At 41.1% G+C, this 47,219-nt stretch carries 42 protein-coding genes and 1 pseudogene; 22 read left to right on the top strand and 21 right to left on the bottom strand.

The genetic code is table 11. The features are described 5' to 3' along the window. Positions 1-286 precede the first annotated feature (286 nt). The gene (locus tag ACE01R_RS15535; RefSeq protein WP_395552422.1) at positions 287-856 is read right to left on the bottom strand and encodes a peptidylprolyl isomerase; all 570 of its coding nucleotides are present in this window, start codon (positions 854-856) and stop codon (positions 287-289) included. A gap of 102 nt (positions 857-958) precedes the next feature. Here ACE01R_RS15535 and ACE01R_RS15530 point away from each other — a divergent pair, with 102 nt between their 5' ends. Continuing rightward, the gene (locus ACE01R_RS15530) at positions 959-1,627 is read left to right on the top strand and encodes a hypothetical protein (protein ID WP_395552421.1); all 669 of its coding nucleotides are present in this window, start codon (positions 959-961) and stop codon (positions 1,625-1,627) included. Positions 1,628-1,686: 59 nt separating this feature from the next. Here the strand turns inward: ACE01R_RS15530 and ACE01R_RS15525 are convergent, their stop codons facing one another. Continuing rightward, the gene (locus ACE01R_RS15525) at positions 1,687-2,757 is read right to left on the bottom strand and encodes an alpha/beta hydrolase (RefSeq protein ID WP_395552428.1); all 1,071 of its coding nucleotides are present in this window, start codon (positions 2,755-2,757) and stop codon (positions 1,687-1,689) included. 203 nt (positions 2,758-2,960) lie between these two features. Here ACE01R_RS15525 and ACE01R_RS15520 point away from each other — a divergent pair, with 203 nt between their 5' ends. Further along, positions 2,961-3,497 carry a hypothetical protein gene (locus ACE01R_RS15520; protein ID WP_395552420.1) on the top strand — a complete coding sequence of 179 codons (537 nt, stop codon included), beginning with the start codon at positions 2,961-2,963 and terminating at the stop codon, positions 3,495-3,497. A 253-nt stretch (positions 3,498-3,750) separates the two neighbouring features. On the opposite strand, the gene ACE01R_RS15515 is transcribed toward ACE01R_RS15520, so the two are convergent. Continuing rightward, positions 3,751-3,981 (bottom strand): hypothetical protein, encoded by a 231-nt coding sequence (locus tag ACE01R_RS15515; protein ID WP_395552419.1) that lies wholly within the window; start codon positions 3,979-3,981, stop codon positions 3,751-3,753. Positions 3,982-4,923: 942 nt separating this feature from the next. Between ACE01R_RS15515 and grpE the strand changes: the two genes are divergently transcribed. The 5 genes from grpE (at position 4,924) to ACE01R_RS15490 (ending at position 9,643) form a co-directional block, all read left to right on the top strand. Further along, on the top strand, positions 4,924-5,460 hold the full coding sequence (gene grpE, locus ACE01R_RS15510; RefSeq protein WP_395552418.1) for a nucleotide exchange factor GrpE: 537 nt from the start codon (positions 4,924-4,926) through the stop codon (positions 5,458-5,460). A 122-nt stretch (positions 5,461-5,582) separates the two neighbouring features. Continuing rightward, positions 5,583-7,526: a molecular chaperone DnaK gene (dnaK, locus tag ACE01R_RS15505; protein WP_395552417.1), complete on the top strand. Its 1,944-nt coding sequence runs from the start codon at positions 5,583-5,585 to the stop codon at positions 7,524-7,526. 114 nt (positions 7,527-7,640) lie between these two features. After that, positions 7,641-8,090, top strand: a complete 450-nt coding sequence (locus ACE01R_RS15500) for a hypothetical protein (protein WP_395552416.1) — start codon at positions 7,641-7,643, stop codon at positions 8,088-8,090. A 144-nt stretch (positions 8,091-8,234) separates the two neighbouring features. Further along, positions 8,235-9,146 (top strand): matrixin family metalloprotease, encoded by a 912-nt coding sequence (locus ACE01R_RS15495; protein WP_395552415.1) that lies wholly within the window; start codon positions 8,235-8,237, stop codon positions 9,144-9,146. 119 nt (positions 9,147-9,265) lie between these two features. Beyond that, the gene (locus tag ACE01R_RS15490) at positions 9,266-9,643 is read left to right on the top strand and encodes a hypothetical protein (protein WP_395552427.1); all 378 of its coding nucleotides are present in this window, start codon (positions 9,266-9,268) and stop codon (positions 9,641-9,643) included. A gap of 87 nt (positions 9,644-9,730) precedes the next feature. On the opposite strand, the gene erpA is transcribed toward ACE01R_RS15490, so the two are convergent. From erpA to ACE01R_RS15470, 4 genes are all read right to left on the bottom strand, one after another. Then, positions 9,731-10,066 carry an iron-sulfur cluster insertion protein ErpA gene (erpA, locus tag ACE01R_RS15485; protein WP_092820961.1) on the bottom strand — a complete coding sequence of 112 codons (336 nt, stop codon included), beginning with the start codon at positions 10,064-10,066 and terminating at the stop codon, positions 9,731-9,733. Positions 10,067-10,183: 117 nt separating this feature from the next. Then, positions 10,184-11,194, bottom strand: coding sequence for a putative solute-binding protein (locus ACE01R_RS15480; protein WP_395552426.1), 1,011 nt, complete (start codon positions 11,192-11,194; stop codon positions 10,184-10,186). Positions 11,195-11,428: 234 nt separating this feature from the next. Next, entirely contained in the window at positions 11,429-12,439 is a 1,011-nt protein-coding gene (locus ACE01R_RS15475) for a putative solute-binding protein (protein WP_395552414.1), read from the bottom strand. Positions 12,440-12,674: 235 nt separating this feature from the next. Then, positions 12,675-13,682: a putative solute-binding protein gene (locus ACE01R_RS15470; protein WP_395552413.1), complete on the bottom strand. Its 1,008-nt coding sequence runs from the start codon at positions 13,680-13,682 to the stop codon at positions 12,675-12,677. 229 nt (positions 13,683-13,911) lie between these two features. Between ACE01R_RS15470 and ACE01R_RS15465 the strand changes: the two genes are divergently transcribed. Beyond that, positions 13,912-15,846 (top strand): ATP-binding cassette domain-containing protein, encoded by a 1,935-nt coding sequence (locus ACE01R_RS15465; RefSeq protein WP_395552412.1) that lies wholly within the window; start codon positions 13,912-13,914, stop codon positions 15,844-15,846. Positions 15,847-16,244: 398 nt separating this feature from the next. Here ACE01R_RS15465 and ACE01R_RS15460 read toward each other — a convergent pair whose 3' ends face one another. From ACE01R_RS15460 to dnaA, 5 genes are all read right to left on the bottom strand, one after another. Then, positions 16,245-16,619, bottom strand: coding sequence for a hypothetical protein (locus tag ACE01R_RS15460; protein ID WP_395552425.1), 375 nt, complete (start codon positions 16,617-16,619; stop codon positions 16,245-16,247). Positions 16,620-16,793: 174 nt separating this feature from the next. Next, positions 16,794-19,262: a DNA topoisomerase (ATP-hydrolyzing) subunit B gene (gene gyrB, locus ACE01R_RS15455; RefSeq protein ID WP_395552411.1), complete on the bottom strand. Its 2,469-nt coding sequence runs from the start codon at positions 19,260-19,262 to the stop codon at positions 16,794-16,796. Between the two features lie 54 nt (positions 19,263-19,316). Beyond that, positions 19,317-20,399 (bottom strand): DNA replication/repair protein RecF, encoded by a 1,083-nt coding sequence (gene recF / locus ACE01R_RS15450; protein ID WP_395552410.1) that lies wholly within the window; start codon positions 20,397-20,399, stop codon positions 19,317-19,319. A 27-nt stretch (positions 20,400-20,426) separates the two neighbouring features. Next, a complete protein-coding gene (gene dnaN, locus ACE01R_RS15445; RefSeq protein ID WP_395552409.1) occupies positions 20,427-21,572 on the bottom strand; it encodes a DNA polymerase III subunit beta in 1,146 nt (381 codons plus the stop codon). 109 nt (positions 21,573-21,681) lie between these two features. Continuing rightward, positions 21,682-23,061, bottom strand: coding sequence for a chromosomal replication initiator protein DnaA (gene dnaA, locus ACE01R_RS15440; RefSeq protein WP_395552408.1), 1,380 nt, complete (start codon positions 23,059-23,061; stop codon positions 21,682-21,684). A gap of 662 nt (positions 23,062-23,723) precedes the next feature. Between dnaA and rpmH the strand changes: the two genes are divergently transcribed. The 5 genes from rpmH (at position 23,724) to mnmE (ending at position 27,824) form a co-directional block, all read left to right on the top strand. Next, the gene (gene rpmH / locus ACE01R_RS15435) at positions 23,724-23,858 is read left to right on the top strand and encodes a 50S ribosomal protein L34 (protein ID WP_000831329.1); all 135 of its coding nucleotides are present in this window, start codon (positions 23,724-23,726) and stop codon (positions 23,856-23,858) included. A gap of 30 nt (positions 23,859-23,888) precedes the next feature. Next, positions 23,889-24,278 (top strand): ribonuclease P protein component, encoded by a 390-nt coding sequence (gene rnpA, locus ACE01R_RS15430; protein WP_092820945.1) that lies wholly within the window; start codon positions 23,889-23,891, stop codon positions 24,276-24,278. A 9-nt stretch (positions 24,279-24,287) separates the two neighbouring features. Then, the gene (gene yidD / locus ACE01R_RS15425; protein WP_086197591.1) at positions 24,288-24,608 is read left to right on the top strand and encodes a membrane protein insertion efficiency factor YidD; all 321 of its coding nucleotides are present in this window, start codon (positions 24,288-24,290) and stop codon (positions 24,606-24,608) included. Between the two features lie 5 nt (positions 24,609-24,613). Continuing rightward, a complete protein-coding gene (gene yidC / locus ACE01R_RS15420; protein ID WP_395552407.1) occupies positions 24,614-26,368 on the top strand; it encodes a membrane protein insertase YidC in 1,755 nt (584 codons plus the stop codon). Positions 26,369-26,468: 100 nt separating this feature from the next. Further along, on the top strand, positions 26,469-27,824 hold the full coding sequence (gene mnmE / locus ACE01R_RS15415; RefSeq protein ID WP_395552406.1) for a tRNA uridine-5-carboxymethylaminomethyl(34) synthesis GTPase MnmE: 1,356 nt from the start codon (positions 26,469-26,471) through the stop codon (positions 27,822-27,824). Positions 27,825-28,109: 285 nt separating this feature from the next. Here mnmE and ACE01R_RS15410 read toward each other — a convergent pair whose 3' ends face one another. Together ACE01R_RS15410 and ACE01R_RS15405 are read right to left on the bottom strand one after the other, a co-directional pair. Continuing rightward, complete coding sequence (locus ACE01R_RS15410; RefSeq protein ID WP_395552405.1) at positions 28,110-29,285, bottom strand: MFS transporter; 1,176 nt, start codon at positions 29,283-29,285, stop codon at positions 28,110-28,112. Positions 29,286-29,399: 114 nt separating this feature from the next. Further along, a complete protein-coding gene (locus tag ACE01R_RS15405; RefSeq protein ID WP_395552424.1) occupies positions 29,400-29,666 on the bottom strand; it encodes a metal/formaldehyde-sensitive transcriptional repressor in 267 nt (88 codons plus the stop codon). A 54-nt stretch (positions 29,667-29,720) separates the two neighbouring features. Here ACE01R_RS15405 and dmeF point away from each other — a divergent pair, with 54 nt between their 5' ends. After that, on the top strand, positions 29,721-30,749 hold the full coding sequence (dmeF, locus tag ACE01R_RS15400; protein WP_395552404.1) for a CDF family Co(II)/Ni(II) efflux transporter DmeF: 1,029 nt from the start codon (positions 29,721-29,723) through the stop codon (positions 30,747-30,749). Positions 30,750-30,829: 80 nt separating this feature from the next. After that, a complete protein-coding gene (locus ACE01R_RS15395; RefSeq protein WP_395552403.1) occupies positions 30,830-31,531 on the top strand; it encodes a DsbC family protein in 702 nt (233 codons plus the stop codon). Positions 31,532-31,614: 83 nt separating this feature from the next. On the opposite strand, the gene ACE01R_RS15390 is transcribed toward ACE01R_RS15395, so the two are convergent. The 4 genes from ACE01R_RS15390 to ACE01R_RS15375 all read right to left on the bottom strand — a co-directional run bounded on the left by ACE01R_RS15390 (position 31,615) and on the right by ACE01R_RS15375 (position 35,280). Further along, complete coding sequence (locus tag ACE01R_RS15390; RefSeq protein WP_395552402.1) at positions 31,615-31,872, bottom strand: GlsB/YeaQ/YmgE family stress response membrane protein; 258 nt, start codon at positions 31,870-31,872, stop codon at positions 31,615-31,617. A 178-nt stretch (positions 31,873-32,050) separates the two neighbouring features. Then, positions 32,051-32,578: a hypoxanthine phosphoribosyltransferase gene (gene hpt, locus ACE01R_RS15385; RefSeq protein ID WP_395552401.1), complete on the bottom strand. Its 528-nt coding sequence runs from the start codon at positions 32,576-32,578 to the stop codon at positions 32,051-32,053. Positions 32,579-32,800: 222 nt separating this feature from the next. Further along, positions 32,801-34,117, bottom strand: a complete 1,317-nt coding sequence (gene guaD / locus ACE01R_RS15380) for a guanine deaminase (protein WP_395552400.1) — start codon at positions 34,115-34,117, stop codon at positions 32,801-32,803. Between the two features lie 206 nt (positions 34,118-34,323). Further along, on the bottom strand, positions 34,324-35,280 hold the full coding sequence (locus ACE01R_RS15375; RefSeq protein WP_395552399.1) for a TerC family protein: 957 nt from the start codon (positions 35,278-35,280) through the stop codon (positions 34,324-34,326). Positions 35,281-35,660: 380 nt separating this feature from the next. Here ACE01R_RS15375 and ACE01R_RS15370 point away from each other — a divergent pair, with 380 nt between their 5' ends. Then, positions 35,661-35,951 (top strand): GNAT family N-acetyltransferase, encoded by a 291-nt coding sequence (locus ACE01R_RS15370; RefSeq protein ID WP_395552398.1) that lies wholly within the window; start codon positions 35,661-35,663, stop codon positions 35,949-35,951. A 183-nt stretch (positions 35,952-36,134) separates the two neighbouring features. On the opposite strand, the gene ACE01R_RS15365 is transcribed toward ACE01R_RS15370, so the two are convergent. Together ACE01R_RS15365 and mpl are read right to left on the bottom strand one after the other, a co-directional pair. Next, complete coding sequence (locus tag ACE01R_RS15365) at positions 36,135-37,220, bottom strand: zinc-dependent alcohol dehydrogenase family protein (RefSeq protein WP_395552397.1); 1,086 nt, start codon at positions 37,218-37,220, stop codon at positions 36,135-36,137. 229 nt (positions 37,221-37,449) lie between these two features. Further along, positions 37,450-38,820, bottom strand: coding sequence for a UDP-N-acetylmuramate:L-alanyl-gamma-D-glutamyl-meso-diaminopimelate ligase (mpl, locus tag ACE01R_RS15360; RefSeq protein WP_395552396.1), 1,371 nt, complete (start codon positions 38,818-38,820; stop codon positions 37,450-37,452). A 256-nt stretch (positions 38,821-39,076) separates the two neighbouring features. Between mpl and ACE01R_RS15355 the strand changes: the two genes are divergently transcribed. The 4 genes from ACE01R_RS15355 (at position 39,077) to ACE01R_RS15340 (ending at position 43,212) form a co-directional block, all read left to right on the top strand. Then, entirely contained in the window at positions 39,077-39,415 is a 339-nt protein-coding gene (locus ACE01R_RS15355; RefSeq protein WP_395552423.1) for a DMT family protein, read from the top strand. Between the two features lie 180 nt (positions 39,416-39,595). Beyond that, the gene (gene purE, locus ACE01R_RS15350) at positions 39,596-40,111 is read left to right on the top strand and encodes a 5-(carboxyamino)imidazole ribonucleotide mutase (RefSeq protein ID WP_174560462.1); all 516 of its coding nucleotides are present in this window, start codon (positions 39,596-39,598) and stop codon (positions 40,109-40,111) included. Between the two features lie 27 nt (positions 40,112-40,138). Next, on the top strand, positions 40,139-41,260 hold the full coding sequence (locus ACE01R_RS15345) for a 5-(carboxyamino)imidazole ribonucleotide synthase (RefSeq protein ID WP_395552395.1): 1,122 nt from the start codon (positions 40,139-40,141) through the stop codon (positions 41,258-41,260). Between the two features lie 665 nt (positions 41,261-41,925). Further along, a complete protein-coding gene (locus tag ACE01R_RS15340; protein ID WP_395552390.1) occupies positions 41,926-43,212 on the top strand; it encodes a lytic murein transglycosylase in 1,287 nt (428 codons plus the stop codon). Between the two features lie 81 nt (positions 43,213-43,293). Here the strand turns inward: ACE01R_RS15340 and ACE01R_RS15335 are convergent, their stop codons facing one another. After that, positions 43,294-44,421 carry an anhydro-N-acetylmuramic acid kinase gene (locus tag ACE01R_RS15335; protein WP_395552383.1) on the bottom strand — a complete coding sequence of 376 codons (1,128 nt, stop codon included), beginning with the start codon at positions 44,419-44,421 and terminating at the stop codon, positions 43,294-43,296. Positions 44,422-44,484: 63 nt separating this feature from the next. Here ACE01R_RS15335 and tyrS point away from each other — a divergent pair, with 63 nt between their 5' ends. Together tyrS and ACE01R_RS15325 are read left to right on the top strand one after the other, a co-directional pair. Next, positions 44,485-45,717, top strand: a complete 1,233-nt coding sequence (tyrS, locus tag ACE01R_RS15330) for a tyrosine--tRNA ligase (RefSeq protein ID WP_395552380.1) — start codon at positions 44,485-44,487, stop codon at positions 45,715-45,717. Between the two features lie 523 nt (positions 45,718-46,240). Next, positions 46,241-46,535, top strand: a pseudogene (locus ACE01R_RS15325) (hypothetical protein). Positions 46,536-47,219 lie beyond the last annotated feature (684 nt).

Raw genomic sequence — 47,219 nt, 5'->3', positions numbered from 1 at the left:
TGTTCTTCATAATCTCTTAATGATCTATTTTCTACCTCGTCAGTAGAAAATATAACGCAATAAACATTTAACAACTTAACCTGTTCAGCTAAGTTCGTTTGCTGTATCGCGTCGGGATGAGCTCATTATAGGGCAATTTCGTACACGTGCAAGTGCTTTTAACTGATTGTTTTATTGAGTGTTGTATTTTTATGCACTATCTTGGTTCATTTTTATTCTAATTTAAATATAAACATATAATTTTAAAGCAAAAATATGAACAAAATATTTCTGCTTTATTTTTTTCTTACTTTTTCTCAGCTGCTGCTTTAATGCTCATACTGATAATTTTCACTGCTTTTTGGGGCACATTTTGATGCATTCCAAAGTTTGCAGTCGGTACTTGAGTGATTTTATCGACCACATCCATGCCTTTAGTAACTTTACCAAACACGGCATAACCTGCATTCATCTGACTTCTGTTTAAAAAGTCATTGTCTACCGTATTAATAAAGAATTGGCTGGTTGCGGAATTAGGCATGTTGGTTCGTGCCATGGCCAAAGTGCCACGTGCATTCTTTAAGCCATTATAAGATTCATTTTGAATAGGCGCTTTAGTCTGCTTCTCTACCATGTCTGCATTCATTCCCCCACCCTGAATCATAAAACCAGGAATCACCCGGTGGAAAATAGTGCCGTTATAAAAGTTATCTTTTATATAGCCTTCAAAGTTTTTTGCTGAAATAGGTGCCTTATCATTAAATAGCTCTATTTCAATATTCCCCATAGAGGTTTTCATTTCCACCAAGGTATTTTCAGCCATCACCTGCAAACTCATACATGCAGCACCGATAGCAAATAGGGTTTGTTTTAACATTTCTTTACTCTTCTACGTCAAGTTGTAATTGTGAATGTCTATATATTAATCTTTCAATATAAATATAACAGCTTCTCTTTTTGATATAAAACGAGTATTACAATGAGTGAAGAATTAAACACAACTACTTTTTCCCTTTATCCACCTTGGCATTTACAGGGTGATGCTTTTATTTTGAATTACTGGTTAACACCCAAATTTATTCAGCAGCATCGGGCCTTTTATATTGCTCCTTCTCCGCTTGGCCGTGTGGTACAGGTCATATTGGTTCGTTATCATGATTCTCCTGTGGGACCATATGATGAATTGCTGATCCTGGATCATCCTTTAATAAGTAAAAGACGCTTATCTTCCATTCCTAAGATTTATGTTTCTACCGAAAGCTCTATGCTGAATGGTCAACATTTTTGGGGAATTCCAAAACAGCTGGTCCAATTTGAATGGCTCATCAATGATGATGTGGTGTATTGCAATATCTGCTTTGAACAGCAAGAAATGAGTTTGTGCTTGCAAAAATATAAACATAGTCAAACTTTTTATGTGAATAGCCATCATTTGCCGGCACGGCTGCTCAACATTCAACAAGCCTGGCAAGGTTTACGTTATCAATTCACTCCACAATTTCGCGGTAAACTGAGTAAATTAAAACAGGCCAGCTGGAAAAACACCCAAGACATTTTCCCTGATTTTTCTCAAGCCCGCTATTTACACAGCTTTTATGTGCCAGAATTTAGCCTCACCTTACCTAAAGCTAAAATTGAGAAAAAATAAAGGTGTTTCACGTGAAACACCTTTATTATTACAAATGAATGAATACCCAGCTCAAAAAACTAAGCGTGTTTATCCCAAAACTTTCTATAGTTTTTACTGATTTCAATAAAATACTTTTTAGCCCGATAAGAAATAGGCGTTAGATTGACAAAACCATGAGCTTGATCGGTATATTCCTGATAATGCACCTTCACACCACGATGACGTAATTTATGGGCATAAATTTCCCCTTCATCATGCAAGACATCATGACCAGCAGTAACCACAAACGCAGGTGGCAATTTGTCATGCTTACCATAGGTCGGTGAAATCAGTGGATCATCCAGTTCAATCTGATGCGTATCTGCATAATAGTGGGTGACAAAATCCACATCTTCACCAGTGAGAACCAGGCCATCTTTATACGCATAAAAAGATGGATGACGATTTTTAAAATCGACTGCCGGATAGAGTAGTAATTGGGCTTGTGGCGCATAGACTTTATGCGCACTGCGCTGTGCCACGACCGCACTGATATTTCCCCCCGCACTATCACCCGCCACCGAGATTCTATTTTTTAAAATTTTAAGCTGCTTGCGGTTTTGATAAACCCATGCCAGTGCATCTTCACAGCTTTGAATCAGTTTGATCGGGCTTGTTTCAGGCGCCAGAGGATACTCAATACTTAAAACCTGTACTTTGGCATGCACTGCCAGTAAGCGGCAAACTTCATCATGTGAATCTAGACTGCCTACAACAAACCCACCGCCATGAAAATACACCACCATTGGTAATTTTTTACTCGGTGCAGGATGGTAATGTCGCGCGAAGATGGTACCACTGTGTAAGGGTAAACGCAGATCTTCAACCAGCTTTACTGGTGTCGGTTTACCTTTAATGGACTGTATTTGCAAATCAAAGGTTTTACGAGCATGGATAATATCTTCACTGACAAAACCACTATTACCCCGTCTTAACTGGGCTGCCATCATGCATTGAACTAAGGGATCAAGTTCAGGATATTGATGCGGATATCCTAAAATTTTAACTAAAGATTTTTGTGCAAAACTGGGTAATCGATCCAAAGTACGTGCCGCTGTACCCTGACCTTTTTCTAATACGATCTGTAAAGTTCGACTAAAAGCAACCATCATTGCACCTTCCTTTTATTGTAATCTTCACATTTTCTACATGATCAGCCGATACGTGACCATAATCTTATATAAGTCTAATCATCTGTATACACAGTAAAAACATTCATACGCTAATCTTCTTTTTATACCTTGTCATTGACTATTTCCATGTATATTTCGGAGTGTTTTTGCTACTCCTTACAACAAGAAGGGTAAATGTTATGGCTAAAAGACTCATCATATTCTCATTAGCAACGACATTTTTAGCTGTAGGGTGTGTCGTATTTCCAGAAGATGGTGGCTATTACGATGGACGTTATGATGATCGCTATGACCGTCATTATGATCGGGATTATGGCTCAAGTTATGACTACCGATATGACCGAGAGCGAGACCGTCAACGTTGGGAATATCAACAACGCCAAAACCGCTTAGAGCTAGAACGTAAAAAGCGCGAACTTGAGCGTCGTCAATGGGAACAGAACCAGCAAAAACAATCTGAGCGGGAACGTAAACAACGTGAACAGCAGCATCAATTAGAACAACGTAAAAGAATCGCTGAACAGAATCGTAAAAATCAAGCTGACTGGGATCGCAAAAAGCGTGAAGTGGAACGCCAACGTTTAGAACAGCAACGTGACAAGTCACATGCACAACATCGCCAAAGAATACAGCAGCAACGTAAAGCCCAGGAAAAACGCTGGGATGATCGGCATCGAGATACAGAGCAGCGAGAACGTCAGGATCGAGACAAATAATCCCTTTCAACCCACTACATTTTAATCAACTCAATGACCTTTATTTAAAGGACATTTTTTGAATCAGAATAATTCAGCTGAGAACCGAATATTTGGTTACTGAAATCATGATTCAATCAACGCCATATTTAACTTTGCGATCTCTCTCAAATAGATGGTAGAGGCCTCTTCGCTACCATCTATACTTAATCCTCAGCTGAAGACATTGCTGAGCTTAAATCTTCTTATCCTTTAGCTTTCTATAACTTTTTGATTACTGAGCAGCTTGTGAACTTTGAGAAGTAGAACTAGAGTGAATAGCATCTGCATGAACCGAAGTACCTGCCTGAACACCAATATCACCTATTTGTGCCTGAGTTGAAACACCTAGACCTGTAGTAACTTGAGCAGTCTCAGGATTTTGTGTGGTTTCAGTAGATGTACAACCTACAGCAGCCAATGAAACAGCAACCACGGTTAAAGATAATAAAGCCGTTTTTTTCATCAATATTTTCCTTGTTTCTTAAGTCAGTAGTGCAAAGTCCAACTTTGCGCTGCCTATCATTCAAAATTTTTACTGCGGCTGCGCACCTCTTGAGTTGTAGTTTTGCGAAATCATGTAATTATTCACATGCTTTTTATTAATATTAATTTCCTTACTCTGCTTTCTTGTTTCCTATCAAAATTCAGGATTAAGGTTTTGTATTTAATATTCTTATTACTTTATAAAAATTGGAGAAAGGGTCAGTTTCACAATCATTTACATAATCTTGATCTATGAAAAACTTTATAAAATTTTGCTAAACAGATACATAAATTTTATTCATGCAGGATTTGCCAAATTTCAGGCAAAAAAAAAAGCTTATTCAGAGGTTGAATAAGCTTAGAAAAACACATTTCTAAAATACCAAGAAGAAACTACAGCGATAGAATCTGGGTGAAATAATAATCAGCCTGTACTTTTTTGTAAAATAGATAATTTATTTCATAATGATCGCTTTTAAGTCTAAGTAGACCTTTAGGATTTCACTCCCCACTTGCTATGAATTTCCACAGATATTTTTAAATCAATGATTTAATTCACAACAGTCTGGTACAACTTTTATTTTTATCATTCACTAGGCTATAGAAATATTGTGTACCTGGATCATAATCGGCTGCTTAAAATGGCCAAATCTCTGCGGTCTTGCTTAAGCAAGTATAAATCTCGGTATTCGGCAGTAATCCCCTCACAATTTTGCATTCTATTTTAAAAAATAATGCTTTTTAATAATTTTAATCAAATTAAACAGATTTAATTGCTTGTCTCGCTTGAATTTTTACTGTCTGCCCCGAACTCTGTATTAATCATGAATTTTATCACTCATGGCAGTTCAGGATTAACGCAGTTAGCACTGAGGCCAAAAGGACTGACATGTTTAAAAACCCATTTAAACGGAGTAAATCTATGGCAACTGAGCAAAATCAAGACGCTCAAGATCTAGGGCAAGAACAAGCTGAACAACAAACAGCTGAAACAGAGCAAGCCGAAGTTTCAGTTGAAGATTTAAAAGCCCAAATCACCAAGTTGGAAGAAAATTTAAAACTTGAAAAAGCACGTACAGCCAATGCAGTCTATGAAGCACAAAAAAGCGTAGAACGTATTCAACGTGACGCTGAAAAGCATAAAGAAACCGTGATTGAGAAGTTTGCTAAAGAATTGCTCGAAACTGTCGATAACTTAGAACGTGCCATTCAAGCGGCTGGTGATATTGAATCTCCATTACTTGAAGGAGTGCAACTAACACATAAATCCTTACTCAGTACTCTGGAAAAATTTAATGTTGTAGAAGTCAACATGAACAATGGCTTCAATGCTGATTTACATCAGGCAGTCGGTATTGCACCAGATGTCAAAGCAGGTGAAATCGGTACGGTATTGCAAAAAGGTTATGCCCTTTCAGGCCGTTTATTGCGTCCAGCAATGGTCCTTGTGGGTCAATAAAGTAAAGAAATTCGAGAGTTTTTCTATTTTTTTCATGCAAAGAACTTGAAAAATTTTGAATGGCTCTCATATCGGATAACAAGCAAAAACATTGCAAAAAATAATTTTGAGGAAGCATCCAAATGGCTAAAATCATTGGTATTGACTTAGGTACAACAAACTCTTGTGTTGCCGTACTTGAAGGCGACAAAGTTAAAGTAATCGAAAACGCTGAAGGCGCTCGTACAACTCCATCTATTATTGCTTATAAAGATGGTGAAATTCTGGTAGGTCAATCTGCTAAACGTCAAGCAGTGACTAACCCTAAAAACACATTATTCGCGATCAAACGTTTGATCGGTCGTAAGTATCAAGACCAAGCGGTGCAAAAAGATATCGGTCTGGTACCTTACAAAATCATTCAGGCAGACAATGGCGATGCATGGGTAGATGTCAACGACAAAAAATTGGCACCACAACAAATCTCTGCTGAAATCTTGAAAAAGATGAAAAAAACTGCAGAAGATTATTTAGGTGAAACAGTTACTGAAGCGGTGATTACTGTTCCTGCATACTTCAACGATGCACAACGTCAAGCAACGAAAGATGCAGGTAAAATTGCCGGTCTTGATGTAAAACGTATCATCAACGAACCAACTGCTGCGGCTCTTGCGTTCGGTATGGACAAAAAAGAAGGCGACCGTAAAGTTGCAGTCTATGACTTGGGTGGTGGTACTTTTGACGTATCAATCATCGAAATTGCTGACTTGGATGGCGACCAACAAATTGAAGTATTGTCGACTAACGGTGATACATTCCTAGGTGGTGAAGACTTCGATAACGCGTTAATTGAATTCCTGGTTGAAGAATTCAAGAAAGAGCAAAGCGTGAACTTGAAACAAGATCCACTTGCATTACAACGTTTGAAAGAGGCTGCTGAAAAAGCAAAAATCGAGCTTTCTTCTTCGAATGCAACTGAAATCAACCTTCCATACATCACTGCAGATGCCACTGGTCCTAAACACTTAGTGATCAACGTGACTCGTGCAAAACTTGAAGGTTTGGTTGCTGATCTTGTTGAACGTACCATTGAGCCTTGCCGTATTGCACTTAAAGATGCCGGTCTTGCGACTTCAGACATCTCTGATGTGATTCTTGTGGGTGGTCAGTCTCGTATGCCACTTGTACAACAAAAAGTACAAGAGTTCTTTGGTCGTGAGCCACGTAAAGACGTAAACCCTGACGAAGCAGTGGCTATCGGTGCTGCAATTCAAGGTGCTGTATTGTCTGGTGACAAAACTGACGTATTGCTTCTTGACGTAACTCCATTGACTCTTGGTATTGAGACTATGGGCGGCGTGTTAACTGCAATCATCGAGAAAAACACCACGATTCCTGCGAAGAAATCTCAAGTGTTCTCAACTGCTGCAGACAACCAGCCTGCTGTAGACATTTCGGTTTACCAAGGTGAACGTAAAATGGCTCAACAAAACAAATTGTTGGGTAACTTCCAATTAGGCGACATCCCACCTGCTCCACGTGGTGTGCCACAAATTGAAGTATCGTTCGACATCAATGCTGATGGTATCTTGAAAGTGTCTGCGAAAGACAAGAGCACTGGTAAAGAACAATCTATTCAAATTAAAGCAAACTCAGGTTTGAGCGATGCTGAAATTGAAGCGATGATTAAAGATGCTGAAGCGAATGCGGAAGAAGACCGTAAGTTCGAAGAACTGGCTAAAGCACGTAACGAAGCAGATGCTCTTGTTTCTAGCGCGCAAAAAGCAGTTAAAGATCTTGGCGAGCAAGTAACAGCAGATGAAAAAACTGCGGTTGAAACTGCAGTTACAGAGCTTGAAGCTGCAACCAAAGAAAATGATGTTGAAGATATCAAAGCGAAAACTGAAGCACTGCAAAACATCATCATGCCGATCACTCAACGCGCTTATGAAGCTGCGCAAGGTGCTCAAGGCGGTGCGCAAGGTTTTGATCCAAATGCATTTCAAGGCGATGCGGGTCAACAACAAAAAGCGGATGACGGCGTTGTAGATGCTGAATTCACAGAAGTTAAAGATGACAAAAAATAATTTGTCGCTTTGAAAAAAGACCGCACTTTGTGCGGTCTTTTTTTGTTTATCTTATAGGCAACAGGATAGATTTTGACTAATATATAATGATATAAATCACTGAAAAATAAAAACATGCAGAATTTTATTAAACTTCTACTGATTGCTTCTGGCTTTGCAATCATGATGCTCTACCCTATGGGTAATCTCTTTATCATACTCCCCCCTAATGTTTTCCTTTCCCCATTTAATTATTTGCAAACTTTAGGTATAGAGGCTGCCTTTGCCCTAGGTTTTTTAATTTCTGCGATAGTATTGCTGATGTTATCGGTACCTCAGCGCTACCCTTATGGAAAAGGCTTTATATTATTGGGCTTGGGATTAGTCAGCTATATTATTTTCCAGGTGTATAAATATGAAGTGAGTTTATATGCTTTTAATCATCGAAATGAAAATCCCTACAATATTAAATATTTAATTGAATTTATTATTTTTTCATTCAATTTTTTAGGTCTAATTTTCGTTTATCATTTTAATTTGCCAAAACAAATTGATCAGTTTAAAAAACAAAAAAATAAAGCTTAAGATGCTAAATTCCCTAAAGTTAAAGATGACAAAAAATAATTTGTCGAATTAACAAAAAAAGACCGCGCGTAAGCGCGGTTTTTTTTATTTCTTATTTATACTTAATTGTTATACAGTATAAAAAAATAATGATTTTAAGCTTTTATGCGCTTGATGCTACTCAGCCTTTTGGTCATCTTTCTGTTAGGCATGACCTATCAAAACCGAAATCATCCCCAAGTTCGCAACAACAACCTGTTGGATCGTATTCAACACCCTTTCGACACCCGGCTACGTTACCGCATTGCTGAGATTGATCCGCGTTTTGGTCTCACTGAACATGAGATAAAACAAATTAGTCAGCAAGCCACTGACATCTGGAAAGAAGGTACAGGCAAAGACTATTTTGTTTATGATCCCAATGCCCGGCTGACCATCCATTTAATTTATGACCAACGCCAAAATGAATCGGTGCAACGTCGTCAGCAAATCGGACAAATTCAGCAAAGCCAGCAATTGTGGTCCAATAAGAATCTACAGCTGAAGCAGTTTAAAGATGAACTCGAGCGCACCAATGCTGAACTTGAAACTAAAAAAAACCAATTAGATATGCAGTTACAACAATATAATCAGCATATAGCCATTATTAATCAAAATGGCGGAATCGCTTCTTCACAACGTGACCCGCTCATCCAGCAACAAAATCAATTACAACAGCAAATCTTTGGACTGCAGCAAGAAATCAATATTTACAATCAAAAAATTCAGCAACTCAATCTTCAGGTTGATGACCTGAATCAGCTTAATCAACAGATTGATAGCTCTGTAAAAAACTTTAATCAGCGTTTTCAGCCACGATTATTTGATAAAGGTTCATTTAATGGCAAGCAAATCAATATTTATGAATTTGAATCTATTGATGATTTACGCTTGACGCTAGCGCATGAATTTGGCCATGCATTGGGCTTGAAGCATAATCAGAACCCTCAAGCGCTGATGTATCCAGTCATGAAAGAACAGAACCTGCAAAATTTTAAATTATCCGCCGCGGACCTTGCCTTATTACAAGCCCGTTAAAAGCTTATCCGGATACAATGCAAAAATCCCTTACTTTTTATAAGTATATGCATGGCAATACAGCGGCAATAAAACTGATTTCATGTTATTGTAAGATCCGAAATGACAACAGAAAATCTCTGGAGATGCGTGTGAGTTACTACCATATTCTTATTGAAGTAAATGATCACATCAGTACGATTGAACAAACTCGTGATATTGAAATTTTTGATATTATTGAGATTCAGCCTTATCTCCATTCCATTCTGTTGCCTTATTTCAACGAGCAACTGATTGAACTCGAAGATGAAAATATAGAATTTAAAGATATTTTACATTTAGAAGTGAAACAAACCCTGTTGCCTATTCAAGATTTGATTGAAGAAGAACAACGTTTACTGCCAAGTGATACTGATATCACCATTAGTGCTTATGAAATTTTTAATAACCGTGATTTAAGCCAGGATGTGACTACCGTTATTTTTGATATTTTGGAAGCGGCAAAACTACAAGCTTAATAACTTTAGTCGCTTGACACTGTCACCCAACAGATGACTGAGCGACAATAAAAAGCCCTCCTTTTTGGAGGGCTTTTTATTATGTGATTAAATTGAGAAAGATGAACCACAACCACAGGTTGTTGTTGCATTGGGGTTATTCACGATAAAACGTGAACCTTCTAGACCTTCTACATAATCCACTTCTGAACCCACCAGATACTGATAGCTGAGTGAATCAACCAGCATTTTCACGTCGCCATTGACGAATTCAGCATCATCTTCATTCATGCTTTCAGCGAAGTTAAAACCATAAGAGAAACCAGAACAACCGCCACCTGTAACATAAACGCGTAACATTAATTCTTGGTTGCCTTCACTATCACGCAATTGGCGTACTTTATTCGCAGCATTGTCAGTCAGCACCAGAGCTTGGGCATTCATGTCGGATTCCTCTGTTCAATTCAGGTGTCTTGAAATATAAAAGACCATATATCAAGTATAGCATACCCAATATATGGTCAGTATTTGCAGATTTAAAGTTAAATCAGACTATTTTTCTCAAGATTGTTTGTAGTTTTCATCCTGCAGACTACATTCAAAATTCTTTGGATCTTGCTTACATCGGAATTGCCACAGTAACTTCATCATGCGTTTATCATAAACACCGCGTTTGGTTAAATCGACCCGCGACTCGCGCATCAGTTTTTGATAGCCTGCTTTATCTGTTTCAGGAATTTGCATCCAGTATTTTGGTGGAATATCGGCTTTCATTTTACCTAAAATACCAAAGGCACGAGGTAACTGGCTTTTCACCCATTCACGTGATTTTTGTCCGTATCCTGCCGGAAATTTATCCGGGCGAATAATCACATTGCCAGTGACCTGTAAAATAGGATAATTCACAATCGCGCCTTTATTCCCTAAACCCTTATAGAGTTCTAACGGTTTAAACACGGCAGCAGGTGCACCAATAATATCGACCTGACCATTGTTAAATTTAGCGCCGAAATTGGTGACATCAGCACTGACCGCCTGTGCCCCAACCTGCTGAACCATAATTTTTTGTGCTTCATCATAATCCAGGACGGCAATTTTTTTACCTGCAGCTTTCGCTACGGTATTGATATTACGGTCATTGACCATTAAAAAGGCATCACCAACTGGGATCACACCTACCACTTCATATTTACTATTCACCATATGCTTGGCAAAGGCTGGATTCGCTAAACCTTGCATGACTTTTACCGCCAGTTTTAAATCTGGAATCGCACCAATGGCATCAAGTGAACCGGTAAAATGGTTAAACTGACGACCACGCATACCAGTCACACTAATACCATCACATTTACCAGCTTTGAAATCTTCCGCAATGACACCTTCATTTTGTCCCACGCGTAATTCAATATCGGCACCCCAGTTCTTGGCTGCCAACTGATAATCTTTCATCAGGGCAAAAACATCTCCACTTTTACCCACTAAATCGAATACGCAAATAACTTGTTTGGCTTGAGTCACACTGGTGACTGCACACAACCCCAGACCAAGCAGCAATGTTTTAGACCATGGCATCATGATTTTTTCTTCCTTGTTTCTTTGTTTTTATTCAATCTTGAATTGAATGGTTTTTGCTTTTTTATTCATCACCCATCCTCAGTCTTTAAGAGTTGTTTTTTGGGCTGATAAAATTTTACTGGTATTTTTTAAGATTACGCCTTTTTTTACCCACCACAATGGCAAAGATGACAAAATCCAAGCGACAAAAAAGCCTAGAATCAATCTAGGCTTTCTTTTTAAAAATCAATATTATTCACCACCAAGTGAACATTCAAAATTAGCCTTATCGACAGAACAGCGGGCCTTTTTCAAAACGCCCATCATGCCTGCATCATAGATACCGCGCTGAGTCATATCCATACGGCCTTCACGCAATAATTTTTGATATTTGGTTTTATCTTCTGCGGTCAAGTTCAATTTAAACTTGGCAGGAATACTGGCTTCCAGACGATTAATCATTGCAAAACTTTTTGGTAAGTTTTTCACAAACCAGTCACGTGATTTTTGACCAAAACCTGCAGGGAATTGATCTGGACGGATAATAAAATCTGCGGTCACCTGAAGTACAGGGAAATTGAACATCGCACCATTGGAACCTAAACCTTTATAGATTTCTAAAGGTTTATACGCATAGGCAGGTGCACCCACCATATCAACCTGACCATTATTGAATTTTGCGACAAAGTTAGACACGTCAGAAATCACCGCTTGCGCACCTACACGTTGCACCATAATTTTTTGTGCATCGTCATAACCTAATACCGCAAATTTTTTGCCTGCTGCTTTTTCAATTGAGTCAATTTTTTTATCACGTACAAAAATAAATGCCGAACCTAAAGGTGAAATACCGGCCACTTCATATTTTTTACCGCTTAAATTACTGACCATTTTCGGTGCATTACGTTTGTCCAAAGCAAAAGTGATGGCACGCTGAGCAATCGCATTACTTGGTGCACCACCAAGAGCATCAATAGAACCGACAAATTTGTTGTATTGACGAGCACGCATTGCGGTCATAAATACGCCGTCACATTTGCCTGCTTTAAAGTCATTATCCGCGACTGCTTCGTCTTGACGTGGAATAAGATTAATTTCCGCGCCCCATCCTTTGGCAGCAAGAGCCCATTCCTGAGCCATTTGAAAAGATTCACCCGATTTACCCAGTAAATCGAATACACATACATCGACTTTAGCGGCTTGTGCTGTACCAGCTAAACCTACAGCCACAAATGTTGTTAAGGCAAAAATCGTTTTTTTCATTATTTCGGTCCTTTTATAATCTTGTTGTTTGACGAGTATCCGTTCACGCCACAAATATTAAGCAAGTTCATTATAAAAAAATAGAGCATTTACTCCAATTAATTATGCTTTAGATGCCAATCATTTTTTACTTTTTTAAGTTAGCAATAAAAATCATAAACTTATGTAATAACGATTTTTACGTATAATTTATAAAATTTGAGCTATTTTACAAATGAATACAATAATCATCTATTTATTCACCGTTTAATGAGCACTCGAAATTGGTTCTCTCCACCGTACAACGGGCTTTTTTCAGCACTGTCATCATGGTCGGTTCATAAATACCTTGCCTGGTCAGATCTAAACGTCCATCCCGCAGCAATTTTTGATATTTATCATGATCTTCCTTGGTCAAATTTACCTTATATTTGGCAGGAATTCCTGCTTCCAGGCGCTGCACCATCGCAAAGCTTTTTGGTAAAAGTTTTACAAACCAGCTCCGCGATTGGTCTGCAAAGCCTTCAGGAAATTTCTCCGGACGAATCACCAGATCTGCAGTCACATTGACGACTGGAAAATTAATCATTGCCCCGGCAGAGCCTAAACCCTTATAAATTTCTAGTGGCTTAAAGGCATAGGCAGGTGCAGCAATCATGTCTACCTCACCATTGTTGAATTTTTTCACAAAATTAGAAATATCAGCCATCACCGGTACTGCACCAATACGCTGTACAACAATTTTTTGCGCCTGATCATAGTGCAGAATGGCAAACTTTTTACCTTGTGCCTTTTCTATAGAGTTAATTGATTTATCACGTACAAAAAGATAGGCCGTACCAATTTGCCCAATCCCTGCCACCTCATATTTTTCATTGGCAATGGTACTGATCAGCCGCTTTTTATTGCGTTTATCCAGCACAAAAGAAATGGCTTTTTGTGCAATCTGGTTACTTGGAACGCCACCGAGCGCATCAATTGAGCCGGCAAATTTGTTATAGGCACGGGCGCGCATTGAGGTCATGTAAAAAGCATCACAGACACCGGCTTTAAAATCTTTTTCAATTTTTGCTTCATCTTGATAAGGGATTAAATTGACCTCAGCACCCCAGTTTTTACTGGCCAAGGCCCATTCTTCAATTAATTTATAGGACTCACCTACTTTACCGAGCAGATCAAATACACAGATATTCTGTTTTGCCTGTACCAAGCCCGAAAAACTCAAAAGTGTGAGCGTAGATAAAATAAAAGTCCTTTTTTTCATGATGTGCCTTATTCTTATTTCTCTTAGAAAATCACTATAATTTTGTTTTTATAGTAAAAATAGAGCTGCTGGGGCCTTTCTGACGAAAGGTCTTTTTTGCATAATTTGTCACATTTTTATTAATCTACTTAAAATCATTCTTTTATAAAAAGAATAATGCCCTGCCTTTTTCTTTTCTGAGTCGCTTCCTTTAGAATACGCACACCATTCTTCTCATTTAGATATTTCAATGATTCAGTTAGATCAACTTTCTATACGTCGCGGTGGACGTGTTTTATTTCAAAAAGCGTCTATGCAGCTACATCCAGGATGGAAAATTGGCCTAACCGGCGTCAATGGCGCAGGAAAATCAACCCTGTTTGCGGCATTGTTGGGTGGCATGGAATCGGATAGCGGTTCTCTGACACGTCCTGCGGTCTGGACAGTGGCACATATGGCGCAAGAAATTAAAGCGCTGGATATGAAGGCCATCGATTTTGTCCTGTCTGGAGATGAAGAATATTGGGACATCCAACATAAACTGGACCATCCTGAAAACTTGGATAATGATGAATTAGCGCATTTATATGGTCGCTTTGACGAAATTAATGGCTATTCTGCTCCATCCAAAGCATCACAATTGATGGCAGGTCTGGGTTTCTTTGAACATCAGTCTCAACTGGATGTTTCAAGTTTTTCTGGTGGCTGGCGTATGCGTTTAAATCTGGCACGTACGCTCATGAGCCGTTCCGACCTACTGTTACTGGATGAACCGACCAACCATTTAGATTTAGATGCAATTTTATGGCTAGAAGATTGGTTAAAAGCCTATGAAGGCACTTTAGTATTGATTTCGCATGACCGGGATTTCTTAGATGCCATCACCGATCATATTTTACATATCGAAAACCAAGAACTGACGCTTTATACCGGAAATTATTCGACTTTTGAACGTACCCGCAGTGAACGTTTGGCTCAGCAACAACAAGCTTATGAAAAGCAGCTTGAAACCCGTGCCCATCTGCAAAAATATATTGACCGTTTTAAAGCTCAGGCAACCAAAGCCAAACAGGCACAAAGCCGGATTAAACAACTGGAACGCATGCAGGAACTTTCTGCTGCACATGTCGATACACCGTTTACCTTCAGTTTCCGTGAACCGACTAAAATGAGTTCGCCTTTATTGACATTAGAACATGCCGATATCGGTTATGGTGACAAACTGATTGTCACCAATGTTAATCTGCAAATCACTCCGACCAGCCGTATTGGTTTACTCGGCATGAATGGTGCAGGTAAATCAACGCTGATCAAATCTTTAGTAGGTGATTTAAAACTGCTGAAAGGTCAGCGTAAAGATTCTGAATTGCTTAATATTGGTTATTTTGCCCAGCATCAAATGGATGCTCTGGATGGCAATGCCAGTCCAATGCTGCAATTAGCGCGTATCGCAGACAAAAAAATCAGTGAAGCAACCTTACGTTCATTCCTCGGCAGCTTTGGCTTTAGTGGCGAACGTATGGATACCCCAAGCGAGAGCTTCTCCGGCGGTGAACGTGCACGTTTAGCTTTAGCTTTAATTGTGTGGTTGCGTCCAAACGTGTTGATTCTGGATGAACCGACCAACCATTTGGACTTGGACATGCGTCATGCCCTGACTATGGCCTTACAAGACTTTGAAGGTGCTGTGGTGTTGGTATCGCATGAGCGCCAGTTGATTGCCAGCGTATGTGATGAATTATTGTTAGTACACAATGGCCAATGTCGTGAATTTGATGGTGATCTGGTTGCCTATGCAGATTGGTTACGCCAGGCGCGTATCGAGATGATCAAAAATGGACAGAAACCTGCTGCACTGGTGCAATCACAAGTTGAAGTTAAACCGACAATTTCAAAACTGGATAAAGAAGCTCAACGTAAAGAAACCGCGCGCCGCCGTGAACAGAGCCGCCCGATTCGTAAAAATATTGAAAAAAATGAAGCACAGATTACCAAGCTGCAACCCCGTTTGGCTGAAATTGAAGTCTTACTGGGTGATACGACAATTTATGAAGCAGGTCGTAAAGATGATTTACTCAAGCTGATGAATGAGCAAACCGAGTTAAAAAGCCAGCTGGAAGCGGTGGAAGAACAAATGTTAGAGCTAATGATGGAACTGGAAGAACTGGAAAGTTCTTTTGAATAAGGCATTTTTCTATTCTTAAGCAAAGCTAAAGTAATGCTTATTTTATGATCGCAGTACAATTTCAAACCTGTACTGCGATTTTTTAATTTTTCTACACAACAATTCTATTCTACACAACCACTCTATAGAACCATTCTACCCAGCTATGGCGAGCTATTTTAAATCAAACAACATGATCAAGGTTTAAATTCAAAAACCCTCTAAAATAAATTTAAATTCAAAATCTACTTTTAAATTTAAAAATTTTATCCACAACCCCTCAAAATTCAAGTTTAAATTTAAAATAAAAGATCGTTTTATGCTGTGGATAAGTTAATTTCCACTTTTCTATTGAGCAAAAATAGCAGTTTAAAAACTTATCCACACAGAGCTTTCCACATTATACTGGTCATTTTAAATTAGTTTTTTGACTCATCCTGAGCTGATTTTTTACGTTTTAAAAACCTGAGTTCGATAATCTTCCAGGCGCCCTCATTGACCCATAATTCCCGAATTTGTTTCTGATCTTGCAAGCCAATCAAGACCTGACAATGCTTTAAATCTTCATCATAATCAAATTCTTCAAACTCAATTTCGGGTTTTTGGGGTTTCCAGACGCCATTTTGCATGGCATGAGCAATCCTGTCATAGCGGACAAAATTGCTTTCCACACGACCTTCCTGCTCATAGACCACTTTGAACTGTTCATGTTCATACTGAGCCAGCACCTCATAATTTCCGCTAAAAAAGGCCTGAGTCCAGATATCGCGGATCTGTTCCAGTTCTTGATCCATAGTGCTCACCTCGTCATATTGCATGATGATTTCCTCTTGCTTAGAGTCATCATGACAGAGGAATAAGTCATTTTAATAAAAATAAAGATGGCTAAAAGTTAATCAGATTGAGATAAAAATAGCATAAAAAAAGCACCCCGAAGGATGCTTTTTACAATTTCACTCATCAAGGCATCAAGCGTCAATATCCGCATTCAAGGCATTTTCTTCAATAAAGGCACGGCGCGGTTCCACATCATCCCCCATCAAACAGGAGAACATGCGGTCTGCTTCAATCGCATCTTCAATGGTTACTTGCAGCATGTTACGGTTTTCAGGATCCATGGTGGTTTCCCACAACTGTTCCGCATTCATCTCGCCCAAACCTTTATAGCGCTGAATCATCATGCCGCGACGTGAGTCGGATAAAATATGCTGCCAAACCTGATGGAAAGTCGCCACATTAATCTTACGATCGCCTTTCTGTAAATAAGCACCTTCTTCAAGCAGGGTAAACCAGCTTTTCGAATTTTGTAGTAAACGCTTGTATTCACTCGACGCTAACAGGCCAGCATCCAGTAAATAATGGTGTGGCAAGTTGTGTACATACACCGTTACACGTGGCCAGTAATGTGCCACTTTGCTACCATCTGCGTGTTCTTTCTCAAATACTTCAAGCGTGATTTCAGGGCGTAAACTTGGCTGATGTGCTTCAATGGCAGCACGCAACTGTTCAGACCACTGTTTCACATACTCTTCATCATGGCTATGGTCGAGCTTGAATGCATCCAAGCCCAGTAAACCATCCAGCAAGCTTGCAGGATAACGCACAGTCAAACGTTGCAAGCTCTTTTGTGAAGTCTGATAGTCAGCAATGACTTTCGCCAAAGATTCACCACGAATCGCAGGAGCTTCGCTACTTACATGCAGTTCAAGCTCATCAATTGCATTAGAAATCAGGTACGTTTCCAGTGCATCATTATCTTTAATGTACTGCTCTTGCTTGCCTTTTTTCAGTTTATATAACGGTGGCTGTGCAATATAGATATAACCACGTTCCACCAGTTCAGGCATTTGACGGAAGAAGAAGGTCAACAGTAGCGTACGAATGTGCGAACCATCGACGTCAGCATCGGTCATGATGATGATTTTGTGATAACGCAATTTGTCCGGATTGTACTCTTCACGGCCAATACCACAACCCAGTGCCGTAATCAGCGTACCGACTTCCTGACTCGAAATCATCTTGTCGAAACGTGCACGTTCTACGTTCAGGATTTTACCTTTCAGTGGCAGAATCGCCTGCATCTTACGGTTACGGCCCTGTTTTGCAGAACCGCCCGCAGAGTCACCCTCGACTAGGTACAATTCAGACAATGCTGGATCTTTTTCCTGACAGTCCGCCAATTTACCTGGTAAACCGGCAATATCCAGCGCACTCTTACGACGGGTCATTTCACGCGCTTTACGTGCAGCATCACGCGCACGTGCCGCGTCAATAATTTTACCCGCAATCGATTTTGCTGCTTGCGGATTTTCCAGCAGGTATTCAGAGAATGACTTATTCATCGCCTGCTCTACAGCAGGTTTCACTTCACTTGAAACCAGTTTTTCTTTGGTTTGTGAAGAGAATTTAGGATCAGGCACTTTAACCGAAACAATCGCGGTCAAACCTTCACGCGCATCATCACCAGATACCGCTACTTTCTCTTTTTTGAGCAAGTTTTCGCTTTCCATGTAGCTGTTTAAGCCACGGGTTAAAGCTGCACGGAAACCGGCTAAATGGGTACCACCATCTTTTTGTGGAATGTTGTTGGTAAAACAACGCACATTTTCCTGGTAGGTATCATTCCATTGCAATGCCACTTCCACACCAATGCCATTGTCTGCTTGAACAGTAAAATGAAAGATATCGTTCAGATGGGTTTTGCCCTGGTTGATATATTTCACAAACTCAGACAAACCGCCTTCGTAATCAAAGACATGTTCCGCATCGATACGTTCATCACGTAGCACAATACGAACACCGGCATTCAAAAATGAAAGTTCACGTAAACGGCGGGCCAAAATATCGACATTAAAGATGGTTTGGCTAAAGGTTTCAGCACTTGGCCAGAAACGTACAGTAGTACCGGTTTTGTCGGTATCGCCCACGATTTTGAGCGGATATACCGGATCACCATGTTTATATTCTTGTTGATGAATATGGCCGGCTCTGTGAATGGTTAATTCCAGTTTGCTAGATAAAGCATTCACTACTGAAACACCTACACCGTGTAAACCACCAGAGACTTTATAGCTGTTATCGTCAAACTTACCACCGGCATGCAGAATGGTTAAAATCACTTCAGCTGCAGATACGCCTTCTTCAGGGTGAATATCGGTCGGAATACCACGGCCATTATCGGATACGCTGACTGACTCATCTTCATGGATGGTCACCAAGATTTCATCACAGTGGCCTGCCAAGGCTTCATCAATTGCGTTATCGACCACCTCAAACACCATGTGATGTAAGCCTGAACCATCGTCAGTATCACCAATATACATACCTGGACGCTTACGCACAGCATCGAGGCCACGTAATACCTTGATACTAGAGGAATCATAAGCCTTTTCATTGGTTTGTTCTGTTTGAGAAGCAGCTTGATCTTCTGAACTCATGGTTTCTCCCTAGTGAAATATAGGTCTATCCAAAGATGGGTAAAATTTAAAAAGTTATTGCACAACAACCTGAACTTGACCATTTTCAACTTTGAATAATTGATATGAAATAGACAAATCATGTAAATGTTTTTTGACTGATTCATGCTCTAAAGTGGTGATAAAAACTTGACTACCCAGTTGGCTTAATCGCTCAATTAATCGTCGTTGTGCAGTTAAATCTAATTCTGCTGTCAGATCATCTAATAATACCACAGTTTCCTTATTACAGGCATGTAGCATTGCAATCTGTGACAGTTTTAAAGCCATAATCAGTAGCTTTTTCTGACCGCGTGAAAGCACCACATCGGCATCGCCGATTGCTGTTTTTAAACGTAAATCTGCACGATGCGGTCCGTATTCAGTATAACGGCGATCCACATCTTTCTGATGATGCACAGTCAAGTCATGCAGCAGGCCTTGTTCAGTATGAAAGCCGGGACTATATTCCAATTCAACCGCAAGATTGGGCAGCAAATGCTGTAAATCCTGCTCAAAATAAACCTTCCACTGTTCGACAATAGCACTACGCTGCGAATTCAGCATTTCCCCATATTCAGCCAGCATTTTGTTCCACGGTTCCAGATCCTGAAAACTGAGATTTCTTTTTGATTTCAGCAAGCTATTGCGTTGCTTTAACGCACGTGCATAGTACTGCCAAGCATGATAAAAATCCGGTTCCACGTGGAACATCAGCCAGTCCAGAAGTTGCCGCCGTGGCTTGGCACCATAATCGATGATGTCAGTACTTTGTGGATCAATATGTTGCAAGGGCAAAATTTTGGCCAGTTGCCCTTGGGTCGCAATATGATCACCATTGACCTTAATCAGCTGTTCACCGGATAACAGCTTTTGCATGCCAATTTTTTCCGTCGCTGATTGTGCAAACACAATCGCGTCGCCTGTTTCATTCTGAATATAATTTTTGGGAATATGGGTCCGAAAAGAACGCCCGGTCGCCAGCAAATGAATGGCTTCTAAAATCGAGGTTTTGCCTGAACCATTTTGCCCATAAAAGACATTAAACGGCTGCAACTCCGAGAGTGCAACCGCCTTAAGGTTTCGAACACGTTCTATATTTAAACGCGTAATATGCATAGTTTGATCTGATTCAATATCGGCAGATTAAACACGCATTGGCATCACAACATAGGTCTGATCTTGTTGTGCCGGATCATGCACCAATACCGACTGGTTGGCTTCCGTCATGGTCATAGAAACATCTTCACCATCTAACACACTCAGCACATCAAGCAGGTATTGGGCATTGAAAGACATTTCCATCGGTGCATCTGCATACTGAATGGCTAAATCTTCAATTGCTTCATCCTGCTCCGGGTTATTGGCACGCAGCTGCAAAGAATCTGCACCAAAATTCAGGAACACGCCACGTAATTTTTCATTACTGAGAATGGCCACACGTTGCAAGGATTGCTTGAATACGTCATGCGCGATCAATACGTTTTTATCACCACCACGTGGAATCACGCGACGGTAATCCGGGAATTTTCCATCAATCAGTTTCGTGGTGAAACGAACGGTGATATCACCCTGCTCTTTATCACGGCTTGGTGTGCTAATGGTCACATTTAATAATTCACGGCCAATCAATAAGGACAATTGCTCGTCTTCAATGCTGAGCAGACGCTGCAACTCTGCTACCGCTTTACGAGGCACAATCGCCTGGATAGGCTGAGTTGCCGTAGATTGTGCAACCGTTTCACAAAGCGCCAGACGATGGCCGTCAGTAGTAACAGCACGAAGCTGATTTTGATCAATTTCCAGCAAGGTACCGGTCAAATAAAAACGCACATCCTGTACCGCCATCGCAAAAGCTGTCTTTTCAAACAAACGTTTTAATTCGCGCTGAGTCACGGTGACTTGCATGCCTTGGGCATTTTCAGTACTCAATAGTGGATAGTCTTCAGCCGGCAAAGTACCCAACACAAAACGGCTATTACCCGATTTTAAAACACAGCGATCTTCAGTAATTTGCAGGTCAATCAATGCCGCAGCAGGCAAAGACTTACAGATATCCACCAGCTTACGTGCAGGTACAGTCGTTTCTCCCGCCTGCAGGCAAGCACCTTCAGCCAGTGTGGTGCTGGCGACCAATTCCACTTCCAGATCGGAACCAGTAATGGTTAACGATTCATTATTAACTTGAATTTTTACGTTAGACAGAATGTTTAAAGTATGGCGACGTTCAACCGCTCCTACGACATGTGACAGAACATTAAGTAAGCTTTCTTTCGCGATTTTCAAACGCACGGTACATTCCTCTAACAACTGAAGATTAAAATAAATAAATGTGTTTTTTAGCAGTGTACTATGCGGCAGAATATGCCGCATTGCAAGAATAGAATTTGATCAAACTGGATCAGCTTTGCAACAGGCGTTGTAAGTTTTTATAGTCTTCATTAAAGATCGGATCTTGTTCACGCAGACTGATGACTTTTTCACAGGCATGCATCACGGTACTGTGGTCACGACCACCAAAGGCCATACCAATTTCCGGGAAACTGTCTCCGGTCAGTTCACGAGCCAAGCCCATAGCCAACTGACGTGGACGGGCATAAATACGGGTACGTTTCGGCCCCACAATTTCTTTTAAAGGAATACGAAAATATTCACTGACCACACGCTGGATATTTTCAGTACTGATGGTTCGCGCACGAATGGCCAGCACGTCTTTTAACGATTCACGCACCACATCCAGATCGATCGGCGTACCTTTAAAGCGGGAAATCGCCACCACTTTGTTCAGCGCACCTTCCAGCTCACGGACATTGGCCACCACTTGCTGGGCAATAAACAGGGCACAGTTACGCGGTAACTCTACCCCACTGCTTTCTGCTTTTTTCAACAAAATTTCAATTCGGGTTTCGATATCCGGTGGTTCAACCCCGACCGACAAGCCCCAGGAAAAACGTGAAACCAAACGTGCATCCAGTTCAGTCAATTCTTTCGGATAACGATCTGAAGTCAAAATAATCTGTTTCGATTCATCCAATAAAGCGTTAAAGGTATAAAAGAACTCCACCAGACTGGCTTCTTTACCCGCGAGCAAATGAATATCATCCACCAATAACAAGTCTAAAGATCGGCAATTCTTCTTAAACTCTTCCACTTTGCCCTGCTGCAAGGAGCTGACAAAATCCTGTACAAAACTTTCCGCCGTCATATACATCACCCGTGCATTGGGTTTGGCCTGTAACAAGGCATTGCCGACAGCTTGCATGAGGTGGGTTTTACCTAGACCAGTGGGTCCGTATAAAAACAGCGGGTTATGCTGTGAAGCCCCCAATTGGGTTAAAACTTTACGGCAGGTTTCAGCTGCCATCTGGTTCGAACGACCTTCAACAAACAAGGAAAAAGTAAATAAGGGATTGAGTAAACGTTTACGGCTGTTTTTATTGCCTGTTTCATCTTTTTCTTTTTTAGCTTTGGCAATCGGGGCTGGAGCAGATTGCAAGGCAGCCGTGGTGGTTGCCGGTTGTTCATTGGCTGATAAAATTGCACCCGGACGGGAATCCACCAAAATTTCAACTTTACGAACCCGACCTTCGGACATCTGTTCAGCCAAAATGGTGATCAATTCAAGATGATGTTCCTGAATATAACGGGTCCAATAAGGATTGGGCGCATAGAGTCTTAAAGTATCGTTCAGCTCTTCAGCAACCAGGGGGCGAATCCACATGGTAAAGACATTTCCCGAAAGCTCTTGTCGCAAACGAGTTAGACAGTCTGTCCAAAGCATGTGAAACCCCTATTCATTCCATTATTAGTAAAAAAATCATGCGAGCCCGACAAAGCGGGTCGCCATTCTATCGAAGTTATCCACATCTGTCATGGCAAAATTAAGGAAATATCAGTGAAAAAAGTAATTTTCCGATTAAATTTAAATTTAAACCACCATGTGGATAAGTTTATCCGCAAGCTGTGGATAAAATATAGCACAAAGTTATCCACAATTTAATAAAATCATAAAAACATAGATATCCACAATATAAATTTATGTTTATTAAAAACAAAACATGCTTTTCCACAAAAAAAAGCTTCCCTAATAATAATAAATTTAAATTTATAAATTTGAATTTATTTATAGGAAACCAATTTTGTGGGGATAACTCGCAAAAGTTATAAATTTAAATTCAAAACCAGCAACATTCATTTTTATCAACAGTAGCTTGTGGATAATATTGTGAGTATTTCTGTTTATAACTTATGTTGTTTTATTAATCAACAATTTACACTGTGTATAAAACAGAAACAACTTTTAATGATCTAAAAGTGTTCTCAACCAATAACTCTTTAAAAACTGCGCTTATTTTGAAAGAAAGTTTGTTTTTGATTGACAGCTCAAGCAATGAACACTAAAATCGCGAACCTTCATAGAAAGATCATTTTTGGAGTTTCAATATGAAACGTACATTTCAACCATCAGAATTAAAGCGTAAGCGTGTTCATGGTTTCCGTGCTCGTATGGCTACTAAAGCTGGTCGTCAAGTATTAGCTCGCCGTCGTGCAAAAGGTCGTCATAGCTTAACTGTTTAATCTGTTAACGCTATTACGATTTTGGGTGTTATGACACTTTATGGCTTCAGCACAGATGTACGTATACGCTGTGCTGCCGATTATAAAAGTGTGTTTGATGGTGCGCTTTTTAAAGTGCATCAACCCCATTTCTTATTTCTTGCAAAAAATTCCGAACAGCCGAAAAGCCGTTTGGGTATTGTTGTTGCCAAGAAGAAAGTGCGTCGTGCACATGAAAGAAATAGAGTAAAACGTCTTGCTCGCGAAAGTTTTCGCCTGCATCAACAGCAATTAGATTTATTAGATATTGTGGTCATGCCTAAAATGGGTATTGAAGCAGTGCCTAATGCAGAATTGCAGCAGCAATTACAATTTGCTTGGCAGAAATTGCAACGCCTTGCCAAAAAGCATAAAAAGATAGCTCCCTCCCCACAAAAGTAGAGAAGGCCAATGGTACGTTTACTGCATTGGTTGATTCGATTCTATCAGATCGCGATTAGTCCTTTATTAGGACCCCGCTGTCGTTATATTCCTACATGTTCTCAATATTCTTTGGAAGCAGTGCATACCTATGGTGCTGTGCGTGGTGCGTGGTTAGCTACTAAGCGTATTTGTCGTTGTCATCCTTGGGGGGGCTCGGGTTATGATCCTGTTCCGCCAAAGGCAATTCGTTTTATTTCATTTCAGCAAATAGATTCTCAAACGCTTCACGTTGTTGTACCCTTTCGTGATCGTTTATTGAACCGAAATCACTCTAACTACTTGGGATAATAGATATGCAACAATGGGCCAGGTTTGCAATTCTAGGGGCCATGTTTGTCGTCGCATATTTGCTTATTTTGGCTTGGCAAAAAGATTATGGTCATGCAGAAACTAAACCGCAGCAACAAACTGCCGTTGTTTCACATGAGGTATCTGCAGATTTGCCAAATGGTCAAACCGCTACCACTGCGTCTGACATGCCTCAAGCGAATATTGCTACTCAGCAAACTACAACAGATGCCACTGCACCTGTAAGTCAACAGCTTATTTCAGTACAAACTGACCTTTATCATCTTTGGATTAATCCTAAAGGTGGTGACATTGTTCGTATTGAATTATTGAACCATGATAAAGATAAAGACAGTAATGATCCGTTCGTGATGCTGGAAAGCGATGCACAACGTACTTATGTTGCTCAGTCTGGATTGATTGGTTTAAATGGACCAGACAGTAACCGTAATGGTCGTCCTGTATATGAGATTGAAAAAGCGTCTTATACATTGGCGGATGCCAAAGCAGAAAAAACCAAAGATGGTCAAGCTGTTAAAGTTTTATCAGTGCCGATGGTCTATAAGACTGCCGATGGTATAGAGATTATTAAAACCTTTACCTTCAAACAAGGTGAATATCCGATTATTGTCAACCACAAAGTGGTGAACCGTAGTGGCCAGAACTGGCAAGGTCAGATGTTTGGTCAGATCAAACGTGACAATTCGGATGATCCAGGTAAATCTTCTCAAGGTATTTTCACCCTAGGCACATTCTTGGGTGGGGCTTGGGGTACGCCAGATGAACATTATAACAAGCTGAAATTTGACAACTTCAACGAAGAAAAGTTGAATGTGGAAGCCAAAGGCGGCTGGGTTGCTGTAGTTCAGCATTATTTTGTCAGTGCTTGGATTCCTGGGGATCTGAAACTGACTCAAGCCAATGGTCAACCTTATAGTGCGAAACTGGAATCTCGCCAATCTACCGATAACATGAACATTATTGGTTTTACTTCACCGACCATGAATGTACCTGCTGGTACCACGGCGGAAGTGGATGCGACATTCTATTCAGGTCCTAAAATTCAGTCTGAATTGAAAGACCTGGCTGTGGGCTTGAATCAAACTGTAGATTATGGCTGGTTGTGGCCAATTGCCAAATTATTGTTCCTGGGTTTGCAGTTCTTCCATAACATTGTGGGCAACTGGGGCTGGTCAATTATCCTGTTGACTGTGTTGGTGAAACTGATTCTTTGGCCATTATCGTCTAAGAGCTACCGTTCTATGGCGAAAATGCGTGTCATTGCACCTGAAATGCAACGCATGAAAGAAGAGTTTGGTGAAGACCGTATGCGTTTCTCACAAGAAATGATGGCGCTGTATAAACGTGAACAAGTGAACCCACTTTCTGGTTGCTTGCCATTGTTATTGCAAATGCCGATTTTCTTGGCCTTGTATTGGGTATTGATGGAATCGGTAGAACTTCGTCATGCACCTTGGTTGGCTTGGATTCAAGATTTATCTGCAATGGATCCGTGGTTTATCCTGCCATTATTGATGGGTTTAACCATGTTTATTCAGCAGTCTTTAAATCCGCAGCCAGCTGATCCGATGCAGGCGAAAGTCTTTAAAATCATGCCGATTATCTTCACCGTATTTATGTTGTTCTTCCCTGCGGGCTTGGTATTGTACTGGATTGTCAACAACAGTATTACCATCTTGCAGCAAAGTTTGATCAACAAGGGTGTTGAGAAAGAACGTGAAAAACGTGAAGGCGTTTAAATAACGACTGAGCGCGAAGTGCTGAATAAATCCGCTTAAGATGGTAATCTTAAGCGGATTTTTATTTGGCTGTGATTTGGGATTTTTTTAGGTGAATTTTATGCAAAACCTTACTACGATTGCTGCAATTGCAACTCCGCCTGGGCGTGGTGGTGTGGGGGTAATTCGTCTGTCGGGTCCAAAATCTTATGCCATTGCAGCCGCATTGACACAAAAAGACCTGCCTAAAGCCCGTTATGCCGGTTTTCGTCAATTTTATGATGCAGCGGGCGAAGTGATGGATGAAGGCTTGGCCATTTGCTTCCCTAACCCCAACTCATTTACCGGTGAAGACGTGGTGGAGTTACAGGGGCATGGTGGCCCGGTGATTCAAAATGCCCTGCTCAGCCGTTTGCTGGAATTGGGTGCAACCGCTGCCAAAGCGGGTGAATTTTCCATGCGCGCCTTTGAAAATGGCAAGCTGGATCTGGTCCAGGCAGAAGCCATTGCCGACCTGATTGATGCCACTTCACAGGCCGCAGCACGTTCTGCGGTACGTTCACTGCAAGGTGCGTTTTCGACCAAAGTGAATACCGTTCTGGAAAAGCTGATTCACCTGCGTTTACATGTGGAAGCCGCGATTGATTTCCCGGAAGAAGAAATCGACTTTTTGGCCGACGGCAAAATTTTAGCCTTGCTGGAAGATGTACAAGGTTCGGTCGCTGCCGTTCAAACTTCGGCACGACAAGGTCAGTTATTGCGTGAAGGTTTGCAGGTGGTGATTGCCGGCAAGCCGAATGCAGGTAAATCTTCCCTGCTGAATACCCTGGCGGGCAATGAACGCGCCATTGTGACTGATATTGCTGGTACCACCCGTGATGTCTTGCATGAAAAAATCACCTTAAATGGCTTACCGATTACCCTGACCGATACAGCCGGTCTGCGTGAAACCGGCGATGTGGTGGAAAAAGAAGGCATCCGCCGTGCGATTAAAGAAATTGAACAAGCCGATTTATTGCTGCTGGTCTACGATTTAAGTCAGGGTGACGATCCGCTGCAATTGGCACAAAGCTATTTTGCCGAACATATCGAGCCACGTCGTTTAATGTTGATTGCCAATAAGTGTGATTTAACCGGTGCAGCCGCTGAAATTGGTGATTATCAGGGTTTTCGTCATATTACCGTCTCGGCCAAACAGGAAACCGGGGTTCAGTCACTCATAGAAGCGATTACAGCGCATGCAGGTTTTCAGCCGGAAGAAGATACCTTTATTGCACGTACCCGTCATTTAGATGCAATGAAGCGTACTCAGGCCTATTTAGCTGAGGCACGGGAGCAATTGGTGGTGTTTCATGCTGGTGAATTGGTAGCGGAGTCCCTACGACTGGCCCAAAATGCCTTGGGTGAAATTACTGGTGACTTCAGTGCAGATGACTTATTAGGCAAGATTTTCGGATCATTCTGTATTGGAAAGTAATTTCAATTTACCTTTATATTCCAGTAAGTTCTAAGGATAATTAAAAAACATTAAGTTTTAATAACTTAATGCTTTTTTATATCACTGAATGATTCAGGGTATGCTCAAAATCCATCTGATGGCATGATATTTTATTCTGTTATTAGTCACCAGATATGAGAAAAGCTGAATTAGAATTTGAGCATTTCCATTCTGTCGATGAGGAATAAAATGGATTCAATATTATTGAGAATGAGCGTATAGCCTAAACTTCTTTCTGGGCAAGATCATTAAAGCTGAGGATGATTATTTATCATTTATTTTTTTATGCCAAATTAACAAATACAGACACAGTAAACAGAACGCAGCACAAAAACTGAGTACGCTTGCGGTTAAACCAAAATGATCGGCAAGATAACCCACTGCAAGAATGGGTAAAATGGTGCCTAAATAGGCTACAAATAAATAAGTCGACATCACCGCAGCCCGGTTGTGCAGGTTGGTCATGGCATGAATTAAACCAAATGCCCCGATCAGGGCTAATCCATGCCCAACGCCAACCAGTACATCACTGATAAAAAACAGAAAGCTCCAGTGTAGATATATACATAAACCCAGAATCAATAAACTGAACAACAGCGTATACAGCCCATAATTCAGGCATTTTCTTGCAGGAATCGATCTGGAAAAATACTGTACCATGGCAGAAATCAGCAAAATACAGGTAATGGCTAATCCACTGACCAAAGGACCATGCCAGGGAATGATGAACTGTACAAATGAGGGAGAAAGTGAAGCGAATAGGCTAAACGCTGCAAAGGCACAAAAGGCAGTCAAACCGGTAATATAAAATTCAGCATGAAATTGTGCTTCAGGACGTTCTAAATGCGGTGCAATCGAGAATGCCTGTGCGCTAAATTCAGGCTGTGGCAGACGTAACAAGCCTACGAAGCACAACATTGCCCCAACAATGACAGGAATATACGGGGTAAATAGCGGTGTAGCAGAAAATTGGGCAATCAGTCCACCAACCAGCGGGCCTAAACCAAAACCAACTGCGGTAATCACTGAACTGAGCTGGGGTGCATGGCTTTTATGTGATTCAGGAATACTCCACATCAGTCCAATCAATGCCGATGTGGTCATTAATCCCGAGGCAATCCCGATAATAAAACGCCCCAAAGACAGCCATAGCACATTATTCGCAAACATGGACAGTAGAAGCCCAAGTGTGATGATGACCAGACCCAGTTCTAAGGTTTTTAAAAAGCCAATGCTGTTACTGGTACGGCCTAAAAACAGGAGCGTGGCTAAACAGCCCAACATATAGGTGACAAAAATATAGGTGATATGACTCGGCAACAGATGCCAAAGTTGCTGATAGATGGGATATAAAGGGCTGGCCAGTGCCGTCCCCATCGTTCCAATACAAAGTGCCAGGCTCACCATCAAAAACGGGCGCCAGGATTGTTGATTTGTCATAGAGTGTCACAAAAATATTTGCCACAGCATTCAAAATGGCAAATATGGGGAGAAAAGGATAATTTAGCGTACTGGTTATCGATCTATAGCGTCAATGGATAAAATGTAAGAAGTTTAGCTATAACGCTTTAATAATTTAAGAAATTCTTCTAGTTCTGTTTCATTAATTGCTGTCTGTTCTCCAATCACGTGATGACGCAAATGTGCTTCAATAAGCTCATTCATCAGACCATTCACGGCACCTTTAATTGCGGCAGCCTGCTGCAATATTTGAATACATGAAGCATCAGGTGTATTTAAAGCCTGATCTACTGCATTAATCTGACCTTGTAAACGTTTGACCCGATTCTGAATTTTCTTGTCTTGATATAAATGACCCAACATTATTCTCCAAAAATAAATATACTATGGGGGAGTATACTGAAAATCTAAATTATGCAAGACGCCTCACTGACCCGAACCCATAGCCATCAGTTTGATGAAGGTAATCCGCTCGCACAAAAACGCATTTTATTGGCGACCATTCTAACGGCAGTGATGATGTTATTAGAAGTGATTGGTGGCTGGATTTACAACTCTATGGCTTTGCTGGCCGATGGCTGGCATATGAGTTCGCATATGTTGGCGCTGGGACTGGCTTATTTTGCTTACCGTTCTGCACGTCATTATGCACAGGATAATCGTTTCAGTTTTGGCACCTGGAAAATAGAAATTTTAGCTGGTTATAGCAGTGCCATTTTATTGATGGTCGTGGCAGTGTTTATGGCCTTTCAATCGATCGAACGACTGCTCAATCCGATTGATATTCTTTATAATCAAGCCATTCCGATTGCAATTTTGGGTTTGCTCGTCAATTTAATCTGTGCCTGGTTGTTGCATGATGATCACCATCACCATCACCATCACCATCACCATCACCATCACCATCACCATCACCATCACCATCACCATCACCACGATCATGCTCACGAAAATGAACATACTCATACCGAGCATGACTTAAACCAGAAAGCGGCCTTTATGCATGTGGTGGCAGATGCAGTGACTTCCATCTTTGCTATTATTGCGCTGTTTGTTGCCAAGTATTTGAATTGGACTTTTCTGGATGCCGCACTGGGCATTATTGGATCCATTCTGGTGGCGAAATGGGCTTGGGGCCTCATTCAAGAAACTGGAAAAACCTTACTGGATGCCGAAATGGATCATCCGGTAGTAGAAGAAATTCGAGAGGTAATTGCGGAATTTGAGACTGTAGAAATTACCGACTTGCATGTCTGGAAAGTCGGTAAAGGCAAATTTTCCTGTATTTTGGCTTTAGTCACCGATTCCAGTTTGAATGCAGACCAGGTTCGTGAGGCCTTATCCATTCATGAAGAAATTGTACATGTTTCGGTGGAAATTAATCCGCGACAAGTCAATGTTCCACGTGAAACCTTGATAGGTAAATCTGTGGGTTTTCAGTAAGGCGAGCTAAAATTTTAAGATTCTTGAGCTGGTTTTTGAGTAGAATCAGCTGGAAAGATTTTGAAGCAATGAGCAAAAATATGATTAAAAAAACATTGGCATGTGCCTTGGCGGGTTTTATTTCAACTTTAACTTTGGCAAATGTCGATACGGTTAAAAGCAACCTGAGTAAGCAACATCCGAAACTGAACATTGAAAATATTCAAACCACCGAAATGAAAGGGATTTATAGCGGTTCAATGGATGGTCAAGTAGTGTATTTGGGGGAGGATGCACAACATATTCTGGTCGGCTCCATGTTCCGTTTAGCCGATCAGAAAAATCTGACCAAAGATTTAGTGCTGAAACAGAACAGTATTGACTGGAAAAAATTGCCACTGCAGGATGCGGTCAAAACTGTGCGAGGTAATGGTAAACGCCAGATCGCGATCTTTTCTGACCCAAATTGCCCATATTGCAAAAAACTTGAGACTGAACTAAGCAAGTTAAAGGATGTGACCATTTACACCTTTATTTATCCAATTAAAACCCAATCTGTGGCAGTTTCTAAACAGGTGTTTTGTGAGAAAGATGCAGCTTTGGCCTGGTCAAATTTGATCAGTAAAGGGATTCAACCCAATTCTAACAAAACCTGTGCCAACCCGATTGAGCGTAACTTAACTTTAGGAAAAAATTTAGGTTTAACTGGTACACCGGCTATTATTTTCTCCAATGGCTTTAAAGTGATGGGTGCCCGCCCCACTCAAGAAATTGAACAAATCTGGAAAGAACTGGGTTTGTAAAAATCTGTTCTGATGTAAGGAATTATAAAAAAGCACCCTGTACGGTGCTTTTTTATTACCTATTGCAGTATTGGGTAGGACATTTAACCCCTAGAATTTTTGGTCACCAGGTTATAAAGAAATAGAATAATGATGGCCCCGATCACCGAAGCAATAAAACCTGCTGCAGAGTTTTCACCATACAGGCCGAGTAAGCGTCCACCATAGGTCGCCAATAAAGAACCCGCAATACCGAGCAAAGCCGTAATAAAGAATCCAGCCTTATCATCACCGGGATGAATTGCCCGAGCAACCAGGCCTGCAATAAAACCGACCACGATCGCAACTATAAGTGACCACATAGGTTTTCTCCTTTTGTTATCATTTATTTACTTTCAATTCGTTTTCATTTTTATAATTAATTATTTATCGAACACGAAACAGATGCATCCTGCTAATTACTGTTGTTTTTTTGTGCGTCATGCAATTTAAAGTATAAAAAAAGTGGCCTTCGGCCACTTTAAGTATCTTTGCTCAGTCTTATAAACCAATTTCACCAATAAATGGAATATGGCGATATTTTTGATCATAGTCCAGGCCATAACCGACAATAAATTTATCTTCAACTTCAAAGCCCAGGAATTTCACTTCAAGTTCAATTTCACGGCGTGAAGGTTTACTGATGAGCGTACACAGTTCGATCGAATTAGGATTGCGAGTGCTCAAGATTTCCAGAACTTTGCTCAAGGTATTACCAGAGTCAATAATATCTTCCACAATCAGCACATCTTTACCGCGAATTTCGCCGTCTAAATCTTTGAGAATTTTGACATCACGACTTGAAACTGTACCGCCACCGTAACTTGATACGGTCATAAAATCGAGTTCATGCGGTTTGCTGATTGTGCGACATAAATCCGCCATAAAAATGACAGAACCACGAAGTAAACCAATCAGTACAAGTTCTTTGTCACTATTGGCATAGTGAGCATCAATTTTCGCACCAAGCTCTTTGACTTTGGCTTGAATTTCTTCAGTTGAGATCATCACACTCATATGAACGGTCATGGGGAGATACCTAAAAGCAAATCAAAAAATAAAAAAGGTGTTGACCAGCAACACCTCTAAAGTTGTTTTAATTTTAATACATCTGTTTAAGAGATGCATCTTTTTTGCGCTTGTAAATCTCATCAGGCCTTATGCTGCGCCGTATCGCGTTTCAGTAAAAATGCACACACCAGGGCAATTCCAGTCCACACAATGATCTTTTTAGCAGAATTTTTCCTCACTTCACTTTTTGACATAGGCAGCTGCTCCATAAATATAGGTGGCATGGATATTGCGATCATCGCCCATGGTCATCAGGGCAAATAAAGTATCTTCAATACCTTTGGCACGTTGTTGACGTAGCGCTTGCAGTGCAGTGGCTTTTAAATCGAGCACGATAAAATCGGCTTCTTTGCCCAGGTTAAAGTTACCCAGTTGATGGTCCAGATTTAGGGCTTTGGCACCGCCTAAGGTGGCATGATACAGGGATTCAAAAGCAGAGAGTTTATCGCCCTGCAGCTGCTGTACTTTATAGGCTTCATTCAATGTTTGCAGCTGACTGAAGGACGTGCCTGCGCCAATGTCTGTGCCTAAACTGACTTTGACCTGTTTTTCCCATGTTTTTTTTAAGGGAAATAAACCACTCCCCAAAAATAGATTTGAGGTTGGGCAAAAGGCAATGGCCGAGTCGGTTGCATGCATGCAGTCCCATTCAGCGTCTTCCAAATGCACGCAGTGGGCAAACACCGAACGTTGCCCGGTTAAACCATAATGGTGATACACATCCAGATAACCTTTTCGTTCAGGGAATAGTTCTTTGACCCAGGCGATTTCGTTTTTATTTTCACTTAAATGCGTATGCACATACACATCAGGATACTCAGCTTTCAGCTGCCCTGCCCGAGCGAGTTGCTCTGGTGTAGATGTTGGGGCAAAACGCGGGGTAATAGCATACAGGTTGCGGCCTTTGCCATGCCATTTTTTAATGAGTGCCTTAGAGTCGTGATAAGCACTTTCAGCAGTGTCACACAAATCTTCTGGTGCATGGCGGTCCATCATCACCTTGCCAGCAATTAAACGCATTTGATGCTGTTCTGCGGCTTTAAATAAGGCATCGACCGATTCAGCATGCACGCTACAGAATACCAACGCTGTAGTAGTACCGTTTTTTAATAATTGTTGCACAAAAAACTGCGCGATTTTGTCGGCATAAGCTTTGTCTTTAAACTGTAATTCTGTAGGAAAGGTATAGGTGTCTAACCATTCCAGCAGCTGTTCACCATAAGCACCAACCATCTCGGTTTGCGGGAAATGGATATGGGTATCGATAAATCCCGGTACAATCAGCTTGTCGGGATAATGATCAACTTGAACATCCGCCGGAACATGCTGTTGGCCTGTTTGCCAGTTGCCAAACCAGCGAATTTTGCCATTTTCGGTAATAAGTAAACCATCTTCTACATATCGCACTTGGTCGTGAATTTCACGCGCTTGGGCAACCGTATTCTGAATATCTAGGAAGCGACCGCGAACTGCCGTCGTTGCAACTACAGAAGACATTGAAAACCTGCGATTTTGAATTTTTTCGATTGATTGTACCTGAAATATGGGGATTTAACCCGAATGACACCCTTTTATTCACCCTCCCCCGTTAAGGAGGTGAAACAAAATCCTTGCACTTTGCCGCAGGAATAAATCGCAATAGAAGGCATAAAAAAAGCCTTCCATCTTCAAGATGAAAGGCTAGATTCTAATGATATAAGGTGTTAAAGTTGTTCTTGCTTTTTGTTATATCGAATCGATAACCAGGCAGTAATCGACAGGACAATTACAATAAAGCCGAGTGATATCCAGATTGGCATATGGAACACATCCAGCATTAACATTTTAAAACCGATAAACAGCAGAATAATTCCGAGACCATAAGGCAAGTAATGCATTTTGGATGCTGCACCTGCCAGCAAGAAAAACATGGCACGTAGACCTAAAATGGCCATTAAGTTTGCTGTTAATACGATAAAGGGATCACTGGTGACAGCAAAAATAGCCGGAATGGAATCCACTGCAAAAATGACGTCTGAAGCTTCAACTAAAATCAAGACCAGGAATAACGGCGTGGCCCATAACAGACCGTTTTGACGGACAAAGAATTTATCTCCTTCCAGCTGCGGGGTAATACGCATATGTTTACGTAACCACTTGAGTAAGGCCATATCTTCAATATTGGGGTTTTCGTCATGACCTTTAAGAAATTTAAAGCCGGTATACACCAGGAAAGCACCGAAGATATAAAGTACCCAAGAGAACTCCTGAACGAACCAGGCACCAATAAAAATAAAGATGGTACGTAATACAATGGCGCCGAGTACCCCATAGAGCAATATTTTACGTTGCAATGCCGGAGGAATAGCGAAGGCAGCAAAAATCATCAGCCACACAAAAACGTTATCAATCGCCAGCGATTTCTCTAATAAGTAACCTGCAAAATACTCCATGACTTTGGTATTTGCGATGGTTACCCCAGCTGTCTGTTGCAGGTAAAACCATAAGCCACCACCAAATAGCACGGCGACAGAAACCCAGGCCATACTCCAGTACGCTGCGGTTTTAATTTTGACTTCTTGGCCCTGTTTTTGTCTAAAGCCCAAAAAGTCGATGATGAGCATAACGGCAACTAAACCGAAGAATGCTAAATACAGCCATAAATTGCCAATGGATTCCATAAAAATCTCCACACCTGACAACTGGCCATAAAAAAACCTTGACCTGTTGCCAGATGATTTAAACATCTGTGTCAACATGATCAAGGTCTTGCCTACATCTGAATATCCATATTGGGTAATTTCAAATGCTCAGATACCGACTTTTTGCAAAGTGTAATGACGATATTCTGACACCTGATCATTTTAAAACGGCATCATGATCAGGTTTGGAGGAGGCTACTCCCCTTGTTCAACTTAATTTTGTTTTGGATTTCATCCAAATATGGCTGAAGAATCGCATATTTATTGTAATTGTGCAAATTTTATCTATTCACACTGTTTTAAAATAATCTACTTTTAACGTATTCTAGTTTCAGTCAAATAAAAAGTGAGGACTAGCGATGCAGTTTCAACATAAGGATAACGACCAACAAGGTGAGTTTTTTACTTTGAATGATGCAGGTCAGCGAATTGCAGAAATCAGTTATGTTTGGCGCAATGAAAAGACCATAGTGGCTGATCATACCTGGGTGGATGATTGTTTGCGTGGTCAAGGCGTAGCACGAAAATTACTAGATGTTTTAGTTGAATTTGCACGTGAAAAACAGTTAAAAATTATTCCCACCTGTTCCTATGTGGATGTAATGTTTAAACGTGAGCCTGAGCTGCAGGATGTAGCAGCTACAGTTTAAGGGTGCTGGCCGATAGAGAGATTGTCTGTCATTTAGCTTTTAAATCTGGCAGATCAAGGCCTTGCAGTAGCGTATAAAATTCAGAACCTGCCGTCAGGCCAATAGAGGCCCACTCTCCTATTTCTGATTCATGCTAAAATAAAAAAGTCCGCGATGCGGACTTTTTTATCGAAGACTTAAAGCTTAAGCCATGTCGATCATCACCTTCAGTGCCTTTTCATCAGAGGCGTGCTTGAAGACATCATAGGCTTTTTCAAACTCTGCAAACTTAAAGTGATGGGTCGCCAGTTTTTCAAGTGGCAGTTTGCCAGAGCAGCAGGTTTTCAGCAGCATGCCGGTGGTGTTGGCATTGACCAGCCCGGTGGTGATGGTCAGGTTCTTGATCCAGAGCTTGTTCAGTTCAAAGTTGACGGGTTTGCCATGTACGCCGACGTTGGCAATATGTCCACCCTCTTTCACCACGTGTTGGCAAATATTCCAGGTCGGTTCCACACCAACTGCTTCAATGGCACAGTCGACACCGCGTCCATCGGTAAGCTCTAAAATCTTTTGAATCGCGTCTTCTTTGGCGGAGTTGATGACATGGGTGGCTCCTACCGTCTTGGCAAATTCCAGTCGGTTATCATCTGTATCCACCATAATAATATTGGCAGGTGAATAGAATTGTGCGGTGAGCAGACAGCTCATTCCGATTGGGCCCGCACCGACAATCGCCACGTTATCGCCCGGTTTGACATCACCATATTGCACCCCAATTTCATGTGAAGTAGGCAGGATGTCAGACAGGAAAACTGCGACATCTTTATTCAAGCCTTCAGGCAAATGATAGAGTGAAGTATCGGCAAATGGAGTCCGGACATATTCGGCATGGGTGCCATCGATCATATAGCCCATGATCCAGCCCCCTTCATTACGGCAATGCGCGTAGAGCTGTTTCTGGCAGTTTTCACAGGTGCCACAGCGGCTGACACAGGAAATAATCACCCGGTCGCCTTTCTTGAAGTTTTTCACGGCTGAACCGACTTCTTCTACAATCCCGATGCCCTCATGACCGAGAATGCGCCCATTAAACTGGCCGTCTTTTTTAATCGCTTCCTGTTCAATCTCAGGATTTTTACCCTTCCAGATGCCCAAGTCAGTTCCGCAAATGGTGACCTTGGTCAGCTTGATAATGGCATCATCGGGATGCAGGATGGTAGGAATGGGACGTTCTTCGAAACGGATATCATTGGCGCCGTAGTAAACCATTGCTTTCATTGTATTTGACATGGTGACCATCCTTCTTAATGATTATTGTAAAAGACATCCAGCCGCCTAGCTTATATAGCAACAGTCATGTTGGCAGGATGCTATCCAGTTAAATTAACAAGTCTTGATGACAAGGTCATTAGCAAAATGGTTACTTAAATAAAAAACAATATATGATTTATTAATTTGTTAGTGAGGGACCGCAGAACGATTGGCTACGGTCCTGATCAAGCTCAGGCTGAAAAGAAGTTTAAGCGTTTTGCTGTAAAGCACTAATCAATTTTTGGTGTAATCCTCCAAAACCGCCATTCGACATAATCACCACAGCATCGCCCTCGCCTGCTTCCGTAGTTACAGTGCGGATAATGTCATCCAGTGAACGTGCCACAATCGCTTTGTTCGGTGCAGCGTCAATTACTGGCTGTAGATCCCAGTCCAGCCCTTCAGGTTGATACCAGATCACTTCATCAGCCAAACGTGCTGAATGCGCCAAACCATCTTTATGGCTACCCATACGCATAGTGTTTGAGCGCGGTTCAATAATCGCCCAAAGTTTACGTTCACCTAGGCGTTTACGTGCGCCGTCCAAGGTCGTTTCAATGGCAGTTGGGTGATGGGCAAAGTCATCATACACTTCAATGCCTTTTACCGTATCCAGCAATTCCATACGGCGTTTCACGCCGCCAAAATTAGATAATGCTTCACATGCAGTTTCAATCGAAACGCCCACATGTTCAGCCGCTGCAATGGTCGCCAAGGCATTGGCCACACTGTGCTGTCCGGTCATGTTCCATTTAACGATGCCTTTGACCGCGCCATTTTCCAGCACTTTAAAGTGAGAACCATCAGCAGAGAGTTGTTCTGCAGAAAGCGATGCTTTTTCATTGGCATCCAATGACGTGCGGACCACAGGTGTCCAACAGCCCATCTCCAAAACTTCATCAATATTGCTTTCAGTAATTGGCGCAATAATGCGGCCTTCGCTTGGAATAGTACGTACCAGATGATGGAATTGTTTTTGAATTGCGGCCAGGTCATCGAAGATATCGGCATGGTCAAATTCAAGGTTATTTAAAATCGCGGTTTTAGGATGGTAATGCACAAACTTGGAACGCTTGTCGAAGAAGGCAGAATCATATTCATCCGCTTCCACACAGAAGTATTTGCCGCCGCCCAAACGTGCACTTTCACTAAAACCCAAAGGTACGCCGCCAATCAAAAAGCCCGGATTTAAACCGGCTTGATCCAGTACCCAAGCCAGCATCGTTGTAGTCGTGGTTTTACCATGCGTACCCGCTACACCCAGCACATGTTTGCCTTGTAAAACATGATCGGCTAAAAACTGTGGACCTGAAATATAAGGCAGACCTTCATTCAGCATGTATTCCACCGCATCAATGCCGCGCTTCATGGCATTCCCGACAATGACCAGATCGGGATGTGGCTGCAAATGACTGCGGTCATAACCCTGCATTAAGCCAATGCCTGCATTTTCCAGTTGAGTGGACATAGGTGGATAGACATTTGCATCCGAACCCGTCACTTTATGTCCCAAATCACGTGCCAATAGTGCGAGCGAACCCATAAAGGTGCCACAAATACCCAAAATATGCAGATGCATGCGTTTTAACTCCACTGCTTTTTAGACACATCACGTTGTTATTGGTGGTGTTGTCATTATCGATTCAATTTGAAAGCAACGATATCAAGGGTTTTGCGGAAAAGATAGTCTTTCTTGTATCTATTCCCGGCATTGCATCCGGCAGTTTAGGGCGCTGTTGGATCGAGATTTCTCCGCGCTAAAATTTGTCCGGAAATCACATGCTTTTTTACTGGAAAAACGTAAAATATTTGCAGTTATTCCAGATCAATTGACTATGTACTTTGCCCTGCTGCTTTTAATTATTTCCAACTGCTTTATGACGCTGGCCTGGTATGGTCATCTGAAGTTTTTACATGGAGCTCCGCTTTGGCAAGCGATTTTATTTGGCTGGCTGATCGCCCTGCTGGAATACAGTTTTATGATTCCGGCCACCCGTCTGCTTGCACAACAAGGCTGGGCTGTGGGACAAATGAAAATTACCCAGGAAGTCGTAACGTTACTGGTGTTTGTGCCTTTTATGATTTTTCTGTTTAAACAGCCCTTTAAACTGGATTATTTGTGGGCGGGTCTCTGTTTGGTGGGATGTATTTATTTTGTATTCCGTAGCCAGTAAATTGGCCACTCCCCTATTTTGATCTGGTTATATAAAAAAAATTGAAAATATCGGCCTGCTTGAGCTGTTAAATTTTGGTGAGATGAAAAATCAGTCTATAATAGCGAGCTTGTGATTCATTTAAAACTTGGCTCTTGTCGAGATTTATCCTTCCTTACATTCGTTTACGGAATATTTGCAATGAATGCGGCTGCTGCACAAGACACTCAACCTCTTGTTGGAATTATCATGGGTTCCCAATCTGACTGGGCAACTCTGGAAAACACTGCCAATATGCTGAAACAGCTTGGCGTACCCTTTGAAGCGGAAGTCGTTTCTGCACACCGTACCCCAGACCGTTTATTCGAATATGCGGAAACAGCACGTGAGCGTGGCATTCAGGTCATTATTGCCGGTGCGGGCGGTGCAGCCCATTTACCTGGTATGTGCGCAGCAAAAACCGATTTACCAGTTTTAGGTGTACCGGTGAAATCTTCAATTCTTAACGGTGTAGATTCATTGCTTTCGATCGTACAAATGCCGGCAGGTATTGCAGTGGGCACTTTGGCGATTGGTCCTGCGGGCGCAACCAATGCAGCCATTATGGCAGCGCAAATTTTGGGTCTGACACGTCCTGACATTGCAAAAAATGTTGCTGAATTCCGCGCTGCGCAAACTGAAAAAGTGGCAAGCAAAAATATTCCTGGTCAAAACTAAAGCCAAGCTTAAAACGGGACACACGTTATGGATAAAACCATCGGTATTTTTGGTGGTGGTCAACTCGGCCGTATGATGGCGCAAGCTGCTCTGCCGCTGAATATTCAATGCACCTTCTTTGAAGCCAATACAGATTGCCCTTCCGCAGCGCTGGGTCAGGTAATCTCAAGCAAAGCTGAAAATGGTTTACAGCAGTTCATCGCAAGCGCAGATGTGTTCAGTCTAGAATTTGAAAATACTCCACTTGCAGATGTAGATTTTTTAACTCAGCAAAAACAATTACATCCACCGCGTCAGGCTTTAGCTATTGCACAACATCGATTGTCTGAAAAGGCATTGTTTGATGAGTTACAGATTCCAGTTGCGCCGTACAAAGCAGTGACTTCATTGGAAGGCTTACAAGCAGCAGTTGCTGAACTCGGCTTGCCAATCGTACTAAAAACTTCACGTGGTGGTTACGATGGAAAAGGTCAATTTGTACTACGCAGTGCCGATCAAATTGATCAGGCATGGGCGGAACTTGGCCCTGCGGGTGAATTGATTGCAGAAAGTTTTGTGACTTTCTCACGTGAAGTATCGATTATTGCGGTACGTGGTCAAAACGGTGATGTGAAAACCTGGCCATTGGCGGAAAATCACCATCACAACGGTATTTTGTCGCATTCGATTGTTCCGGCTCCAAATAGTGCAGATTTACAGCCAGTAGCACAAGACTATATCACTCGCCTGCTTAATCATTTGAATTATGTCGGTGTATTGACGCTTGAGCTATTTGTGACAGAAAAAGGCTTATATGCCAATGAGATGGCGCCACGCGTGCATAACTCGGGTCACTGGTCTATTGAAGGCGCGATCTGTTCTCAATTTGAAAACCACATTCGTGCGGTGGCTGGCTTACCTTTAGGTTCGACCGAGGTCGTGCGCCCAACGGTCATGATCAATATTATTGGTCAACATCCTAAGTCTGAAGATGTCTTGGCTTTAAATGGTGCTCATTTGCACCTTTATAACAAGACTGAGCGTGAAGGTCGTAAGATTGGCCATATCACCTTGATGCCAAATGACAGTGCTGAACTGATCACTTTATGTCGTCAATTGGCGAAAATTTTGCCGAATCCACTGGCACTTAGCGAAGATATGAGCATTTAAACCCAAGTTTGAATGATAAAAAAGCGGTCATGCCTATGGCCGCTTTTTTTATGTCTGTCGTTCAGGCATGATTGCGCCTCTTTTCGAGAATGCGCCATTTATCGGAACAAAATAAAAATAATTGTGTGTAATTTGTACAATGCTTTATAAATATACTGCATAAAAAACAAACAAATAGAATTGTCCTGTATTTCAGTTTTACTGCTGTAAAACGATGCAGAGATTTTTAAATTTAAAAAGAGAAAAAATAAATTCAAAAATATGAATTTAAATTTAAACTCGTACATTTGAATTTAAAAAATATGAATTCAAAGTGCTTAAGGGAAAATGAATTTAAACTTTTAAATTTAAAAAATAAGATTTTAAATTTAAAGCATTTGCTTTCTAAGATTATAAAAACGGTCAGAATTAACTTATCCACAAGCCGTTTGAATTTAAAACTTTGCTTTAAATTTAAAAAAATGAATTTAAATTCATGTTTCCTTGTGTTTTGAATTTAAAAAATTCTGAAAACAAAGTCTGTGGATAAAGTTTTTAAATTCAAAAGTAAAATATGAATTTAAAATGAAGAAAATGAATTTAAATTTACGATTTGATTCAGAAACGATGTGCTGATGGTGGTATGGTAAAAGCATAATTTAAATTCAAAGATCGTAAAGGATACTATGCAGCGCTTAGCTTTCGTTTTAGGTTCAGTTTTCCTTGCCATGACTCAAGCCAATGCTGAGCTGATTATTAATGGTCAACCAGTCATAGTCACTTCAACCACACCTTCAAATCAAATTTTGACTCCACGAAATAATTTTCAGCAATGTCTTGCTAATTTGCGTACTCAGGCCATGAATTCGGGTGTGAGTGGTTCCACCTATGATCGCTATACACAAAATTTAACGCCCGATTATTCCGTGATTGATAAATTGAATTATCAGCCTGAATTTTCGACCCCAATTTGGGATTATTTATCCGGTTTGGTTGATGAAGAACGAGTGCAACTTGGACGTCAAAAATTAGTCCAGCATCAAGATGTACTTAATCGTGTTGCAGCAGCGTATGGTGTGCCAGCTGAAACAGTGGTGGCTGTTTGGGGCGTAGAAAGTAACTTTGGTGATATTTCCGGAAGTTATCCTTTATTGCAGGCTTTGGGCACTTTAAGTTGTGAAGGGCGTCGTCAAAGTTTTTTCCGTGGAGAATTTTTTACCACGATGCGAATTTTACAACGTGGTGATTTAAGCGAGCAGCAAATGAAAGGCTCATGGGCTGGGGCCTTTGGTCATACCCAGTTCATGCCTTCGACCTATGAAGAGCTGGCGGTGGATTTTGATGGCGATGGCCGTCGTGATTTGGTTTCCAGCACTACAGATGCGTTGGCTTCAACGGCGAATTTTCTTAAAAAACGCGGCTGGCAAACCGGGCAACCTTGGGGCTTTGAAGTCAAAATTCCTGAAGGGATGTCAATTGCAGGTGAAAGCCGGCGCAATAAAAAGGCTTTAAGCAGCTGGATGAGTCGGGGTGTGGTGCGCGCTGATGGTACACCGTTAATTCAAGGTAATTTAAGCGAGTCATCCGCTGCGGGTTTAATGGCACCTGCAGGTGCAAATGGACCGGTGTTTTTAGTCTTTAAAAATTTCGATGCTATATATAGTTATAACGCTGCGGAAAGTTATGCTTTGGCGATTGCGCATTTATCTGATCGGCTACAAGGTGGAGGTGGTTTTAGTAAACCCTGGCCAACCGATGATGCGGGAACATCACGTGCAGAACGTCGTGAAATTCAACAATTCTTGATCAATCGTGGTTATGACATTGGCACCGTAGATGGCCTGATTGGAGATAAAACCCGTCAAGCGATCCGTCAGGAACAGATTCGTTTGGGCCTTAGCCCAACCGGACGTGCAGGACAACAAATTTTAAATGCTTTTCGCAATGAAAATGCCAAAAAAATGATGCGATAAATAGTTCTGTAAAAGTATAGAAATAAAAAAGGTCTGCTTGATGCAGACCTTTTTTATGCAGAAGCTTTGAATCAAAAAATTTTAGACTGCAGTAATGGTTCCCAAAATACGATAGTCAGCTGCACCGGTGACTGCAGGTAAATTTCCGCTTTGTTGATTGATAAAGCGCATGGCCAGCCAGGCAAATGCAGTCGCTTCCACCCAGGTTGGGCTTAGCCCTAAAGCGGCAGTGGTTTGTACTGTCCATTCGTGTTTGCGTAGACGCCAACGCAATTGTTCCAGTAAATGTGAGTTGTAGGCCCCGCCACCGCAGACATAGACTTCACCGGTATCCATGTCAGAACGGTAAATGGCTTTTTTAATCGCACGTGTAGTCAGTTTTAATAAAGTTGCCTGAACATTTTCCGGTGTATTTTCTAACTCGTCATATTCAAGATCGTTACGCCAGTCGAGAATCTGTTCATCTAGCCATTCAAGGTTAAAGTCTTCACGGCCGGTACTTTTAGGTGGTTCTTTTGAGAAAAACTCATGCGCTTGCAAGCGGTCGAGTAGACTACGGATTGGTTGTCCGTAGGCTGCCCAGTTGCCATTTTCATCATAAGGCTGCCCAGTATAACGGTGACACCAGGCATCCATCAAAATGTTGGCGGGGCCGGTATCAAAGCCAAATACTTGTTCAGGTTTACCTGCAGGCAACATGCTGACATTGGCAATCCCGCCTAAATTCAGAATTACACGATGAATGTTTTCATGCTGGAACAAGGCCTGATGAAATGCAGGAACCAAAGGCGCACCTTGGCCGCCAGCCGCCATATCACGACGACGAAAATCTGAAATGACTGGAATTTGTGTTATTTCGGTAATGATGTTGGGATCACCAATTTGCAAGGTGAAGCCATGTTCGGGGCGGTGACGAATGGTTTGCCCATGTGAACCAATGGCTTTAATTTGACTGCGATCTAAATGATTCTTTTCAATAAGCGTATTAATCCCTGCACCAATCATGGTGGCTAAGGCAACGTCGGCTTTGCCCATGCGATCAATTTCATTGTCGCCCGGTAGGGTGAGTGCCATCAGTTCGTCACGAAGATCGGGGTCAAATGGCAAAGTGAGGGTCGCATGAAGCTGTAAGGGATCAAAAGAAGCAGCAACAATATCGACACCATCCATGCTTGTGCCGGTCATTACCCCAATATAGATCGCTGTCATGATTATTCTTAAGCCTGCAATGTGCTGAAAAAGTGTTAGTATATCGCACAAATTGAATAACTGATGTGTTTGGGTTTTGTGATGTCAAATTTCCTGCCGGCTGAAGAACAACTTGCCCTCATTCAACGAGGCACGCATGAAATTATTTCTGAAGAAGATCTTCTGAAGAAATTAAAAGAAAATCGTCCGCTTAAAATTAAAGCGGGTTTTGACCCAACTGCACCTGATTTGCACTTAGGTCATACGGTTTTAATTAATAAATTGAAAGTGTTTCAGGATCTGGGGCACGAAGTTTATTTCCTGATTGGTGACTACACCGCCATGATCGGTGATCCAACAGGTAAAAGCGCGACTCGTCCACCTTTGTCACGCGAAAAAGTATTGGAAAATGCAAAAACTTATCAAGAACAAGTCTTTAAAATTCTTGATCCGGCTAAAACCAAAGTGGTATTTAACTCTGAATGGTTTGCGCAAAAAACTGCGGCTGATTTAATCCAGTTGGCTTCACAGCAGACTGTGGCACGTATGTTGGAGCGTGATGACTTCACCAAACGTTATAACAGCCATCAACCGATTGCGATTCATGAATTCTTATATCCATTGGTGCAAGGTTATGACTCGGTAGCTTTACATGCTGACGTAGAATTGGGTGGTACTGACCAAACCTTTAACCTGTTGATGGGACGTACCTTGCAAGGTCGTTATGACCAGGAAGCACAAGTCTGTATTACTGTACCAATTCTTGAAGGTTTAGATGGCGTGAATAAAATGTCTAAATCTTTGGGTAACTACATTGCAGTATTTGATGCACCGGGTGCGATGTACCAAAAAGTACTTTCTATGCCAGATGCTTTAATTGAGCGTTATTTCGATCTTTTAAGTTTTAAATCTATTGAAGAAATTCAAGGTTTGTTAAAAGAAGTGGCTGAAGGTCGTAACCCGCAAGAAGTGAAAAAGATTCTTGCGCTTGAGCTGGTTGAGCGTTTCCACGGTGCAGAAGCTGCAGCCAATGCCCATAAAGGTGCGGGTAACCTGATTACTGAAGGTGAATTACCAGAAGGTACGCCAGAAGTGACCATTTCACGTGGTCAATATAACGGTGAAATTGCAATTGCTTCTATTTTACGTGAAGCAGGACTCACTAAAAATTCAGCTCAAGCCAAAGATGCTTTAGGTCGTGGTGCTGTTAAAGTGGATTGGAAAGTGGTTGATGCTAATTTTTCTGTGAAAGAGAACGTGACTTTGATTGTTCAGGCCAGCAAAAAAGCAATTGCAAAAGTAACTTTTGTTGACTAAGCATACGCTAAGCCATTGAAATAAAAGCAGGCTTCGGCCTGCTTTTATTTTTTATACCATATATTAATGTTTCAAATAATCAAATTCAAAAAAAAGCTTATAAAAACAATACTTAAATTTTGCCGAATAGGTTGCATTATTTTTCTCTTATGTATATGATTTATTCATCTAGACATTGTGTAGAAAACATATCTAGAGGGTACTTGTATAAGAAAAGCTCCACAATTTTTGAGTCTCTTCCCCGAGGGACTTTTTTTAAATTTTTGTAGATAACTATAATAATGACACGATGGATCGCATAAAGATTCAACTCTAAGGAAGAGATTTTGGGAGAGATCTCTTCCTTTTTTATTTATCATAAGTTCATCAGCAGTATTTAAATCTGTAGGTAGAGCTTTTCTAATATAGCCATCAAATTTAAAATCAATCTATAGACCGAATTGGCATTTAAAAAAATGCATGATGACAGTCTGCTGCAAAAAAAAAGACCAAACCATAAAAAAATTAAAACAGAGGTGATCCGATGTATCGGTATCGAACAGAAGATAATTTTGATCAAGAGATGGATTGTATTTTACGGTTCTTGTTTGAGTACCAGTCTGCCGAACAAAAAACAGCAACTTTATATACCAGTCTCTACATTATTTATGCAGCTTGATCTGGCCTCGCATTACTTTTTATTTTCCCTGATTGAAGAACGTTTACCGCGACGTGCGAAATTACTCTTTGTTGCTGAAGACTATCAGGGTAAGAAAGACACGATTCTGGAAGTGATGCAGCATTGGCTGGAGCAGGGCGATCAGGAAAAGGTAGCTTAATATAAGTAAGACTATTCATCTCCTGTATAGATAAAAGGATTGTGGATAGTTTTATTCAAAAACACAGAAATTTTGACAATTCTCTTATTATGGAACCAATTCCGAATTTTGATAAAAACCACGTCAATTAAAACGTTGCTGATGAAACTGAAAGTCTGAGATTGTGATCAGGGTCTTGGGTGATATGTAACAATTTTAGTTCTCTTTCTGGGTATTGGATTCGATAAAAGCCAAAATTTGATTATTAAAAATCTCATCATGCTGTTTTAGCTATTAATTTGATAGTTTCTAGATCTAAGTAAATTTTAACTTATAAAAACAAAATGGCGCATTTAGTGCGTTTATTACATAAAAACGCTCAAAAATTAGATAAAAAAGCGATTTTTCGGTAATTTTTGTAGAAAAAAAAGACATACGTGGAAAATATGGTGATTTGGGGGTTGCAATGATTCTGAAATGCTCTAGAATGCACCCCATACCGACGAGATAGACGGAAACGAACGAAGCACGAAGTGCTGAGTTGTTAAGTTTATCGAAGTCCAGCTCTTGATACTGACGAAGTATTAAGAAGATCATTAAGAGATTATGAAGAACAACTTGTGTGGATTTTTACTGGTTGATTGATCGAAATTATTTTCATTGATTGATGGTAGAAATTACTCGAAGTTTATTTGAGAAATATTT

Origin of the sequence: Acinetobacter sp. BSP-28 (assembly GCF_044130285.1) — a bacterium.
In the GTDB taxonomy this organism is placed as follows: domain Bacteria; phylum Pseudomonadota; class Gammaproteobacteria; order Pseudomonadales; family Moraxellaceae; genus Acinetobacter.
The sequence above is the reverse complement of the archived record's forward strand: the minus strand, read 5'-3'. Positions and strand labels throughout refer to the sequence as shown.

Excerpts from the sequence above, each read along its gene's own strand:
- ACE01R_RS15370 (WP_395552398.1), top strand. The coding sequence starts at position 35,661 with ATGCAGTTTCAACATAAGGATAACGACCAACAAGGTGAGTTTTTTACT.
- erpA (WP_092820961.1), bottom strand. The coding sequence starts at position 10,066 with ATGAATGCCCAAGCTCTGGTGCTGACTGACAATGCTGCGAATAAAGTA.
- ACE01R_RS15460 (WP_395552425.1), bottom strand. The coding sequence starts at position 16,619 with ATGGATCAAGAACTGGAACAGATCCGCGATATCTGGACTCAGGCCTTT.
- ACE01R_RS15335 (WP_395552383.1), bottom strand. The coding sequence starts at position 44,421 with ATGACAGCGATCTATATTGGGGTAATGACCGGCACAAGCATGGATGGT.
- ACE01R_RS15535 (WP_395552422.1), bottom strand. The coding sequence starts at position 856 with ATGTTAAAACAAACCCTATTTGCTATCGGTGCTGCATGTATGAGTTTG.
- guaD (WP_395552400.1), bottom strand. The coding sequence starts at position 34,117 with ATGTCTTCTGTAGTTGCAACGACGGCAGTTCGCGGTCGCTTCCTAGAT.
- mpl (WP_395552396.1), bottom strand. The coding sequence starts at position 38,820 with ATGCATCTGCATATTTTGGGTATTTGTGGCACCTTTATGGGTTCGCTC.
- ACE01R_RS15515 (WP_395552419.1), bottom strand. The coding sequence starts at position 3,981 with ATGAAAAAAACGGCTTTATTATCTTTAACCGTGGTTGCTGTTTCATTG.
- tyrS (WP_395552380.1), top strand. The coding sequence starts at position 44,485 with ATGTGTTTGGGTTTTGTGATGTCAAATTTCCTGCCGGCTGAAGAACAA.
- ACE01R_RS15410 (WP_395552405.1), bottom strand. The coding sequence starts at position 29,285 with ATGACAAATCAACAATCCTGGCGCCCGTTTTTGATGGTGAGCCTGGCA.
- gyrB (WP_395552411.1), bottom strand. The coding sequence starts at position 19,262 with ATGAGTTCAGAAGATCAAGCTGCTTCTCAAACAGAACAAACCAATGAA.
- ACE01R_RS15520 (WP_395552420.1), top strand. The coding sequence starts at position 2,961 with ATGGCTAAAAGACTCATCATATTCTCATTAGCAACGACATTTTTAGCT.
- ACE01R_RS15465 (WP_395552412.1), top strand. The coding sequence starts at position 13,912 with ATGATTCAGTTAGATCAACTTTCTATACGTCGCGGTGGACGTGTTTTA.
- ACE01R_RS15355 (WP_395552423.1), top strand. The coding sequence starts at position 39,077 with ATGTACTTTGCCCTGCTGCTTTTAATTATTTCCAACTGCTTTATGACG.
- yidC (WP_395552407.1), top strand. The coding sequence starts at position 24,614 with ATGCAACAATGGGCCAGGTTTGCAATTCTAGGGGCCATGTTTGTCGTC.
- dnaA (WP_395552408.1), bottom strand. The coding sequence starts at position 23,061 with ATGCTTTGGACAGACTGTCTAACTCGTTTGCGACAAGAGCTTTCGGGA.
- grpE (WP_395552418.1), top strand. The coding sequence starts at position 4,924 with ATGGCAACTGAGCAAAATCAAGACGCTCAAGATCTAGGGCAAGAACAA.
- yidD (WP_086197591.1), top strand. The coding sequence starts at position 24,288 with ATGGTACGTTTACTGCATTGGTTGATTCGATTCTATCAGATCGCGATT.
- dnaK (WP_395552417.1), top strand. The coding sequence starts at position 5,583 with ATGGCTAAAATCATTGGTATTGACTTAGGTACAACAAACTCTTGTGTT.
- ACE01R_RS15375 (WP_395552399.1), bottom strand. The coding sequence starts at position 35,280 with ATGGAATCCATTGGCAATTTATGGCTGTATTTAGCATTCTTCGGTTTA.
- rpmH (WP_000831329.1), top strand. The coding sequence starts at position 23,724 with ATGAAACGTACATTTCAACCATCAGAATTAAAGCGTAAGCGTGTTCAT.
- ACE01R_RS15345 (WP_395552395.1), top strand. The coding sequence starts at position 40,139 with ATGGATAAAACCATCGGTATTTTTGGTGGTGGTCAACTCGGCCGTATG.
- ACE01R_RS15395 (WP_395552403.1), top strand. The coding sequence starts at position 30,830 with ATGATTAAAAAAACATTGGCATGTGCCTTGGCGGGTTTTATTTCAACT.
- ACE01R_RS15340 (WP_395552390.1), top strand. The coding sequence starts at position 41,926 with ATGCAGCGCTTAGCTTTCGTTTTAGGTTCAGTTTTCCTTGCCATGACT.
- dmeF (WP_395552404.1), top strand. The coding sequence starts at position 29,721 with ATGCAAGACGCCTCACTGACCCGAACCCATAGCCATCAGTTTGATGAA.
- purE (WP_174560462.1), top strand. The coding sequence starts at position 39,596 with ATGAATGCGGCTGCTGCACAAGACACTCAACCTCTTGTTGGAATTATC.
- ACE01R_RS15525 (WP_395552428.1), bottom strand. The coding sequence starts at position 2,757 with ATGGTTGCTTTTAGTCGAACTTTACAGATCGTATTAGAAAAAGGTCAG.
- ACE01R_RS15365 (WP_395552397.1), bottom strand. The coding sequence starts at position 37,220 with ATGTCAAATACAATGAAAGCAATGGTTTACTACGGCGCCAATGATATC.
- ACE01R_RS15470 (WP_395552413.1), bottom strand. The coding sequence starts at position 13,682 with ATGAAAAAAAGGACTTTTATTTTATCTACGCTCACACTTTTGAGTTTT.
- ACE01R_RS15530 (WP_395552421.1), top strand. The coding sequence starts at position 959 with ATGAGTGAAGAATTAAACACAACTACTTTTTCCCTTTATCCACCTTGG.
- ACE01R_RS15495 (WP_395552415.1), top strand. The coding sequence starts at position 8,235 with ATGCGCTTGATGCTACTCAGCCTTTTGGTCATCTTTCTGTTAGGCATG.
- ACE01R_RS15475 (WP_395552414.1), bottom strand. The coding sequence starts at position 12,439 with ATGAAAAAAACGATTTTTGCCTTAACAACATTTGTGGCTGTAGGTTTA.
- recF (WP_395552410.1), bottom strand. The coding sequence starts at position 20,399 with ATGCATATTACGCGTTTAAATATAGAACGTGTTCGAAACCTTAAGGCG.
- ACE01R_RS15500 (WP_395552416.1), top strand. The coding sequence starts at position 7,641 with ATGCAGAATTTTATTAAACTTCTACTGATTGCTTCTGGCTTTGCAATC.
- ACE01R_RS15480 (WP_395552426.1), bottom strand. The coding sequence starts at position 11,194 with ATGCCATGGTCTAAAACATTGCTGCTTGGTCTGGGGTTGTGTGCAGTC.
- ACE01R_RS15390 (WP_395552402.1), bottom strand. The coding sequence starts at position 31,872 with ATGTGGTCACTTATAGTTGCGATCGTGGTCGGTTTTATTGCAGGCCTG.
- rnpA (WP_092820945.1), top strand. The coding sequence starts at position 23,889 with ATGACACTTTATGGCTTCAGCACAGATGTACGTATACGCTGTGCTGCC.
- mnmE (WP_395552406.1), top strand. The coding sequence starts at position 26,469 with ATGCAAAACCTTACTACGATTGCTGCAATTGCAACTCCGCCTGGGCGT.
- hpt (WP_395552401.1), bottom strand. The coding sequence starts at position 32,578 with ATGACCGTTCATATGAGTGTGATGATCTCAACTGAAGAAATTCAAGCC.